Source organism: Arthrobacter sp. UYCu712 (assembly GCF_040547005.1).
GTDB lineage: Bacteria > Actinomycetota > Actinomycetes > Actinomycetales > Micrococcaceae > Arthrobacter.
In genome coordinates this window covers 1-56,574 of sequence record NZ_JBEPOZ010000021.1, presented here as the reverse complement: position 1 = coordinate 56,574, position 56,574 = coordinate 1, and the positions used below count along the sequence as shown (strand labels likewise).

The 56,574-nt window shown below is 67.2% G+C and carries 57 protein-coding genes (1 of these 57 only partly in view); 40 read left to right on the top strand and 17 right to left on the bottom strand.

The annotated features are described in order from the left end of the window. From ABIB51_RS17695 to ABIB51_RS17685, 3 genes are all read right to left on the bottom strand, one after another. A protein-coding gene (locus ABIB51_RS17695; RefSeq protein WP_354190352.1) for an S-(hydroxymethyl)mycothiol dehydrogenase crosses the window boundary here: on the bottom strand, window positions 1-931 show its 5' portion. Its footprint begins 155 nt before the window's first position; only the first 931 of its 1,086 coding nucleotides appear in the window; it begins with the start codon at window positions 929-931; its stop codon lies off the left edge, out of view. A gap of 123 nt (window positions 932-1,054) precedes the next feature. After that, on the bottom strand, window positions 1,055-1,312 hold the full coding sequence (locus ABIB51_RS17690) for a mycoredoxin (RefSeq protein ID WP_354190350.1): 258 nt from the start codon (window positions 1,310-1,312) through the stop codon (window positions 1,055-1,057). Between the two features lie 120 nt (window positions 1,313-1,432). Beyond that, entirely contained in the window at window positions 1,433-1,918 is a 486-nt protein-coding gene (locus ABIB51_RS17685) for a P-loop nucleotide/nucleoside kinase family protein (protein ID WP_354190348.1), read from the bottom strand. Between the two features lie 205 nt (window positions 1,919-2,123). Between ABIB51_RS17685 and ABIB51_RS17680 the strand changes: the two genes are divergently transcribed. Next, on the top strand, window positions 2,124-2,870 hold the full coding sequence (locus tag ABIB51_RS17680) for an SOS response-associated peptidase (protein WP_354190346.1): 747 nt from the start codon (window positions 2,124-2,126) through the stop codon (window positions 2,868-2,870). 104 nt (window positions 2,871-2,974) lie between these two features. Here the strand turns inward: ABIB51_RS17680 and ABIB51_RS17675 are convergent, their stop codons facing one another. Next, complete coding sequence (locus ABIB51_RS17675) at window positions 2,975-3,397, bottom strand: VOC family protein (RefSeq protein WP_354190344.1); 423 nt, start codon at window positions 3,395-3,397, stop codon at window positions 2,975-2,977. A 14-nt stretch (window positions 3,398-3,411) separates the two neighbouring features. On the opposite strand from ABIB51_RS17675, the gene ABIB51_RS17670 reads away from it, so the two are divergent. Next, on the top strand, window positions 3,412-3,738 hold the full coding sequence (locus ABIB51_RS17670; protein ID WP_354190342.1) for a chorismate mutase: 327 nt from the start codon (window positions 3,412-3,414) through the stop codon (window positions 3,736-3,738). A gap of 7 nt (window positions 3,739-3,745) precedes the next feature. Here the strand turns inward: ABIB51_RS17670 and ABIB51_RS17665 are convergent, their stop codons facing one another. After that, a complete protein-coding gene (locus tag ABIB51_RS17665) occupies window positions 3,746-4,132 on the bottom strand; it encodes a hypothetical protein (RefSeq protein ID WP_354190340.1) in 387 nt (128 codons plus the stop codon). Between the two features lie 120 nt (window positions 4,133-4,252). Here ABIB51_RS17665 and ABIB51_RS17660 point away from each other — a divergent pair, with 120 nt between their 5' ends. The 6 genes from ABIB51_RS17660 (at window position 4,253) to pdxS (ending at window position 12,612) form a co-directional block, all read left to right on the top strand. After that, complete coding sequence (locus ABIB51_RS17660; protein WP_354190338.1) at window positions 4,253-4,594, top strand: DUF6504 family protein; 342 nt, start codon at window positions 4,253-4,255, stop codon at window positions 4,592-4,594. Beyond that, the gene (locus ABIB51_RS17655) at window positions 4,591-8,091 is read left to right on the top strand and encodes a DNA polymerase III subunit alpha (protein WP_354190336.1); all 3,501 of its coding nucleotides are present in this window, start codon (window positions 4,591-4,593) and stop codon (window positions 8,089-8,091) included. Before ABIB51_RS17660 ends, ABIB51_RS17655 begins: the two co-directional genes overlap by 4 nt. Before the next feature lie 149 nt (window positions 8,092-8,240). Beyond that, a complete protein-coding gene (thrS, locus tag ABIB51_RS17650) occupies window positions 8,241-10,250 on the top strand; it encodes a threonine--tRNA ligase (protein WP_354190334.1) in 2,010 nt (669 codons plus the stop codon). A 9-nt stretch (window positions 10,251-10,259) separates the two neighbouring features. Beyond that, window positions 10,260-10,886 (top strand): HIT family protein, encoded by a 627-nt coding sequence (locus ABIB51_RS17645; protein ID WP_354190332.1) that lies wholly within the window; start codon window positions 10,260-10,262, stop codon window positions 10,884-10,886. After that, entirely contained in the window at window positions 10,876-11,514 is a 639-nt protein-coding gene (gene pgsA / locus ABIB51_RS17640) for a phosphatidylinositol phosphate synthase (protein WP_354190330.1), read from the top strand. The genes ABIB51_RS17645 and pgsA overlap by 11 nt, the downstream gene beginning before the upstream one ends. 171 nt (window positions 11,515-11,685) lie before the next feature. Next, window positions 11,686-12,612 (top strand): pyridoxal 5'-phosphate synthase lyase subunit PdxS, encoded by a 927-nt coding sequence (gene pdxS, locus ABIB51_RS17635; protein ID WP_354190328.1) that lies wholly within the window; start codon window positions 11,686-11,688, stop codon window positions 12,610-12,612. A gap of 206 nt (window positions 12,613-12,818) precedes the next feature. Here the strand turns inward: pdxS and ABIB51_RS17630 are convergent, their stop codons facing one another. Continuing rightward, window positions 12,819-14,831 carry a M3 family metallopeptidase gene (locus ABIB51_RS17630; RefSeq protein WP_354190326.1) on the bottom strand — a complete coding sequence of 671 codons (2,013 nt, stop codon included), beginning with the start codon at window positions 14,829-14,831 and terminating at the stop codon, window positions 12,819-12,821. A gap of 82 nt (window positions 14,832-14,913) precedes the next feature. Here ABIB51_RS17630 and ABIB51_RS17625 point away from each other — a divergent pair, with 82 nt between their 5' ends. Genes ABIB51_RS17625 through ABIB51_RS17615 form a run of 3 tightly spaced genes read left to right on the top strand, consistent with a single transcriptional unit; the run spans window position 14,914 to window position 17,905 of the window. Then, a complete protein-coding gene (locus ABIB51_RS17625) occupies window positions 14,914-16,209 on the top strand; it encodes a CapA family protein (protein WP_354190324.1) in 1,296 nt (431 codons plus the stop codon). Window positions 16,210-16,220: 11 nt separating this feature from the next. Beyond that, a complete protein-coding gene (locus ABIB51_RS17620) occupies window positions 16,221-17,072 on the top strand; it encodes an alpha/beta fold hydrolase (RefSeq protein WP_354190322.1) in 852 nt (283 codons plus the stop codon). After that, entirely contained in the window at window positions 17,069-17,905 is an 837-nt protein-coding gene (locus tag ABIB51_RS17615; protein ID WP_354190320.1) for an alpha/beta fold hydrolase, read from the top strand. The genes ABIB51_RS17620 and ABIB51_RS17615 overlap by 4 nt, the downstream gene beginning before the upstream one ends. On the opposite strand, the gene ABIB51_RS17610 is transcribed toward ABIB51_RS17615, so the two are convergent. From ABIB51_RS17610 to ABIB51_RS17595, 4 genes are read right to left on the bottom strand one after another with little or no spacing between them, the layout of a single operon-like run. Continuing rightward, window positions 17,902-18,252 carry a GNAT family N-acetyltransferase gene (locus ABIB51_RS17610; protein ID WP_354190413.1) on the bottom strand — a complete coding sequence of 117 codons (351 nt, stop codon included), beginning with the start codon at window positions 18,250-18,252 and terminating at the stop codon, window positions 17,902-17,904. The two genes, ABIB51_RS17615 and ABIB51_RS17610, sit on opposite strands and share 4 nt — an antisense overlap. A 54-nt stretch (window positions 18,253-18,306) precedes the next feature. Then, window positions 18,307-18,711, bottom strand: a complete 405-nt coding sequence (locus ABIB51_RS17605) for a VOC family protein (protein ID WP_354190318.1) — start codon at window positions 18,709-18,711, stop codon at window positions 18,307-18,309. Between the two features lie 15 nt (window positions 18,712-18,726). Then, window positions 18,727-19,524 carry a type 1 glutamine amidotransferase gene (locus ABIB51_RS17600; RefSeq protein ID WP_354190316.1) on the bottom strand — a complete coding sequence of 266 codons (798 nt, stop codon included), beginning with the start codon at window positions 19,522-19,524 and terminating at the stop codon, window positions 18,727-18,729. Continuing rightward, entirely contained in the window at window positions 19,521-20,837 is a 1,317-nt protein-coding gene (locus tag ABIB51_RS17595; protein ID WP_354190314.1) for a Mur ligase family protein, read from the bottom strand. Before ABIB51_RS17595 ends, ABIB51_RS17600 begins: the two co-directional genes overlap by 4 nt. A 92-nt stretch (window positions 20,838-20,929) precedes the next feature. Here ABIB51_RS17595 and pdxT point away from each other — a divergent pair, with 92 nt between their 5' ends. From pdxT to ABIB51_RS17550, 9 genes are all read left to right on the top strand, one after another. Next, on the top strand, window positions 20,930-21,631 hold the full coding sequence (gene pdxT / locus ABIB51_RS17590) for a pyridoxal 5'-phosphate synthase glutaminase subunit PdxT (RefSeq protein ID WP_354190312.1): 702 nt from the start codon (window positions 20,930-20,932) through the stop codon (window positions 21,629-21,631). A 3-nt stretch (window positions 21,632-21,634) separates the two neighbouring features. Next, a complete protein-coding gene (locus ABIB51_RS17585) occupies window positions 21,635-22,390 on the top strand; it encodes a YebC/PmpR family DNA-binding transcriptional regulator (RefSeq protein WP_354190310.1) in 756 nt (251 codons plus the stop codon). Beyond that, entirely contained in the window at window positions 22,387-22,980 is a 594-nt protein-coding gene (gene ruvC, locus ABIB51_RS17580; protein WP_354190309.1) for a crossover junction endodeoxyribonuclease RuvC, read from the top strand. Before ABIB51_RS17585 ends, ruvC begins: the two co-directional genes overlap by 4 nt. Window positions 22,981-23,096: 116 nt before the next feature. Continuing rightward, the gene (gene ruvA / locus ABIB51_RS17575) at window positions 23,097-23,747 is read left to right on the top strand and encodes a Holliday junction branch migration protein RuvA (protein ID WP_354190307.1); all 651 of its coding nucleotides are present in this window, start codon (window positions 23,097-23,099) and stop codon (window positions 23,745-23,747) included. Next, on the top strand, window positions 23,740-24,852 hold the full coding sequence (ruvB, locus tag ABIB51_RS17570; protein ID WP_354190305.1) for a Holliday junction branch migration DNA helicase RuvB: 1,113 nt from the start codon (window positions 23,740-23,742) through the stop codon (window positions 24,850-24,852). Before ruvA ends, ruvB begins: the two co-directional genes overlap by 8 nt. Before the next feature lie 260 nt (window positions 24,853-25,112). After that, window positions 25,113-25,520, top strand: a complete 408-nt coding sequence (gene yajC, locus ABIB51_RS17565) for a preprotein translocase subunit YajC (protein ID WP_354190411.1) — start codon at window positions 25,113-25,115, stop codon at window positions 25,518-25,520. Window positions 25,521-25,626: 106 nt separating this feature from the next. Beyond that, a complete protein-coding gene (gene secD, locus ABIB51_RS17560) occupies window positions 25,627-27,402 on the top strand; it encodes a protein translocase subunit SecD (RefSeq protein ID WP_354190303.1) in 1,776 nt (591 codons plus the stop codon). Then, complete coding sequence (gene secF, locus ABIB51_RS17555; protein WP_354190301.1) at window positions 27,403-28,413, top strand: protein translocase subunit SecF; 1,011 nt, start codon at window positions 27,403-27,405, stop codon at window positions 28,411-28,413. A gap of 149 nt (window positions 28,414-28,562) precedes the next feature. Continuing rightward, window positions 28,563-30,956, top strand: coding sequence for a RelA/SpoT family protein (locus ABIB51_RS17550; RefSeq protein ID WP_502916166.1), 2,394 nt, complete (start codon window positions 28,563-28,565; stop codon window positions 30,954-30,956). Here ABIB51_RS17550 and ABIB51_RS17545 read toward each other — a convergent pair. The 3 genes from ABIB51_RS17545 to ABIB51_RS17535 all read right to left on the bottom strand — a co-directional run bounded on the left by ABIB51_RS17545 (window position 30,953) and on the right by ABIB51_RS17535 (window position 34,202). Further along, a complete protein-coding gene (locus tag ABIB51_RS17545; RefSeq protein WP_354190297.1) occupies window positions 30,953-31,567 on the bottom strand; it encodes a type IV toxin-antitoxin system AbiEi family antitoxin in 615 nt (204 codons plus the stop codon). The genes ABIB51_RS17550 and ABIB51_RS17545 overlap by 4 nt on opposite strands. A 96-nt stretch (window positions 31,568-31,663) precedes the next feature. Continuing rightward, on the bottom strand, window positions 31,664-33,340 hold the full coding sequence (locus ABIB51_RS17540; RefSeq protein ID WP_354190295.1) for a DUF349 domain-containing protein: 1,677 nt from the start codon (window positions 33,338-33,340) through the stop codon (window positions 31,664-31,666). Between the two features lie 61 nt (window positions 33,341-33,401). Next, entirely contained in the window at window positions 33,402-34,202 is an 801-nt protein-coding gene (locus ABIB51_RS17535) for a peptidylprolyl isomerase (RefSeq protein ID WP_354190293.1), read from the bottom strand. Between the two features lie 257 nt (window positions 34,203-34,459). On the opposite strand from ABIB51_RS17535, the gene hisS reads away from it, so the two are divergent. The 3 genes from hisS (at window position 34,460) to ABIB51_RS17520 (ending at window position 38,700) form a co-directional block, all read left to right on the top strand. Further along, the gene (gene hisS, locus ABIB51_RS17530; protein ID WP_354190291.1) at window positions 34,460-35,806 is read left to right on the top strand and encodes a histidine--tRNA ligase; all 1,347 of its coding nucleotides are present in this window, start codon (window positions 34,460-34,462) and stop codon (window positions 35,804-35,806) included. Window positions 35,807-35,971: 165 nt separating this feature from the next. Further along, on the top strand, window positions 35,972-37,789 hold the full coding sequence (gene aspS / locus ABIB51_RS17525) for an aspartate--tRNA ligase (RefSeq protein ID WP_354190289.1): 1,818 nt from the start codon (window positions 35,972-35,974) through the stop codon (window positions 37,787-37,789). Between the two features lie 122 nt (window positions 37,790-37,911). Beyond that, complete coding sequence (locus ABIB51_RS17520) at window positions 37,912-38,700, top strand: GNAT family N-acetyltransferase (protein WP_354190287.1); 789 nt, start codon at window positions 37,912-37,914, stop codon at window positions 38,698-38,700. Between the two features lie 460 nt (window positions 38,701-39,160). Here the strand turns inward: ABIB51_RS17520 and ABIB51_RS17515 are convergent, their stop codons facing one another. Then, window positions 39,161-39,337, bottom strand: coding sequence for a hypothetical protein (locus ABIB51_RS17515; RefSeq protein WP_354190285.1), 177 nt, complete (start codon window positions 39,335-39,337; stop codon window positions 39,161-39,163). Window positions 39,338-39,363: 26 nt separating this feature from the next. Here ABIB51_RS17515 and ABIB51_RS17510 point away from each other — a divergent pair, with 26 nt between their 5' ends. Continuing rightward, window positions 39,364-39,555, top strand: coding sequence for a hypothetical protein (locus ABIB51_RS17510; RefSeq protein WP_354190284.1), 192 nt, complete (start codon window positions 39,364-39,366; stop codon window positions 39,553-39,555). 143 nt (window positions 39,556-39,698) lie between these two features. Here ABIB51_RS17510 and ABIB51_RS17505 read toward each other — a convergent pair whose 3' ends face one another. Further along, window positions 39,699-40,346: an acVLRF1 family peptidyl-tRNA hydrolase gene (locus ABIB51_RS17505; RefSeq protein ID WP_354190282.1), complete on the bottom strand. Its 648-nt coding sequence runs from the start codon at window positions 40,344-40,346 to the stop codon at window positions 39,699-39,701. Window positions 40,347-40,418: 72 nt separating this feature from the next. Between ABIB51_RS17505 and ABIB51_RS17500 the strand changes: the two genes are divergently transcribed. The 16 genes from ABIB51_RS17500 to ABIB51_RS17425 all read left to right on the top strand — a co-directional run bounded on the left by ABIB51_RS17500 (window position 40,419) and on the right by ABIB51_RS17425 (window position 55,159). Further along, window positions 40,419-41,873 carry a replication-associated recombination protein A gene (locus ABIB51_RS17500; protein ID WP_354190280.1) on the top strand — a complete coding sequence of 485 codons (1,455 nt, stop codon included), beginning with the start codon at window positions 40,419-40,421 and terminating at the stop codon, window positions 41,871-41,873. Between the two features lie 130 nt (window positions 41,874-42,003). Next, a complete protein-coding gene (locus tag ABIB51_RS17495) occupies window positions 42,004-42,402 on the top strand; it encodes a cupin domain-containing protein (RefSeq protein ID WP_354190278.1) in 399 nt (132 codons plus the stop codon). A gap of 200 nt (window positions 42,403-42,602) precedes the next feature. Next, window positions 42,603-43,229, top strand: coding sequence for a 30S ribosomal protein S4 (gene rpsD, locus ABIB51_RS17490; RefSeq protein WP_224046625.1), 627 nt, complete (start codon window positions 42,603-42,605; stop codon window positions 43,227-43,229). Between the two features lie 145 nt (window positions 43,230-43,374). Further along, the gene (locus ABIB51_RS17485) at window positions 43,375-43,749 is read left to right on the top strand and encodes a DUF948 domain-containing protein (RefSeq protein ID WP_354190275.1); all 375 of its coding nucleotides are present in this window, start codon (window positions 43,375-43,377) and stop codon (window positions 43,747-43,749) included. A 20-nt stretch (window positions 43,750-43,769) separates the two neighbouring features. Continuing rightward, complete coding sequence (locus ABIB51_RS17480; protein ID WP_354190273.1) at window positions 43,770-44,024, top strand: DUF6167 family protein; 255 nt, start codon at window positions 43,770-43,772, stop codon at window positions 44,022-44,024. Between the two features lie 134 nt (window positions 44,025-44,158). Further along, window positions 44,159-46,837: an alanine--tRNA ligase gene (alaS, locus tag ABIB51_RS17475; protein WP_354190271.1), complete on the top strand. Its 2,679-nt coding sequence runs from the start codon at window positions 44,159-44,161 to the stop codon at window positions 46,835-46,837. A 14-nt stretch (window positions 46,838-46,851) separates the two neighbouring features. After that, on the top strand, window positions 46,852-47,436 hold the full coding sequence (gene ruvX / locus ABIB51_RS17470; RefSeq protein WP_354190269.1) for a Holliday junction resolvase RuvX: 585 nt from the start codon (window positions 46,852-46,854) through the stop codon (window positions 47,434-47,436). Continuing rightward, window positions 47,433-49,067: an endolytic transglycosylase MltG gene (mltG, locus tag ABIB51_RS17465; RefSeq protein ID WP_354190267.1), complete on the top strand. Its 1,635-nt coding sequence runs from the start codon at window positions 47,433-47,435 to the stop codon at window positions 49,065-49,067. The genes ruvX and mltG overlap by 4 nt, the downstream gene beginning before the upstream one ends. Next, window positions 49,064-49,969 (top strand): shikimate dehydrogenase, encoded by a 906-nt coding sequence (locus ABIB51_RS17460; protein ID WP_354190265.1) that lies wholly within the window; start codon window positions 49,064-49,066, stop codon window positions 49,967-49,969. The genes mltG and ABIB51_RS17460 overlap by 4 nt, the downstream gene beginning before the upstream one ends. 26 nt (window positions 49,970-49,995) lie before the next feature. Further along, entirely contained in the window at window positions 49,996-51,195 is a 1,200-nt protein-coding gene (gene aroC, locus ABIB51_RS17455; protein WP_354190263.1) for a chorismate synthase, read from the top strand. Further along, window positions 51,195-51,785, top strand: a complete 591-nt coding sequence (locus ABIB51_RS17450) for a shikimate kinase (protein ID WP_502916165.1) — start codon at window positions 51,195-51,197, stop codon at window positions 51,783-51,785. The genes aroC and ABIB51_RS17450 overlap by 1 nt, the downstream gene beginning before the upstream one ends. Beyond that, the gene (aroB, locus tag ABIB51_RS17445; protein WP_354190259.1) at window positions 51,782-52,873 is read left to right on the top strand and encodes a 3-dehydroquinate synthase; all 1,092 of its coding nucleotides are present in this window, start codon (window positions 51,782-51,784) and stop codon (window positions 52,871-52,873) included. The genes ABIB51_RS17450 and aroB overlap by 4 nt, the downstream gene beginning before the upstream one ends. Continuing rightward, window positions 52,873-53,391: a tetratricopeptide repeat protein gene (locus ABIB51_RS17440; protein ID WP_354190258.1), complete on the top strand. Its 519-nt coding sequence runs from the start codon at window positions 52,873-52,875 to the stop codon at window positions 53,389-53,391. The genes aroB and ABIB51_RS17440 overlap by 1 nt, the downstream gene beginning before the upstream one ends. A 167-nt stretch (window positions 53,392-53,558) precedes the next feature. Continuing rightward, entirely contained in the window at window positions 53,559-54,122 is a 564-nt protein-coding gene (efp, locus tag ABIB51_RS17435; RefSeq protein ID WP_354190256.1) for an elongation factor P, read from the top strand. Further along, entirely contained in the window at window positions 54,122-54,532 is a 411-nt protein-coding gene (gene nusB / locus ABIB51_RS17430; protein ID WP_354190254.1) for a transcription antitermination factor NusB, read from the top strand. Before efp ends, nusB begins: the two co-directional genes overlap by 1 nt. A gap of 105 nt (window positions 54,533-54,637) precedes the next feature. After that, window positions 54,638-55,159: a serine hydrolase domain-containing protein gene (locus ABIB51_RS17425; RefSeq protein ID WP_354190252.1), complete on the top strand. Its 522-nt coding sequence runs from the start codon at window positions 54,638-54,640 to the stop codon at window positions 55,157-55,159. On the opposite strand, the gene ABIB51_RS17420 is transcribed toward ABIB51_RS17425, so the two are convergent. Next, entirely contained in the window at window positions 55,068-56,309 is a 1,242-nt protein-coding gene (locus ABIB51_RS17420) for a PrsW family intramembrane metalloprotease (protein ID WP_354190250.1), read from the bottom strand. The genes ABIB51_RS17425 and ABIB51_RS17420 overlap by 92 nt on opposite strands. A gap of 22 nt (window positions 56,310-56,331) precedes the next feature. Continuing rightward, window positions 56,332-56,574, bottom strand: a 243-nt coding sequence (locus ABIB51_RS17415; RefSeq protein WP_354190248.1) for a hypothetical protein, incomplete at its 5' end; no start/stop codon positions are given.

Sequence of the window (56,574 nt, the reverse complement as noted above, 5' to 3'; positions counted from 1 at the left end):
GCAGGCAGTCGCCGTACCAGGAGGACTTCAGCGAGCCGCCCCGGCCGAAGACGTCCAGCAGCGGCAGCTCGAGGGTCATCTCCGGGCTGGGGACACCCACCAGCACCACGGTGCCGGCGAGGTCGCGGGCATAGAACGCCTGCTTGTAGGTCTCGGGGCGCCCGACGGCGTCAATCACGACGTCGGCGCCGAAACCGCCGGTGAGTTCGCGGATCGCCTCGACCGGATCGACGGCGGAGGAGTCCACGGTGTGCGTGGCGCCGAAGTCCGTGGCGCGCGCGAGCTTCTTGGCGTCAATGTCCACGGCGATGATGGTGGTGGCACCGGCGAGCGCGGCGCCGGCGACTGCAGACATGCCCACTCCGCCGCAGCCGATGACGGCCACGGAATCGCCGAGCTTGACGTTTCCGGTGTTGATGGCGGCGCCCAGGCCGGCCATGACGCCGCAGCCCAGCAGGCCGATGGCGGCCGGATCGGCCTCGGGATCAACCTTGGTGCACTGGCCGGCGGCCACGAGGGTCTTCTCGGCGAAGGCGCCGATGCCCAGCGCGGCGGTGAGCTCGGTGCCGTCCTCGAGGGTCATCTTCTGGGTGGCGTTGTGGGTGTTGAAGCAGTACTGCGGCTGGCTGCGGCGGCAGGCCCGGCATTCGCCGCACACGGCGCGCCAGTTCAGGACCACGCGGTCGCCGGGGGCAACGGAGGTGACGTCCGGTCCCACGGCGCTGACGACGCCGGTGGCCTCGTGGCCGAGCAGGAAGGGGAAGTCGTCGCTGATCGCCCCGAGCTTGTAGTGCAGATCGGTGTGGCAGACGCCGCTGGTGAGGATATCCACCAGAGCCTCGCCCGGTCCGGGATCGGGGACCAGGATGGTTTCCACCGTGACGGGTGTTCCCTTGGAGCGGGCTACAGCGCCTTTGACTTTGTGGACCATAAGAATCTCCCTTTTGCGCGTCGCAACACGCGGTAAGGCGCGGCCCCTAGGGGGCCGCGCCGTCGTGGTTGAAGTCGTGCGTGAACGTGGTGGGTCTAGGCGGGTGGGTCTAAACGGGTGGGTCTAGGCGGCGAGCCGGCTCTTGACCTGTGCCGCCGACGGGTTCGTGGCCGCGGTGCCGTCCGGGAACAGCACGGTGGGGACGGTGCGGTTGCCGCCGTTGAGCTTTTCTACCAGGTCTGCGGTGCCTTCGACTTCTTCGATGTTGATCTCGGTGTAACCGATGCCCTGAGCGTCCAGCTGCTTCTTCAGGCGGTTGCAGTAACCGCACCACGTGGTTGAAAACATGGTGATGGTGCCGGATTCGGGGGTGAAATCCACGAAGTTCTCCTCAAAGCTGGTTGGCGGTGCTGGTTGAGAGCGCCGGTGCCGACAAAAGTCGTACGTCACTCCCAATAACCGTAACCCGCAGCGTGCTATTCCCGCGGAGTGCGGCGCACGCTACGGGCGGATGACGGTCTCGCCCTCATCGGCAGGGGCCTCAAAGCCGGCGAGGAACTTGTCCAGGTAGGCCGGTCCGACCGGCGCCGAGTTCGGTCCCGGGTCCAGCCGGCGCAGTTCGAGACGCCGGAGCAGCTCGTCCCGGGGCACGTCAAGATACACAAGCTGCCAGGCGGCGCCGTGGGCGGTGATGAGCGCTTTGTACTCCTCGCGCCGCTGCCGGGACCAGAATGACAGATCCACGACGACGTCCCGGCCTTCACACATCAGCTCCACGAGCCAGGTCCGTAACTGCCTTTCCACCGCCACGGTGAAGTCGAAGTACTCCGGGCTACCAAAGCGTGCCGCGAGCTCCTGGTCCAGGCGCCACATTTCCTCGTCAACGGAGAGGCGGACGAACCCGTCGCGTTCGAGAATCTTCGCATAGCTGGTCTTGCCCGACCCCGGAACTCCACACATCAGGACCACGGTTGCTGTCTTTGCCATGCCCGGAGTCTAAGGGGATGCGGCCGGCCGGATGATGGCCCACGCCGGGCGGACTGACCGGCGGCGCACGCTACGCCGTCGGACGCGAATTCGCCGGAAAGCTGCGAGGTCGCCGGAAAATTCCGGCGACCTCGCACGTTTCCGGCGGGCTCGGCCCGGGGTCCCCGCGGATGACAGGGATTGGGTGCGGTGGCATGCTGGTGCCATGTGTGGACGCTACGTGATGGCCCGGGCCGTCGGAGACCTGCTGGCCGAGTTCGACGCCGGGCTGGAGGAGGAGGTCGCGATCCCGCCGTCGTGGAACGTCGCCCCGACGGCGGATGTGCCGATCCTGCTCGAACGCCTGGTGGACGGCGAACCGGTCCGCCAACTGCACGTTGCCCGCTGGGGCCTGGTGCCGTCCTGGGCCAAGGATCCGGGCATAGGGTCGAAGATGATCAATGCCCGCAGCGAGACGGTGCTGGAGAAGCCGGCCTTCCGGAAAGCCACCCGCTCCCGGCGCTGCGCTGTCCCGGCGGACGGCTACTACGAGTGGAAGGGCGAGGGCCGCAGCAAGCAGCCCTACTACGTGCATCCGAAGGACGGACGTCCCATTGTCTTCGCCGGACTCTACGAATGGTGGAAGGATCCGTCCAAGGCGGAGGGCGACCCGGAGCGCTGGATGCTCTCGACGTCGATCATGACCACCGACTCGCCGCCGGAGGGCTACGCCGGGGGAATGCTGGCTGAACTGACCGCGCTGCATGACAGGGTTCCGCTGCCGATGGACCGCGGGACCATGCAGACCTGGCTGGACCCGCAGGCCGATGACGCGGCCGGCCTCGTGGACCTGGTCCGGGCCGGGGCGCACGACGTCGCGGAGGGCTGGACGATCGACGCCGTCGGCACCGCCGTCGGGAACGTGAAGAACGATTCGCCGGAACTCATCCAGCCGGTGGGCAGCCTGTTCTAGCGGGCCGCCATATCGGCCGGACGATCCGGAGCCTGGATTGTCAGTCCCGGGTTCCCAGCTTTTCCGCCTCGTATGACCTCAGGCCGTGTTTCACGCCGAGGCGGTTACAGCGTCACTTTTCCGCCGCCGTCGACCGCCCAGCCGGGGTTGAAGGCGACCTCCCAGCGGTAGCCGTCGGGATCGGCGAAGTAGCCGGTGTAGCCGCCCCAGGGCTGGGTCTTCGGTGCCGCGACGATGCGCGCCCCGGCGGTCTCGGCTGCGGCCATCACCGAGTCGACTTCCGCGGCGCCGGCCAGATTGTGGCTCAGCGTGATGCACGGAATGCCGGCAGGGGCATCGGTGGCGGCTTCGGCCTGCATTTGGCCCGCGTCCCAGAGCGAGAGGATGAGGCCGTGGTTGGCCTGGATGAAGAGCACCTCGCCGGGGACTTCCCGGTGGACCGGCCATCCCAGGCCATCAACGTAGAAGCTGCGTGCGGCGTCGACACTGCGGACACCCAGCGAAATTAAGTCGACTCGTGGCTGCATCGTTCGATACTGTCATGGACATGTCCACAAATCACGCAGACGACAAGACCGCCCGGGCCGACCGGGAACAGCTCGCCGCCGTGCGGGTGGCTGTCGACGAAGTGGACGAGCAGATCGTGGCCTTGATCGGGCGCCGCGAACGTCTGATCCGGATCGCCGGGACGCTGAAGGCGGACAGTGCCGAGGTGCGTGCGCCCGGACGCGTGGAGCGGGTTATCGAACACGTCCGCGCCACCGCGGAGCAGAAGGACATAGACGTCGAACTCGTCGAGAAGACCTACCGGGCGATGATCGATGCGTTCATCACGCTCGAGCTGGAAGTCTACAAGTCCACCTCGTAGCAGCGGCTTAGAGGGACTCTTCGACAGGCACGTTGGCCTGGTAGTCCCGGCCGTCACAATCGCTGAACGCCGTCATGAGGTGGCCCTTGGGGAGGCCAAGCACGGTTGCGATCGGGAAGTTTCCGGTGATGGTGTTCCCGGAGTGTTCCACGCCTTTGAGATCGAAGTTCTCTTCCGTGCCGTCATGGTTGAAGTAGTAGAAGGAAACGGCCTCGCCGTTCATGAACTCAATGCCCAGTCTGCGCTGATGGGAATAATCCGGCCCTGCTGCCAGCAGACCCACCACGTAGGCGCCTTGCCCCGGGATATTTCCGTCTATATCGAAGGTCGCCACCAAGGTTGAATTCTTGGCGGCGATCTTTACTTGCCTCAGGAGTGCGATGTGGGAGCTCATGGCTCAATCCTGCTACCTGTGTCATCGTGCGTCCACCCCTGATCTAGGTTTTGTCCCGGGCCGGGCGTAGACTGGAATCATTCGAATATATATTCGAATGATTCTTTGCGGGGAGGCACTGTGGGCATGTTCAGCGAGTCAGTTGACGTCGTCTGCACACCCTCCGGTGTCCCCTTGACGCTTAACTGGGCCGGCCGGAACTTCACAGTCTGCGCCGACCCGGTCCGCTGGTATGAGCGGCGCCAATGGTGGGCGGAGGAGCAGCGCGCACCTCTGGGAAGCGGCCCCGGGCTGGTGGACCACGAGATCTGGCGGGTCCAGGTGCGCCCGGCCGGTTCACAGGCGGACAACCCCGGGGAGTCCCTCACCCTGGACCTGACCAGGCACGTCGGCAGCGGGCGCTGGCGGCTGCTGAAAATCCATGATGCCCTGCTTCCATTCCGGAAGCCCGAATCAGCATGAGCTTCACCCATCTCCACGTCTCCACCGCCTTCAGCGCCCACTACGGGGTCTCCTGGCCGGATGAGCTGGCCGCCGCGGCCGCGGCCGACGGTGCCACCGCGCTCGCCTGCACTGACCGCGACGGACTGTACGGGACGGTCAAGCACCTGAAGGCCTGCATGGCTGCCGGACTTGATCCCGTGGTCGGGGTTGACCTTGCGGTCTTTGACGACGACGGCGACCTCCGCACCCAGGTGGGCGGACGCGTGGTGGTCCTGGCCCACGGACACAACAACGGCGCCGGCTACCGGGCCCTGTGCCGGCTGATCTCCGACGCCCATGCCCGCACCACCGGCAAGGCCGGGGGAGCGGTGCCCGTGGCGGTGACCCGGGCGGAGCTTGCCTCCCGGACCCTGCATCCGGAGACCCTGCAACCCGTCCTCACCGTGCTGCTCGGACCGGACTCCGACGTCGGGCGCGCCATGGGCGGGCGGCGCTACCTGCGCCCCCGGACCATGTTCAAGCGCTGGCTGGAGGCCATGCCGCCGGGGACCCTGGCCGCGGAAGTGGTCACCCAGCTCAGCCCGCCCGGGGAGCCGCTCAGCACCGCCCACGCGGTACGTATGCTCAAGCTCGCCGCGGAACACGGCGTCCCGGCCGTGCTGAGCAACGCCGTCCGGTACGTCGCGGAGGACGGTGCGGCCACCGCCGATGTGCTGGACTCCGCACGGACGCTGAAATCTCTGCCGGAACTGTCCGCCGCCCCGCTGCTCCAGCCCAACGGGCAAGGGTGGCTCAAATCAGCCGGGCAGATGCTGCAGCTGGGCAAAGAGATCATGCACGCCGCCGGATACGGGACCGCCGACCTGAAACGGCTGATGGCCCAGACCGAGGCGCTCGCGGACCGTTGCCGGATGGACCCGGTCACGGACATGGGCTGGAAGCAGCCGGTGGTGCCGGAAGCCTCCGTGATCGGAATCGCCGGGGATCCCCTCGTCGAACTCAGCCAGCGTTGCGAGGCCGGCATCAGCCGCCGCTTCCCCGGAATCGGCGGCAAGCCCGCCGAGGAGCTGCGCGCCAGGCTGGGGCACGAACTGCGGATCATCGACACCCTGGGCTTCGCCGCCTACTTCCTGACCGTCGCCGAAGTCTCCCGGATGATCCTGGACATGGGCGTCCGTGCCGCCGCCCGCGGCTCGGGCGCGTCCAGCCTGGTCAATTACCTGATCGACGTCAGCCAGGTGAACCCCCTCGAGCACGACCTCATCTTCGAACGCTTCCTCTCCCGGGACCGTGCCACCTTGCCGGATATCGACATCGACGTCGAAAGCGCCGAACGGCACAACGTCTACCGGAAGATCTTCGAGCGTTTCGGCTCGGAACGGGTCACGCTCATGAGCATGCAGAACGGCTACCGCGCCCGCGGGGCCGTCCGGGACGCCGGCATGGCGCTGGGCATGGAGGAAGGCGAAATCGGGGACATCGCCAAGCAGCTTTGGCGCTTCTCCGCCCGGAACTTCCGCGAGGCCCTCCAGGAGAAGCCGGAGCTTAAGGAATTCGCAGGCCGGGTGGAAGAGCGGGACTTCACCGGAAACCAGCAGCTGGACCTCCTGGTGGACCTCACCGAGCGCCTGGACCGGCTCCCGCGCCACATCTCCATGCACCCGTGCGGGGTCATCCTGGGCGACGCCACCCTGCTGGACCGCACCCCGGTCCAGCCCAGCGGACTGGGCCTGCCGATGAGCCAGTTCGACAAGCACGACATGGACCCCATGGGCATGCTTAAACTCGATGTGCTCGGGGTCCGGATGCAGAGCGCCATGGCCTTCGCCGTCCGTGAGGTCATCCGGCTGCACCCCTCGAAAGCCGAGGTGGTGGCCGCGGGGGCGCACCCGGCCGGCCCGGACGGCGCGGGACCGGACTACATCTCCGCGGACGGACGCATCGACCTCAACGCCGTACCGCTCGACGACGAACCCACCTACGAACTGATCCGCAGTACCCACACCCTGGGCTGTTTCCAGATCGAATCCCCGGGCCAGCGCGAACTCATCGGCAAACTGGCGCCCCGGGAGTTCAACGACCTCATCATCGACATCTCCCTCTTCCGGCCGGGGCCGATGAAATCGGACATGGTGCGGCCCTTCCTGGAGCACCGACACGGCTTCGCGCCGGAGATCTATCCGCACCCGGACCTCAAACCGGTCCTCAAGGAGACGCACGGGGTCACGGTGTTCCATGAGCAGATCCTGAAAACCTTCGACGTCATGACTGCCTGCGGGCTGGCACGGGCCGATGAATTCCGCCGCGCCCTCGGCAACGAGGTGCTGGAAGGCAAAGTGGAGGAGTTCTTCCGGAAGGAGGCCCGGACCCGGGGGTACGGTCCCGAGGTGGTGGACAAGGTCTGGGGGACGCTGAAGGCCTTCGGCAGCTTCGGTTTCTGCAAAGCCCACGGTGCCGCCTTTGCCGTGCCCACCTACCAGTCGGCCTGGCTCAAGACCCACCATCCGGAGGCATTCCTGGCCGGGCTGTGGGAACATGATCCCGGCATGTACCCCAAGCGGCTCCTGGTGGCCGAGGCCCGGCGGCTGGGGATTCCGATCCTGCCCCTGGACATCAACCGCAGCCAGGCCGAGTACCGGGTTGAGCGGGTGGCTGCGGGGCCGGACCGCGGCAAGCTGGGCATCCGGCTGAGCCTGAACGGCATCTACGGACTCTCCGGAACCGAGCTGAAACGGATCGTGGCAGGACAGCCGTACGATTCGCTGGCGGACCTGCGCGCCCGGTCCCGGCTCAGCAAGCCGAGCATCCAGCGGCTTGCCCAGCTCGGTGCCTTCGATTCACTGCACAGGGCCTCGGGGAATGCGGCCAACCGGGCGGACCTGGTCCAGCACCTCCAAAGCCTGCAGGGCCGCCCGCACCGGAAAGGGGTGGAGGTGATCGACGGGCAGCTGTCCCTGCCGCTGGGCGACGTCGAGCTCAGCAACCTGAAGCCCCTCCTGCCCGCGCCGACCCTGGTGGATACGGTCCGGGCGGAACTGGACCTGATGGCGGTGGATGTCAGCGACCACCTGATGGCCAGCCACCGTCCGCTGCTGGACGGGCTGGGTGTCACCACCGCGGACAAGCTGCTGGGGCTGCGCAACGGCACCGAGGTTTTGGTGGCCGGCGTCCGGGTCGCCACCCAGACTCCGCCGATGCGCGGCGGCCGCCGGGTGGTGTTCATCAGCATCGACGACGGCACCGGCTGCGTGGATTCGGTGTTCTTCCATGAGGCCCAGGAACTGTCAGGACCGCTGCTGTTCGGCACCCGGCTGCTGCTGATCAGGGGCACCACCCGGCGGACCGGACCCCGGGGGATCAGCATCAGTGCCAGCATGGCGTGGGATCTCAGCCGCACCGGGACGCTGCCGTTCCCGGAACCGGCGCCTGGTGCCCCCGCCCACCTGGAACCGGAGCTGCCCGGCCCGCTGGACGGGATCACCCGGAACCTCGCCATCACCGGGCTGGGAGGCTGAACAGCCGGCCTGCGCCGGCCCCCGGGGACAGCCGCCGCGCCGTCACCGGCGTTGGTTGGCCCCCGCGTAAACCGATAGCATGGATGAGGCTGGCTGTGGTCCCCGTACGCCACAAGCTACGAAGCCTCAACTTTGAATAGGAGACACCCGTGTCAGATGCCCAGCAGATCACCCTTCTCGTCGATGGCGAAGAGACCAAGGTGGCTACCGGGACCACCGGCGCGGAACTCTTTTTTGAGCGCCGCGACGTCGTTGTAGCCCGTGTCAACGGCGCTCTGTTGGACCTGGATCAGCCGTTGCCCGAAGACGCCTCGGTCGAGGCCGTCACCATCGACTCCCCGGACGGCCTCAACGTCCTGCGCCACTCCACCGCCCACGTCATGGCCCAGGCCGTGCAGCAGTTGCGCCCCGACGCCAAGCTCGGCATCGGCCCGTACATCACCGACGGTTTCTACTTCGACTTCGACGTCGAGGAGCCGTTCACCCCGGAAGACCTGAAGACCCTGGAAAAGATGATGCTCAAGATCATCAACCAGAACCAGAAGTTCGTCCGCCGCGTGGTGTCCGAGGAGGACGCCCGCGAAGCCATGAAGAACGAGCCCTACAAGCTCGAACTGCTGGGCAGGAAGAACGACGCCGCCGACGCCGGAGAAGGCGTCAACGTCGAGGTCGGCGCCGGGGACATCACCATCTACGACAACGTGGACCGCAAGAGCGGGGACAGCATCTGGTGCGACCTGTGCCGCGGCCCCCACCTGCCCAACACCAAGCTCATCTCCAACGCCTTCGCCCTGACCAGGTCCTCGGCCGCCTACTGGCTGGGCAACCAGAACAACCAGCAGCTGCAGCGCATCTACGGCACCGCCTGGCCCACCAAGGACGCCCTCAAGGCCTACCAGGAGCGCATCGCCGAGGCCGAGCGCCGCGACCACCGCAAGCTCGGCGCCGAGCTGGACCTGTTCTCCTTCCCGGACGAGCTGGGTTCGGGCCTGCCGGTGTTCCACCCCAAGGGCGGCATCATCCGCAAGGCCATGGAGGACTACTCCCGCCAGCGCCACGTCGATGCCGGCTACGACTTCGTCTACACCCCGCACATCACCAAGGGACACCTTTACGAGGTCTCGGGCCACCTGGACTGGTACAAGGAGGGCATGTTCCCGGCGATGCACATCGACGCGGAACTGAACGAGGACGGCACCGTGCGCAAGCCCGGCCAGGACTACTACCTGAAGCCGATGAATTGCCCCATGCACAACCTGATCTTCCGGTCCCGCGGACGGTCCTACCGCGAACTGCCCCTGCGGCTGTTCGAATTCGGCTCCGTCTACCGCTACGAGAAGTCCGGCGTCGTGCACGGCCTCACCCGGGTGCGCGGCATGACCCAGGACGACGCCCACATCTACTGCACACGCGAGCAGATGAAGGACGAGCTCACCACCACGCTGAACTTCGTGCTGGGCCTGCTCAAGGACTACGGCCTCGACGACTTCTACCTGGAGCTCTCCACCAAGAACCCGGACAAGTTCGTCGGTGACGACGCCACCTGGGACGAAGCCACCCGTACCCTCGCCGAGGTGGCCGAAGCCTCCGGCCTGGAACTCATCCCGGATCCGGGCGGAGCCGCGTTCTACGGCCCCAAAATCTCCGTGCAGGCTAAGGACGCCCTCGGCCGCACCTGGCAGATGTCCACGATCCAGCTGGACTTCAACCTGCCCGAGCGCTTCGAACTGGAGTTCCAGGCCGCGGACGGCACCCGCCAGCGCCCGGTGATGATCCACCGCGCCCTGTTCGGTTCGGTCGAACGCTTCATGGGTGTGCTCACCGAGCACTACGCCGGCGCCTTCCCGGCCTGGCTGGCACCCGTGCAGGTAGTGGGCATCCCGGTGGCCGAAGCGTTCAACGACTACATGTTCGACGTCGTCGACCAGCTCAAGGCGGCCGGCATCCGCGCCGAGGTGGACATTTCCTCGGACCGCTTCCCCAAGAAGATCCGAACCGCCAGCAAGGATAAGATCCCGTTCGTGCTGATCGCCGGCGGAGACGACGCCGACGCCGGCGCCGTGTCCTTCCGCTTCCGCGACGGCAGCCAGGACAACGGCGTGCCGGTGGCCGAGGCTGTCCAGCGGATCGTCGACGCCGTCCGCAACCGGACCAGCTAGGGGGAGCGCATGCAGGAGACCACAGGGGCCGGTCCGGGCTATCCGGGCGACGACGCCGTAACAGACGACTTTGGCCTGGCCGGGGTTCCGGACGCCTTCCAGCGCCTGTGGACTCCGCACCGCATGGCGTACATCAAGGGCGGCCAGCACCAGTTCAAGGACAAGGACGACTGCCCGTTCTGCGTCGCCCCGGACCGTGAGGATGAGGAGTCGCTCATCGTGTACCGGGGACGGACCAGCTACGTGGTGCTGAACCTGTTCCCGTACAACCCGGGGCACCTGCTGGTCTGCCCGTACCGGCACATCCCTGACTACACGGACCTGACGGTGGAGGAAACGGCGGAGTTCGCCGAGCTGACCCAGACGGCCATGCGCGTGCTGCGCAAGGTGGCCAATCCCACCGGGTTCAACCTGGGCATGAACCAGGGAGTCACCGGCGGGGCCGGGATCGCCGGGCACCTGCACCAGCACGTGGTGCCGCGCTGGGGCGGGGACGGGAACTTCTTCCCGATCATTGCCCAGACCAAGGCCGTCACGCAGACCCTCGGCGAGGTCCGCCAGCAGGTCGCCGATGCCTGGCCGCAGCAGAGTGGCAGCGCCCAGGAGCCTTCCGCCGGGGAGCCAGATGCTGAATAGGCATGCGCGCGGATTTTTCACCGCGCTGTTTTCCCCGCTCGCCCGCTGGCTCCTGAAGATCGGGGTCTCCCCGGACGCCGTCACCATCGTGGGCACCCTCGGCGTCGTGGTCGGCGCCCTCGTGTTCTACCCGCTGGGACAACTCTGGTGGGGGACCCTGTTCATCACGGCGTTCATCTTCTCCGACGTCATTGACGGAATCATGGCCCGGATGCAGGAAAGCGGCGGGCGCTGGGGCAACTTCCTGGACTCCACCCTGGACCGCGTCGCCGACGGCGCGCTGTTCGCCGGCGTTGCCGTCTGGTTCTTCACCGGCGGCGCGGACACCCCGATCGCGATTGCCGCCGTCCTCTGCCTCGTGCTCGGGATGGTGGTCTCCTACGCCCGGGCCAAGGCCGAGGCCCTCGGCTTCCACGCCAACGTCGGCATCGCCGAGCGGGCCGAGCGGCTTGTCTCCGTGCTGGTGGTCACCGGGTTCACCGGGCTCGGGCTGCCCGCGGTGGTGCTCTTCGTGACGCTCTGCCTGCTGGCCCTGGCCAGCCTGGTGACGGTGGTGCAGCGGATCATTGCCGTGCACCGGCAGTCGCTGCAGGAGAACGAAGGCACCTCCAGCGAACAGGCCGCCTGACGCCCCCGCGCCCTTGCGCCGTCGCCTGTAACCGGAATTCAGCGGCGTCGTGGCGGGGGACTAGTATTAGCAATACCGGCCAATGGATCCGGTAATCCGGTGTGTGCGAGTACGTCGTCTCTGTGCCGTCCGCGCCCCGGCGAGGTCATCTATCTACCCATAGGGGTTTTTGTGTCTACACCTGATGTAAGCAGCGAAGCCGGCGCGTCCGCCCAGAACGTGACGGGCAGCAACCGCGTCAAGCGCGGCATGGCGGAGATGCTCAAGGGCGGCGTCATCATGGACGTCGTCAACGTCGAGCAGGCCCTCATCGCCGAAGACGCCGGTGCAGTGGCCGTGATGGCGCTGGAACGCGTTCCCGCCGATATCCGTGCCCAGGGCGGCGTGTCCCGCATGTCCGATCCGGACATGATCGACAAGATCATCGAAGCCGTCTCCGTGCCGGTTATGGCGAAGGCCCGGATCGGCCACTTCGTCGAAGCCCAGATCCTCCAGTCGCTCGGCGTGGACTACATTGACGAGTCCGAGGTCCTGACCCCGGCCGACTACACCAACCACATCAACAAGTGGAACTTCACGGTTCCCTTCGTCTGTGGTGCCACCAACCTCGGTGAGGCCCTGCGCCGCATCAACGAGGGCGCGGCGATGATCCGTTCCAAGGGTGAGGCCGGAACCGGCGACGTTTCCAACGCCACCACCCACATGCGCCAGATCCGCGCGGAGATCAAGAAGCTTGCCGGCATGGCCGAGGACGAGCTCTATGTTGCCGCCAAGGAACTGCAGGCCCCGTACGAACTGGTCAAGGAAGTTGCCGCCAGCGGCAAGCTCCCCGTCGTGCTGTTCACTGCCGGCGGCATCGCCACCCCGGCCGATGCAGCGATGATGATGCAGCTCGGCGCCGACGGTGTGTTCGTCGGCTCGGGCATCTTCAAGTCCGGCAACCCGGCCCAGCGCGCCGCCGCCGTCGTGAAGGCCACCACCTTCTTCGACGACCCGGACGTCATCGCCAAGGCCTCCCGCGGCCTGGGCGAAGCCATGGTCGGCATCAACGTCGACGAGATCCCGCAGCCGCACCGCCTCGCCGAGCGCGGCTGGTAACGTTCGCCTGCTTCTTCACAAACTCGGCGCCAAGGCGCCTCGTTTATGGAGCCTCTGCAGTCTCTCTTACCAAGCAGTCGAACGCGGCGGCCGGTCACCTTTTCAGGTGGCCGGCCGCCGTCGTTTCCCCGTCGATTCCCCATCGATTGCTCCCTAGGTGCCCTTATGAGGCTCCAAAAGGCCACCAACGGAGCAGACGATGAGGGTCAGTCCAGGCCGCGGCGCTTGAGCAGAGGCTCGAGTTCGGCGTCGCGGCCGCGGAAGGCGCGGAACGACTCCAGCGGGTCCCGGCTGTTGCCGCGGGAGAGCAGCTCTGCGCGGAAGAAGTCGCCGTTGGCCCGGTTGAGCCCGCCGTGTTCCTTGAACCACTCCACCGTCTCCGCGTCCAGGACTTCACTCCAGATGTAGGAGTAATATCCGGCGGCATACCAGCCGCCCGCGAAGATGTGCTGGAAGTAGCCGCTGCGGTAGCGCGGCGGAATCAGGCTGTGCGCCACTCCGGCTGCGGCCAGTTCCTTCGCCTCGAATTCGACGACGTCGTCCGGGATGTCGGAGCCGTCCAGCACGTGCCAGGCGAGGTCCAGCAGGGCCGCGCCAAGGTATTCGGTGGTGCCGAATCCCTCGCCCCAGAGCCGGGCGGCTTCGAGTTTGTCGGCGATCTCCTGCGGCAGGGCCTCTCCGGTGGCGTGATGCCGCGCGTAGTTGGCGAGGACTTCGGGCCACATGATCCACATTTCGTTGACCTGGGACGGGTATTCGACGAAGTCCCGCGGCACCGACGTGCCGGAGAACCGAGGATACGTCACGGCGGAAAACAGCCCGTGCAGGGCGTGGCCGAACTCGTGGAAGGTCGTGCGCAGCTCATCCAGGGTCAGGAGCGTGGGTTCCCCGGCCGGCGGCTTGGAGATGTTGAGGTTGTTGATCACCACGGGCCGGGTGTTCAGCAGCCCGGACTGCTCCACGAGGGAGTTCATCCACGCCCCGCCGCGCTTGGAGTCGCGGGTGTAGTAGTCGCCCAGGAACAGGCCCAGCCCGGTGCCGTCCGAGTTCTGGACCTCCCAGACGCGGACGTCCGGGTGGTAGCCCTTGAGGTCCGCGCGCTCATGGAACGTGATGCCGTACAGGGCGTTGGCGGCGAAGAACACCCCGTCGTTGAGGACCCGGTCCAGTTCGAAGTAGGGGCGCAGGGCCTGCTCGTCCACGGCGTAGCGTTCGCGCTTGACCTTGGCCGAGTAGAAGGCCCAGTCCCAGGCTTCGAGCGGATGCCCGGCCACCTCGGCCAGTGCCTCGGCCTCGGCGTCGGCGTTCCGGACCGCCGCCGGGGCCAGCCGGTTCATCATGGTCTGCACGGCCTCGAAATCCGGGGCGGTCTGGCGGTCCACCATGAGCTCGGCGAAGTTCGCGAAGCCCAGCAGCCCGGCCTTTTCGGCCCGCAGCCGGACCATGTCCTTGACCAGGTCCTGCACGTCGAGAGTGCCGCCGCCGCTGCCGCGCCCGATGGAGGCCTCGTAGAGCCGCCGGCGCACGTCCCGGTTTTCCAGGGCTGCCAGTGCAGGCTGGTTGCTGGGCTGGATGAGGGTGAGGAGGAACGTGCCCTCGTGTCCGGCTGTCCGGGCTGCCTCCGCGGCGCTGGCCACGTCATCGGCCGGCAGGCCGGCAAGCTCAGCGGCGTCACCCAGGAGCAGGGACGCGGACTTCATCCCTTCCTTAACGCGCTGGCCGAACTCCGTGCCCAGCCGGGCCAGTTCGGCGTTGATGGCCTTGAGCCGCTCCTGGCCGGCCGCCTCCAGCTGGATGCCGGACTGGCGGAACTCCTTGAGGTACTCCTGGACCAGCCGGGCAGATTCGTCGTCGAGCTGGTCCGTGGTGATGGCGGCGAAGCGGTCGAACAGTCCCCGGTTCAGGTAGACGGCATCCTGATGGGCCGAGAAGCTGGGGGACAGCCGCGTCTCAAGTTCGCGGATAGTGTCGGAGGCGTCGGCGGAGACGAGCGTGAAGAACGCCGCCGCCGCACGCTGCAGCAGTTGGCCGGAGCGCTCCATCGGCAGGGCGGTGTTTTCGATGGTCGCCGGTCCGGCCGTCTCCACGATCTCCTGAATCTCGGCCAGATGCTCCGCGAGGCCGGCCTCGACGGCTTCGGCGTAGTGCTCGTCTTGGATCTCCCCGAACGGCGGCAGGCCGAAGGGCAGGGTGCTGGGGCTCAGTAGGGGGTTAGTCATGAAATGACTCTTTCATGCAAGCGGCGCGTTTCCAACGGTGGAGCGAGGGTTTTGTGATGGCCGCCACCGTAGGATGACCGGCATGGGAATCACCACAGGAATGCCGCGAGGCCGGTTGCTGGCCGCTGCCACCGCCGTTTTTCTCGCGTCGTTGCTGGCATCCTGCGGACTCTTCGCCGGGCCGGGCGGCGCCCCGAGCCCCACCTCGGGAGCCCTTGGTGCCGGCGGACCGGGCGGCGTTGCGCAGCCGCCGCCGGGCACACCGACGCCGCCGCCGGGCACCCCGACGCTTAGACCGATCCCTACGCCGACGCCGACGCCGGGGAAGGGTCCCGCGTGCGCGGCGGTCCGGTGCGCCTCCGTCCTGGTCACCGGAGACATGCTGGTCCACCCCCAGCTTTGGCAGCAGGCCCGCGAGGACGCCAGAGCTGCCGGTGTGGCGGGGCTGGACTTCGGGCCGATACTGGAGAGCCAGCGGCGCTACATCGAGACGAGCGATGTGGCGATCTGCCATCTGGAGACCCCGGTCGCGGGCCCGGACGGACCTTTCTCCGGGTACCCGTCCTTCAACGTTCCGCCGCAGATCATTACCGCCGTCCGGGGCGTGGGGTACCAGGCCTGCACGACGGCCAGCAACCACACCGTTGACCGCGGCACTGCAGGACTCGTCCGCACGCTGGACGCACTCGACGCCGCCGGGCTCAGCCATACGGGCTCCTACCGGACCGAGGCGGAGTCGCAGGGAGTGCTGATCCTGCAGACCGCCGCGGCCAGGATCGCAGTCGTCGATGCCGCATACGGTCTCAACGGGCAGCGCGCCGAGCGGCCCTGGCAGGTGGACCTGCTCGATCCTGCCGCCATGACTTCCAAGGCGCGCAAGGCGCGGGCCTTGGGCGCGGACATCGTGCTGGGGGTCATGCACGCCGGCGAGGAGTACTCCAGTGAGCCGAACGCCGAGCAGCGCGACGTCGCCCATGCGCTCGTGGACAGCGGGCAGTTCAATATGATCTACGGCCACCACAGCCATTCGGTGCTGCCGATTGAGAAGTACAAGGGAACCTGGATTGTGTACGGGCTCGGCAACGGCATCACCGAACTATCACCGTCATTCGTGGTCAACAACGAGGGCCTGTTGGTCCGGGCGCAGTTCAGCCAGGACGCGGCCGGGGCATGGGCCGCGTCGGACCTGGCGTGGGCGCCGTCGGTGATGGTCCGGGACCCCTACCGTTGGTGTTCGGTGGCGGCCGACACCCCGCAGGGCCGCTGCGCCGGCTCGGCGGCGGACGCCGCCACGCGCCGACGCACCACAGCCGTGCTGGAGTCGATGGGCGCCGCGGCGGCGGGCGCCCACGAGCTGATTCTTTCCCGGGAGCCCTAAGCTTGGGCAGCATGGAGATGTTCACTGAACGACGCCGCACGGTCGCGTCGCATGGAGCCGAGCTGGCTGTGTTTGAGTACGGCCCGGAGCCCGGACCGGATGTGCCGACGCTGCTGCTGGTGCATGGCTATCCGGACGACCACCAGGTCTACCTGCCGGCCATCCGGGACCTGGCCCGGAGCCACCACGTGGTGGCCTACGACACCCGGAACGCCGGCGCGTCCGCCGTCGTCGCCCTTCCCGGGGACTTCACCCTGGCGACGCTTGTGGATGACATGTTCGCCGTGCTGGCGGCTGTCGGAGTCACGGACGTCCACCTCGTGGGCCACGATTGGGGATCGATCCAGGGTTGGGCTGCCGTCCAGGACCCCAGGGCACAGGCCCTGATCGGCCGGTACACGAGCATCTCGGGCCCGGACCTGCGGCACTTCGCCCGCTGGGTGCGGAGCCGGTATTCGCGTCCCCGCGCGTGGCCGCAGCTCGCCGGGCAACTGGCCCGCAGCTGGTACATCGCCGCGTTCCTCGTGCCGAAGGTGCCGGAGGCCGCCTGGCGCCTGTCCCTCACCAGACGCTATGAGCAGACGGCGAAGCGCGACGTCGGCGACGATCCCGTCCGCGGGCTGGCGCTCTACCGCGCCAATTTCTTCTCGGCCGCGGGCTGGCCGGCAGGCGGCCGCGTGACGATCCCCGTCCAGGTGGTGGTGCCGCTCAGGGATTCCTTCCTGTCGCCGGACCTCGTGGAGGGACTGGATTCGTGGGTGGATGACCTCACGGTGATCCGGGTGGACAGCGGCCACTGGTGGCCGGCGTCCCGCCCGGCGGAGTTCGCGGAGCTGCTGCGGGGAAGCCACGTCAGCCGATGACAGTGCGTCCGGCGGGGGAGCGCCCGGCCCGGACCGGGACGTTCCGGAACGGAATGGAGTACCTGTGCTGGGGCACCGGCCCGAAGACGCTCCTGTTCATCCAGGGCGGCCCCGGGAGCACGGTGCCGCAGGGGACGATGCGCCGGTTGTTCCGCCGGCAGTTCGAGCCGTATCTGAACGCGGGGTATTCCGTCTGGATTGTCACCCGCCGCAGGAACATGCCGCCCGGGCACACGATTACCGACATGGCCGACGACTACGCCCACGTCATCACGAAGGAATTCGGCGGACACGTCGACGTCGTGGTGGCCGAATCGTTCGGCGGAATGATCGCCCAGTACCTCGCGGCCCTGCACCCCGACGCTTTCGGCCGGATCGTCCTGGTCATCGCCGCGGCCGAGCTCAGCGACTGGGGCAAGGACGTCGACGCGCGGATGGCGGGGGCCATCGCCAGCGGCGACACCGGGAGGGCCGGGACAGTGTTCGCCGAGTACCTGTTTCCCGGGACGCGGCTGCGGTGGCTCCGCCGGCTCCTGGGACCCTTCATCGGTGGCCCCCTGCTCACCGGCTCCGACTACCCGCCGGAGGACGTCCAGACTGAAGTCCGGGCGGAGCTGAGATTCAATTCACGGGACGTCCTGCCGAGGATCCGGCCGCCGGTACTGCTCATCTGCGGGGACAGCGACAGGTTCTTCCCGAAGGACGTTGCCGCCGAGACCGCCGGGCTGATTCCGGACTGCACACTGGTTTGGTACGAAGGCCTCGGTCATCTCCGGGTGGCCGCCAGCAGCCGGGTGGCCCGCGACGTGTTGGCGTTCGTCAACGGCAACTAGCGCAGTTCACGGGTCATGAAGACACTGTGCGGATCGAGTACGTAGCCGGCGAACGGCGGGCAGTCGATGAAGCCGTGCCGGTGATACAGCCGACGGGCCGGGGCGAAGAACTCCTGGCTTCCGGTCTCCAGGAACAACTGGTCGAAGCCGCAGCGCCGGGCCTCCTCGAGGATGTGTTCGAGCAGAAGCGTGGCAACGCCCCGGCCGCGGGCGCGGGCCGCGGTCCGCATTGACTTGATCTCGCCCTCACAGGGTTGCAGCTCCTTGAGCGCGCCGCAGCCGAGGACGTCGGAGTCCTGCTGTGCGGTCCAGAATGTGATCCCCGGATCGAGGTCCAGCAGCTGCAGGAAAGCCCATTCTAGCGCCGCAGCAGAGGCCGCAGAAGGGGAGGCCGGGTCAGCTCAAGATGCGGCAACGAGTTCAATTTCGAAGCCGTCGGAATTCGCCAGATAGGCAGCATGATTTCCCAGGCCGCCGGCAAACGGGTATTTCTCCGGAAACAGCGGTATCCAGCCGTGCAGCGGGGCTGCACCCGCCAATTCGTCAACCTGCTCTGCGCTTCCGGCGTGGAAGGCCAGATGGTTCAGTCCCGGAGCGGTGCGGTGATGCTCGCGGCTGCTGAGATCAGGCGACTCCTCGACCACAATGTAGGTCCGGCCCAGGCGCCAGCTGGTTCCGTGGGACCAGCTCTGGTACGCCTCATATCCCAGGTTCTCCAGGATCCAGCCCCATTCCGCCGTGGCCCGCGCAAGGTCGGGCACCCACAGCTCCACATGGTGCAGGGCCCCTACGGAATCACTCTCCACGTCCCGGCTCCGCTGTCAGCGCGGCCGGCGGGCGGCGTGCTCGCGGGCAAGAACCGCGTACGAGTCGTCCGGCTGGCCGGGCGAGAAAGTGCCGTACTTGCGTTCGACGGCGGTCCGGATCAGGAAGTCGGACAGGTCCGGGTTCTTGGGCAGCAGCGAACCGTGCAGGTAGCTCGCCACGATGTTCCGGTAGCGGGCACCTTCCTGGCCGTCGCTGCTGTTATTGCCGGTGCCCTTGGCGGTGGTGCCCAGCGGTGCGATGCCGGGCCCCAGCGTCGTCTGGCCGCTGTGGTTCTCGTAGCCGAGGATGGTGCCGAACTCGGGGGAAGACACCGAGACGTTGCCGATCAGCCGCTCCTCAGTGCCGTGCGTCTCCACGTCCAGGATGCCGATACCCGGGATGACGGACCCGAGCCGGGTCTTGAAGAACTTCCCGAATAACTGGTAGAGCCCGCAGATCACCAGCATGGGTGTGCCGTCCTCGGCCAGCTCCGTCAAGGTGGACGCCCGGGACAGGAGATCGTCCTTGATGACGAGTTGTCCGCTGTCCTGCCCGCCGCCGCCGACGATCAGGTCCACGTCCGCGGGGAAAGCGTCGCCTACGTTGTATTCGAGCAGTTCCGGGGCGTAGCCGTGCCAGCGGAGCCGCTGGGCGAGGACCAGGGCGTTGCCCCAGTCGCCGTAGATGTTCATGTCCCGCGGGTACAGCTGCAGGATCCGGATGGATCCCTTGCTGGGCGCGGGGGATTCTTCCGGCGGCAGTTCGTGCCCGAAGGTGGGTTCGTGCGGGGTTCCGGGGGGCGGGGGGGTCATGAGACCACCTCTACTGTGGTGATTTTGGAAAGCTCGCGGCGGATGGCCAGCATGGCTGTGTAGGTGCAGAAGATCCGCTTCGGTTTGTCTTTGGCGCCGCGGATGAACGCAGCCAGGGCCGGCGCGATCTCCGTGTCGACGGCGCCGATCGCGACGTCGTCGTACTGCAGCCGGAGGGCCATGTCGTATGCGCGCGAGCCGCTGAGCTGGTCCACCCCGCCCCCGCGGAGGGTGTCGAATTCGACATCCCAGAGCCAGGACATGTCCCGGCCGTCCGCGTAGTTGTCGTTGATCGCAATCATGGTGGCGTAGCCCGCCGCGGGGAAGGACTTCAGCCCGAGCCGGAAGCCGCTGGGGTTCTTGACCAGGATCAGGTCGAGCGGCAGGCCGTCCACCACGAGGCTCTCGCCGCGGCCGAACGCCGGCGCCACCTTGGACAGTGCCTTCAGCAGCCCGGCGTTGTCCGCAACAGTTTTTCCCTGTGGGGCTTGTTCGGTTCCCGCGTCCCGCACCGCGATCGCCCGGGCCAGGGTCAGTGCGGCGGCCGCGTTGAAGATGTTGTAGACGCCGCGCAGTTTCATTCCGGTGGTGACGGTGGCGCCGTCGTACTCAAAGTCCGCATCGTCGGCACCGACACGGCGCAGCACGACGTCGGCGTGCGGCCTCGCGGAGGCCGGCGGCACCGGGCTGCCGGGGGCCGCCCGCATCTCGTCATCGTTGGGAAAGGTGCTCAACAGGGAGTCGTCCAGCCCGAAGTACAGGGCCTCCGGCCCGTTCAGCGTGCTGGCGATCCGGGCGACGCGCGGGTCTTCACGGTTCAGCACGACGGTGCCGGTGGTCTTGGAAGCAATGTGCTGCAGCAGCTCCGCGGTCTTGTCGATCTCCCCGAAGCGGTCCAGCTGGTCCCGCAGGACGTTGAGGAGGAGGCTGTAGCGCGGCGGCACCTGGTTGACGAAGTGCACGGCGTGGGCCTCGTCCAGCTCCAAAACCGCGACGTCGGCCGTTAGCCGGCCGCGCCAGTCCACCTCGCCGAGCAGCGCGGCGGCGACGCCCCGGGTGAAGTTGCTGCCCGTGCGGTTGGTGAAGACCGTCAGCCCCTGGCTTTCCAGCAGCTCCACGACCATCTTTGTGGTGGTCGTCTTGCCGTTGGTACCGCTGACGACGGCGACGCCGAGGGGCAGCGTGGACAGTGTCCTCCGCATGAAGCCGGGGTCGATTTTTTCGACCACCAGCCCGGGAAGGGCAGAGCCTCCGCCCCTGAGCCGGGAGACCCGGCGGACGAACTTGCCGAGCGGAACACTGAAGTAAAACATGCTCTGTAATATATCCCAGCGGCGGCATGGAAGCCTGCCGGGCGGCGTCACCTGGTGCAGTTCGGCAAGGCCCGCCCCACTATGCTGGTCGAATGACCAACCCCCCTTCTGCGCTTCCGTCCCGCGCGGGCGCAGGCCTTCGGATCGGCGTCCTGGCACTCCAAGGCGATTTCCGCGAACACCTGCGCGCGGTGGAGGATACCGGCGCCACCGGCATCGGAGTCCGCCGCCCGTCCGAGCTCGACGGCCTCGACGGCCTCATCATTCCGGGCGGCGAATCGACCACCATTGACAAGCTGTCGAGGATTTTCGAACTCCGGGACCCGCTGTGTGACCGGATCCGGGCCGGGCTGCCCGTCTACGGCTCCTGCGCCGGAATGATCCTGCTCGCGGACGAGATCGCCGATCCGGCCAGGGACCTCGTGGGAAACCCGCAGCAGACCTTCGGCGGACTGGATATCACTGTGCGCCGCAACGCCTTCGGGCGGCAGCGCGAGTCCTTCGAGACCGACCTCGATTTCAAGGGGCTGGAATTCAGCGCCACGGAACACGGCGTGGCCCCCGTGCATGCCGTCTTCATCCGCGGACCATGGGTTGAACGCGTCGGGGACGGTGTGGAGGTCCTCGCCAGGGTGGAACCGTCCAGGGCCGGCCACCCCGAGTCGTTGGACGGGACGGCTAGAATTGTTGCTGTGCGTTCCGGCCAGCTGCTGGCCACCTCCTTCCACCCGGAAGTGACAGGGGAGAAACGCGTGCACGAACTGTTTATTCGAATGATCAGAGGAGAAGCGTAAAGCATGTCAGGCCACTCCAAATGGGCGACGACCAAGCACAAGAAGGCCATCCTCGATAGCCGCCGCGCCAAGTCGTTCGCCAAGCTGATCAAGAACATCGAAGTCGCCGCGCGGATGGGCGGCCCTGACCTTGCCGGCAACCCTGGCCTGGAACTCGCCGTGACGAAGGCCAAGAAAACGTCGGTGCCCGCCGACAACATCGACCGCGCCATCAAGCGCGGCGCCGGGCTCACCGGCGAGGTCGTCGACTACACCGAGATCATGTACGAGTGCCGCGGCCCGCAGGGTTCGGCGCTGCTGATCGAGTGCCTCACGGACAACAAGAACCGCGCCGCCTCCGAGGTCCGGCTCGCCATCTCCCGCAACGGCGGAACGATCGCCGATCCCGGTTCGGTCAGCTACCTCTTCAGCCGCAAGGGCGTCGTCACTTTGCCGAAGAACGGTCTGGGCGAGGACGACGTCCTGATGGCCGTGCTCGACGCCGGAGCCGAGGAAGTCAAGGACAACGGCGACAACTTCGAGATCCACTCCGAGCCGACCGACCTCCAGGCCATCCGCGATGCCCTCAAGGAAGCCGGAATCGAGTACGAGACCGATGAGGCGGAGTTCGTGCCGTCCATGCAGGTGCCCCTGGACCTCGAAGCCGCCAAGAAGTTCATGAAGCTCGTGGACGCACTGGAAGAACTCGACGACGTCCAGAACGTCTACAGCAACGCCGACCTCAGCGACGAAGTTCAGGCCGCACTGGAAGCCGAGTGACCCTTCGCGTCCTCGGCGTCGATCCGGGTCTCACCCGCTGCGGGATCGGCGTCGTGGACGTCGAGAAGAACCGCCGCGCCACCATGGTGGCGTTCGGCGTCGTCGGCACCTCGCCCGAGGAGAGCCTGGACCAGCGGCTGCTGGTCATCGCCACCTCGATCGACGAGTGGCTGGACAAGTACGAACCCCACGTCCTCGCCGTCGAACGCGTCTTCTCCCAGCTCAACGTCAGCACCGTTATGGGCGTCGCCCAGGCGTCCGGCGTGGTGATTGCCGCCGCCGCCCGGCGCGGCATCCCGGTGGCACTGCACACCCCCTCCGAAGTCAAGGCCGCAGTCACGGGCAGCGGAACGTCCAACAAGGACGCCGTGACCAAACTGGTCACCAAGATCCTCCGCCTCGATGCCCCGCCGAGGCCGGCCGACGCCGCCGACGCCCTGGCGCTTGCCATCACCCACGCCTGGCGGGCCGGCAGCGGAACCGCCAACAGTCGCGCAGGCGCAGTCACGACGGGACCCGGCGGCCAGTCATTGACCCCCGCGCAGCGGGCCTGGGCCGACGCCGAGGCCAAAGCGCGCCGTTCGCGGTAAATGTCCGGCTTTGGCGCTGCAGAGCTTGGTAGGGTATTCGTAGATATGTTCGGATAGCCGGGTCTTCCCGGTTATATTGTCAGCTGTATTTTTCGCTGTAAACCAGGAGCCCGGCTTTGATCAGTTTTCTCCGCGGAACCGTAGCGCACGTCGGCCTGTCTTCGGCAGTGATCGACCTCAACGGTGCCGGCATGAGCGTGAACGCGACCCCGCAGACACTCAGCGGCCTCCGGGTGGGCGAGGAGGGCAAGCTTTTCACCTCCTTGATCGTCCGCGAGGACTCCCTCACCCTCTTCGGGTTCACCAGCGACGACGAACGCGAGGTTTTCGACATCCTGCTCAGCGTCAGCGGCGTCGGTCCCCGCCTGGCGCTGGCCGTCCTGGCCGTGCATGAACCCGAGGCCATCCGCGTCGCCGCCCACTCCGGCGACGGCAAATCCTTCACCAAGGTGCCCGGGATCGGACCCAAAGTCGCGGGACGGATCGTGCTCGAACTGGCCGGGAAACTCGTGCCGCACGGAACCGGCAGCACCGACGGCGCGGCCGTTGCCCTGTCCGCCGAAGCGGTCTGGAAGCCGCAGGTCATCGCGGCGATGACGAGCCTCGGCTGGTCCGAAAAGGACGCCACAGCCAGCATCGACAAGTCCCTGGCCGATTCCCCGGAACTGGCCGAGAAGGGCAACGTGGCCGAGATCCTGCGCGCCACGCTCCGCTGGCTGGGCCAGGACGGCGCCCGTGCCGGGAACCGGGTAGGCGCCCGTGGCTGAGCCGTCGCTTGTCGCCGGGGGAGAGGAGCCGGAGGAGCGCGTCATCGAGGCCGCGCTCCGGCCCAAGAACCTGCACGACTTCGTCGGCCAGCACCGGGTCCGGAAGCAGCTCTCCCTGGTCCTGGAGGCGTCCCGCATGCGGGGACGCAGCGCCGACCACGTGCTTCTCTCCGGGCCTCCCGGGCTGGGCAAGACCACGCTTTCCATGATCATCGCGGCCGAGATGAACGCCCCGCTGCGGATCAGCAGCGGCCCGGCCATCCAGCACGCCGGGGACCTGGCCGCGATCCTGTCCTCCCTCTCCGAAGGTGAGGTCCTCTTCCTCGACGAGATCCACCGGATGTCACGGCCCGCCGAGGAAATGCTCTACATGGCGATGGAAGATTTCCGCGTCGATATCATCGTCGGCAAGGGTGCCGGCGCCACCGCTATCCCGCTTGAGCTCCCGCCGTTCACCCTCGTCGGCGCCACCACCCGGGCCGGCCTCCTGCCCGGGCCGCTGCGGGACCGCTTCGGCTTCACCGGCCACCTCGAGTTCTACTCGGTGGAGGAACTCGAACTGGTGCTCCGGCGCTCCGCCGGGCTCCTTGACCTCAAGGTCAACTCCGCGGGATTCAGTGAAATTGCGGGGCGCTCCCGTGGCACACCCCGCATTGCCAACCGGCTCCTAAGGCGCGTGCGGGACTGGGCGCTGGTGCACGGCATCGAGCAGATCGACGCCCGGGCCGCGTCCGCCGCGCTGGACATGTACGAGGTGGACAAGCGCGGCCTGGACCGGCTGGACCGCGCCGTCCTCGAGGCGCTGATCACCAAGTTCGGCGGCGGGCCCGTAGGGTTGTCCACCCTCGCCATTGCCGTCGGCGAAGAGACCGAAACGGTGGAAACGGTCGCCGAGCCGTACCTCGTGCGTGAAGGCCTCCTGGGGCGGACACCGCGGGGCCGGATCGCCCTGGCCCCCGCCTGGACCCACCTCGGCTACGCCGTGCCGGCCGGAATCTTCGCGCAGGACCCGCTGGAGCTGTTCCAGGCCGCCGACCCCGATGAAGGACCTGGCGATGAACTGGGCGAGGAGGCGGATCCGGAATGGATCCGTAATAGTCAATAGCACCGCCCCGTTACCTTTTCCCTTTAGACTGGTATGACGCTCGGCACGTTCGGGTCTTTGTTTCTGTGGGCGGCACGCATCTGGCCGCTGCCGGCCGGGCATGGTTTCCTGGCAGGTCCACTGCCAGGCATTGTGCCAGGCGGCCCGGAGCAAAGCGGACGTTGCTGAAACCCAGCTACGCAGTACAGAACGGAATTATTCCTGTGTTCGGACTTATTTCTGCCCAGACCCAGCCGCAGGCCGGCGGCGGCATCGACATCATGACCATTCTTCTGTTCGTCATGCTCGGACTCTTCGTCTTCATGATGTTCCGCCGCAACAAGAAGACCCAGCAGCAGCAGGCCCAGCTCCAGTCCAAGTTCGAACCGGGCGTTGAGGTTATGACCAGCTTCGGCCTGTACGGTCGGATCGTCGAAATCGACGAGGAGGAGAACAAAGTGCTCCTCGAGCTCTCCCCGGGAAACACCGCCACCGTGCACCGCCAGGCCGTCACCAAGATTGTTGAGCCGGTTGTTGCCGCCGAGGAGCCGACCGTCGTTCCCGACGACGCCTCCTCGCTGACCTCCGAGAAGGCGGACAGCGTTGCACCGGTCGATGAAGCCCCGCGCACTGAAACCCCTGAAGAATCCTTGCGCCGCCTCAACGACGAAGGCAAAAAAGACAGCTAGTCTGCCTTTTTGAGCTATCCCGCGAAGTAACGGCTGCGGGCATCCGCCGGTGCAGGCCTCGTGGCCCGCACCGGCGGTTCCTCCGTAAACAATAGAAAGATCGACAATGGCACGAACTGGCCCCAAACACACAGCTGTCAGGACGCTGGTCTGGCTTGGCGTAATCCTCGCCGTCCTTACCGCTGTCCTGGCGGGCGGCAGCATTGCCGGCCAGGCGAGCTGGGCTCCAAAGCTCGCCCTGGACCTTGAAGGCGGCACCCAGATGATCCTGGCGCCCAAGGTCGAGGGCGGCTCGGGCATCAACGAAGAGCAGCTCAACCAGGCCGTGGCGATCATCCGCCAGCGCGTGGACGGCTCGGGCGTCGCGGAAGCTGAGATCAGCACGCAGTCCGGCCGCAACGTCGTCGTCAGCCTCCCTGGCACGCCTTCCAAGGAAACCCGCGCGCTGATCCAGGCGTCCGCCGACATGAACTTCCGGCCGGTCCTTCAGGCCGGCGCCGGCGCAGCGGTCCCCGCGGAGTCCCGGACCCCGGACGACCAGCTCCCCAAGCCCACGGCTGAGCCTGCCAACAGCAGCGACCAGAACTGGATCACCCCCGAGGTCTACAAGCAGTTCGAGGCGCTGGACTGCGACAACCCCTCGCAGGACAAGCAGGAACGCTCCGACCCGGCCAAGCCGCTGGTCACGTGCGAGCCTGCCTCCGCCAACTCACCGGCGATCAAGTACATCCTTGGCCCGGTTGAGGTGAAGGGCTCGAACATCAAGAGCTCGTCCTTCCAGCTGCAGCGCGGCGCCCAGGGCGCCGTGACCAACGAGTGGGCCGTCAACATCCAGTTCGACGACGCGGGCACCGCCAAGTTCAAGGAAGTCACCGAGCGCCTTTACCAGTTCTACGTTGCCGGCGGCGGCCAGACAGGCTCGGACCCGAAGGCCCAGTTCGCCATCGTCCTGGACAACCAGGTCATCTCGGCCCCCCGGTCCCTCGCTGTCATCACTGACGGCCGTCCGCAGATCACGGGCGGGTTCACCGAGGAGTCCGCGAAGGCCCTCTCCGACCAGCTGCGCTTCGGCGCCCTGCCGATCAGCTTCGAAATCCAGAGCGAACAGCAGATTTCGGCAACCCTCGGCGGCGAGCAGCTGCGCATGGGTATGCTTGCCGGCCTGATCGGCCTGCTGCTGGTGGTGGTCTACTCGCTGTTCCAGTACCGCGCACTGGGCTTTGTCACCGTCGCCTCCCTCGTGGTGGCCGGCGCGCTGACGTACCTTGCCATCGCGATCCTGGGCTGGACCGAAAACTACCGCCTGTCCCTTGCCGGCGTCGCGGGCCTCATCGTCGCTATCGGCCAGACGGCGGACTCGTTCATCGTCTACTTCGAACGCATCCGTGACGAGTTGCGTGAAGGCCGGGGCCTCGTCTCGGCGGTTGAGAACGGCTGGAAGCGTGCCAAGCGCACCGTCCTGGCGTCCAAGGCCGTGAACCTCCTCGCGGCCGGCGTGCTGTACTTCGTGGCAGTGGGCAACGTGCGCGGCTTCGCGTTCACCCTCGGCCTGACCGCGATCGCCGACCTCATCGTCGTCTTCATGTTCACCCACCCGACCCTGCAGTTGCTGGCCCGCACCAAGTTCTTCGGTGAAGGCCACCGGTTCTCGGGACTGGACCCGAAGCGCCTCGGCGCCGTTCCCCTGTACCGGGGAGCGGGCCGGATCCGCACTCCGGAGGACAAACCTTCAGTCACGGTTCGCGCCAAGAACACTGGTGCCGCGGCTGAGGCCGAGCGCCGGATGACCATTGCAGAGCGCCGCCTCGCGGAACGCCAGGAACAGGTAAAGCAGGAACAGCTCGCTGGATCCTCCAAGAGCGCTTCCAAGGAGGGCAAGTAAATGGCCAGTTTCGCCAATTTCGGTAACGAGCTTTACACGGGCAAGCGCTCGTACGACTTCGTCGGTTCCAAGAAAATCTGGTTCCTGATCGCGGCCGTAGCCGTCGCGCTGTCGATCCTGATCCCGGTCGCCAAGGGCGGCTTCAACCTCGGCATCGAGTTCCGCGGCGGGTCAGAATTCACGGTCTCCAATGTGAAGACGACAGACGCGAGCGTGGGCGAGAAGGCTGTCCAGGACGTTGTTCCCAGCAGCATCCCGCGGGTGGCGAACGTCGCCGGCAACACGATGCGCATCCAGACGGACAAGCTCACCGACGACGAGACGCTGCAGATCAAGGAAGGCCTCACCCAAGCCTTCGGTGTCACCGAGAACGAGGTGACATCCACGTTCATCGGCCCCACGTGGGGCGCCGACGTTACGAAGCAGGCCCTGCTGGGCCTGGTGATCTTCGTCGGCCTCGCAGCCGTGCTGATGGCGCTGTACTTCCGAACCTGGAAGATGTCGCTTTCCGCCATTGTCGGGATGCTCGTCACCATGTTCATCACCGCAGGGGTTTACGCCCTCAGTGATTTCGAAGTGACGCCGTCGGCCATCATCGGCTTCCTGACGGTGCTCAGCTACTCCCTCTACGACACCGTGGTGGTGTTCGACAAGATCCGGGAAAACACCACGGACCTGCAGGCTTCCACCCGCCGGACCTTCGGCGAGGAAGTCAACCTGGCCGTCAACCAGACCCTGGTGCGCTCCATCAACACGATGATGGTGGCCATCCTGCCGGTCGGCGCGATCCTCTTCATCGGCGCCGGACTGCTGGGCGCGGGAACGCTGCGGGACCTCTCGCTGGCGCTGTTCGTCGGCATCCTGATCGGCACGGCAGCGACGATCTTCATCGCCGCGCCGCTCTACGCCTGGCTCCGCCAGAACGAACCGGACCTGGTCAAGCAGGCCAAGCGCGTCGAACAGCGCCGGGCCGAAACTGCCGCCAAGACGGGCGCTCCGGCCCCGGCATAGCCTGACACGGATCCGCCTCGCGTGATCCGACGGGCCGGAAAACGTCATCCGTGACGTTCTCCGGCCCGTCGCCATATCCCCGCCGGTTATCGAAGTATCCTTCCGCGGGAATAGACTTGAATAATTAACGGGTTGTGAGAGGTGCTTCATTGGAAGAACGTTCGACGCCGGTGCCGGCAGCACCAGCGGATAAAGGTACCGGCCAGGGTTCACATACTGGTGTGGTGGCTCCCGTACGCGCCGATCCGCAGGTCCCGGTCGACAACCCGGGCGCCCGGGCCACCTTCCCCGGCCGCCGCGAACGCACCCGCTCCCGGCTCGCCCGGCTGACAGGCCGCGGCGCCCCAGCGTACTCGCCCATCCTGGAACCGCTGCTGCGCACCGTGCGCGCCAACAACCCCAAAGAGGACTTCGACCTCATCCAGCGCGCCTTCGTCGTGGCGGAGGGCTGCCACCGCGGGCAGAAGCGCAAGAGCGGCGATCCGTACATCACGCACCCCGTGGCCGTCGCCACGATCCTCGCCGAGCTGGGCCTCAGCGGCACAACACTGGCCGCGGCCCTCCTGCACGACACCGTCGAGGACACGTCCTACACCCTGGCGGACCTCAAGGCGGAGTTCGGGCCTGAAGTGGCGATGCTGGTGGACGGCGTCACGAAGCTGGACAAGGTCAGCTTCGGCGAGGCCGCGCAGTCGGAGACCGTGCGCAAGATGGTTGTGGCCATGGCCAAGGACATCCGCGTGCTGATGATCAAGCTAGCCGACCGGCTGCACAACGCCCGCACGTGGCGCTTCGTCTCTGCCGAGTCCTCGGCGCGGAAGGCCCGGGAAACCCTCGAGATCTTTGCGCCCCTTGCCCACCGGCTCGGCATGAACACGATCAAGTGGGAACTCGAGGACCTCTCCTTCGCGGCCCTCTACCCGAAGGTCTACGAGGAAATCGTGCGGATGGTGGGGGACCGGACCCCGGAGCGCGAAAAGAACCTCAGTGTCATCCGCAACCAGATCACCGATGACCTGCGCGCGGCGAAAATCAAGGCCACGATCACCGGGCGGCCGAAGCACTACTACTCGATCTACCAGAAGATGATCGTCCGCGACAAAGACTTCGACGACATCAACGACCTCATGGGCGTCCGGGTCCTCGTCGACTCCGTCCGGGACTGTTACGCGGCGCTCGGCGCCATGCATTCGCGCTGGAACCCGCTCCCGGGCCGGTTCAAGGACTACATCGCGATGCCCAAGTTCAACATGTACCAGTCACTGCACACCACGGTGATCGGCCCGGGCGGCAAACCGGTGGAAATCCAGATCCGCACCCACGAGATGCACCGCCGCGCCGAATACGGCGTCGCCGCGCACTGGAAGTACAAGGACCAGCCGAACCGCACCGCGGCCGGGCCGGGAAGCCCGCGCGACGGCGACATGGGCTGGCTGCGTTCCCTCGTCGACTGGCAGCAGGAGACCTCGGATCCGGGTGAATTCCTGGACTCGCTGCGGTTTGAAATCAACGCCCGCGAGGTCTTCGTCTTCACCCCCAAAGGCGAGGTCATGGCCCTGCCCGCCGGCTCCACGCCGGTGGACTTCGCCTACGCCGTGCACACCGAAGTGGGCCACCGGACCATCGGTGCGCGGGTCAACGGCAAGCTGGTGCCGCTCAACAGCGAACTGAACCACGGCGACTGGGTGGAAATTTTCACCTCCAAGGCCGAAGGAGCCGGTCCCAGCCAGGACTGGCAGCACTTCGTCAAGAGCGCCCGGGCACGCAACAAGATCCGGCAGTGGTTCAGCAAGGAGCGCCGCGAAGAAGCGATTGACCGCGGCAAGGAACTCCTGACCAAGGCCATGCGCAAGCAGAACCTTCCGCTGCAGCGGCTTATGACGCACGACGCCCTCGCGGCCATCGCCGAGGACTTCAAGTACACCGACATCTCCGGGCTCTATGCGGGAGTGGGCGACGGCCACACCTCCGCCCAGTCCGTCATGGAGCGCCTGGTCGAGAGCCTCGGCGGGAACGAAACGCCCGACGATGACCTCGCCGAAGTTTCCATCCCCACCCAGGTCAGCAAGGTCCGCTACTCCGATTCGGGCGTTGTGGTCCGCGGAGTGGGCGACGTCTGGGTAAAACTGGCCCGCTGCTGCACACCTGTGCCGCCTGACCCCATCCTGGGCTTCGTCACGCGCGGCTCTGGCGTGTCGGTGCACCGGACGGACTGCACCAACGTTTCTGGCCTGATGGACCAGCCGGACCGGATCGTCGAGGTCGACTGGGCCCCCACGCAGTCCAGCGTGTTCCTGGTGGAAATCCAGGTCGAGGCCCTGGACCGCAAGTCCCTGCTCTCGGACGTCACACGGATACTGTCTGAGAACCACGTCAATATCCTGGCTGCGAGCGTGCACACGTCCACGGACCGGGTGGCCATCTCCAGGTTTGCCTTCGAGATGGGTGATCCCAAGTACCTGAGCCACGTGCTCAGCGCTGTCCGCCGGATCGACGGTGTCTTTGACGTCTACCGCACCACCGGGAACCGGCGGCGCAGCTAAGGCGGCAGTCCGCCCGCCAGGGCGTCGAGTTTCTCCAGCGCCGCCTTCTTGTACGGCACCCGCGGTGTGGCGTCCACAGCGAGCCTGAGCAGGCGCAGCCGCACGCACAGCTCGGTCCGGTCCAGGAGGGCGCCCAGTGCGGGCAACGCCCGTTCCGCGTCCACATGCAGGGCGATGTCCACGGCAGTCCGCAGCGGGCTGGACACCATGAGCCCGCCGAGGCTCACGACGTCGAACGGGCCCAGACGGACCTCGTGAAAGGTGCAGCCGCGCGTGGACCGCAGGCTCGAAATTCGCCGGTTGGCGTCCACCAGCAGCGCCAGGCGGTCCGGCTCGGGCGCGCAGCCGTATATCCACGCCGCCGTCATCCTGCCGGCAACCACTCGCCTCCTGATCGGCGGCGGGACCATGACGGACAGCGCACGGGCACGGAGCTGCGGGGTGGAACGGGTGCCCGGCGGCAGGTAGCCGCGCTGGTACAGCTGCGTAAGCACGCCGTCGGACGCCATGGCCTGCAGCTCCGGCCATGAGAAGAGCGGGCCGGGGGAGTACAGCTCGGCCGGAAGGGCATCGGGGGCTACCGGATCAGGGGCGCCGGACGGGTGGACCATTCCGCAATCGTGCCGGTTACCCGGAAAAGGAAACAGGCCCCGTCCCGGTCATGTGGATAACCGGGACGGGGCCTGGGCTGGATTCCAGCCGGGGTGCTAGGAGAGCTCGCTCGCTGAGCGCTCGAGCTGTTCCAGCCACGCCTGGCGGGCTTCGAGAGCCTCCTGCGCGGACTTGATCTTGCGCTGGTCGCCTGCCTTCTCAGCCTTGGCGAGGTCGTCCTTGAGGCCGGCAATGGTGGACTCGAGCTGGCTCAGCGCGCTGTTGGTGCGGGCCTTCGTCTCCGGGTTGGAGCGCTTCCAGTTCTCGTCCTCGGCGTTTCGGACTGCGTCCTCCACCTTGCGGAGTCCGGCTTCGATGCGGCCCATATCGGCGCGCGGTACCTTGCCGGCTTCTTCCCAGCGGTCACGGATGGACTGTAGGGCCCTCTTGGCGGCGGCCAGGTCCTTGATGGGCAGCAGCTGGTTGGCTTCGACCAGCAGTTCTTCCTTCACCACGAGGTTCGCGCCGTATTCCTGGTCGATCTCGTCATTAGCTGCCTGGCGGTGCGTGAAGAAGACGTCCTGCGCCGCCCGAAAACGGGCCCAGAGGGCGTCGTCGTCCTTGCGGCTGGCGCGGGGCGAGGCCTTCCACTGGTCCATGAGGCGGCGGTATTCGCCCGCCGCGAAGCCCCAGTCGGTCGAGGAGGACAGCGCTTCCGCCTCGGCGATCAGCTTTTCCTTGGCGGCTTTGGCCGCCGAGTTGTTGCTGTCCAGCTGGGAGAAATAAGCGCGGCGGTGCCGGTCAAAGACCGTGCGGGCCGCGCGGAAACGCTTCCAGAGCGCGTCCTCGTTGCTCCGGCCGAGCCGGACGCCGCTCTTCTGGGCCGTCTTCCAGCTTTCGAAGAGATCATTCATCCGGGCGCTGGAGGTCTTCCACTGGATCTGCGCCGGGTCGTGGCCGGCGATCTCCTCGGCTTCGGCAACGATTGCTTCGCGGGCAGCCAGTTCGGCGGCACGGACGGCGTCGTGTTCGGCCTTCTCGACCTTCTCGAGCTCGGTGATCTGCGTGGACAGGGCGTCCAGGCGGTCCTCGGCGGCGCGGAGATCGCCCACCATGTTCCGCTCGGCAAGCTGTTCGCGCAGGTGGGTGACCGTCTTCTGCATGTCCGTCGTGGGGGCTTTGGAGCTCACGCGCTGTTCCAGCAGGACAATCTGGGCCACGATGTCGTCGTACTTGCGGGCGAAGTAGCCGAGGGCCTCGTCATTGCTGACGCCGGGGTACTGGCCCACGGGGTGTTCCTCGTCGCCGATGGTCAGGAAGACGTGGCCGTCGCCTTCGACGCGGCCCCAGCGGGCGGCCTCGGCCAGCGAGGCGGCCGAAGAGACCACCGCCGGTGCGGCGGCAGGAGCAGCCGGGGAGGGCTTGGCCTTGGGCCGGGCGGCGAAGGCAGCCGGGGACGGTGCGGGACGCGCTGCAGCGGGCGCTGCTTCGGGGGCGGCCTCCACGGCGGGAGCTTCGGCAGTGGCCTCAGGGGCGGCTTCCGGCTCGGAAGCTTCCGGGGTGGCCTCGCCGTGCGGCTCGGTTGCCGCCTCGGTTGCCTGCGGCTCGCTTGCCGGCTCGGTTCCCGCCTCGGCGGCCTGGCCGGTGTGAGTGTCTGTCGACTGTGCTGACGCCTGTTCTGTTGCCTGTTCCGTGGCGTGTCCTGTCACATGTTCTGTGGACACTGCCTCGGCTTCGGTTTCGTTGGCAGCTGCTGCTGACACTGTTTCGTCGGATTTCTGACTGTCTGTCACCGCTAGAAGTCTTTCGCTTGGAGGGAAATACCGGCACCGTGGCCGCAAGGGCCCCGGCTGGCTACTTCAGTGAGAACGAGTCTATCGTGACTGGTTCCGCAGGTGCGCCGTCGGTGGCGTTGTCACCCGGTTTGAGACCGGCGGCCGCGATGCCGGCGACCACGTCCAGGCCGGACGTCACCTTGCCCACGACCGTGTAGCCGCCGGCCGCGTCGGCCGGAATGACGGTGTCCTTGTAGACAATGAAGAACTGGGTGCCGTTGCCGTTGGCGTTACCACCCGTTCTGGCCACGGCAATGGTGCCCGCTGGGTACGTGTTGTCCGCCGGGGTGTTTTCCAGCGGGCCCCACGTGTAGGCGGGATCGGCGCTGCCGTCGCCGGACTTGGAACCACACTGGAGCACGCCGAAGGTCTCGCCCGTGGTGAGCCGGTGGCAGCTGAGGCCTGCGTAGAAGTTTTGGTCGGCCAGGGACTTGAATACGGCGGCCGCTTGCGGTGCCTTGGTGCCGTCGAGTTCGACGCCAAGCGTGCCGGAATTGAGCTTGAGCTCTCCTGTGAAGGTTATGCCCGCCGCGGTCTCCGGCTTCGGGATGTTCTCGGCATTGGCCGCCGGGGCGGAGGCAGAAGCCGACGGTGTGGTCAGCCCGGCCTCGGCGGCCTTGAACTCGTCCTCCGTGGGGTTGGAGGAAAAAACCGTCAGCTGGAGGACCAAGGCGACGACGACGGCGGCCGTGCCGGCGCTGATGGCCAGGACGTTGTCGCGTTTTCTGCGCTTGTCCTGTTCCTTGCGCAGCCCGCGCTTCGCTTCCATCTGCTGGACGCGCCGCTTTGCCTCGCGGGCGCTCCGTGAACTGGCCGCCAAAGTTCCTCCTGGTTGTAGGGCTGAAACCGCACGGCCGTTGGCGCCGTCGCTGGCTCAGCTGTCAAGCTGCCTGCAGCCCGGTGGCGGCAGGCCGCATTAGAGATGCCGCCGCCAAACGCATAAACTGACTGCCGCACACAGTTTATGCACGACCGGCCGGTCTGCCGCCTATCTGTTCCCCGTTTCGGACACCATGTTTCGGGGCGCGGATGGCGCCAGCAACCCCGTCCGGTGTTACCCGAGGAGAGAATTCCACCATGGCACGCACCGCCTCCCTGTCCGGATTCCCCGAGTGGCTTCCCGAGGAGCGGCTGGTGGAACTGCATGTCCTGGACACCCTCCGCCGGACGTTCGAACTGCACGGATTCTCCTCGATCGAGACCCGGGCCGTGGAAACCGTAGGCCAGCTGTTGCGCAAGGGTGAGATCGACAAAGAGGTCTACGGCCTCAGCCGGCTCCAGGACGAGGAAAGCGATGAGGCCAAGTCCCACAAGGGGGACCCGCACGCCCTGGCCCTGCACTTCGACCTGACTGTGCCGTTCGCCCGCTACGTCGTGGAGAACGCCGGCTACCTGTCGTTCCCCTTCCGCCGGTACCAGATCCAGAAGGTCTGGCGCGGCGAACGTCCACAGGAGGGCCGCGCCCGCGAGTTCACCCAGGCGGACATCGACATCGTCGGCGACGGCGAACTCCCGTTCCGCTACGACGTCGAGATTGCCCTCGTGATCGCCGAAGCCCTCGGCGCCCTGCCGATCCCGGATTTCCTGCTCCGGATCAACAACCGGAAGCTGGCCGAGGGCTTCTACAACGGCATCGGCCTGACGGACACCGCCGGGGTGCTGCGCAGCATTGACAAGCTCGAGAAGATCGGGGCCGCCAAGGTGGCCGGGCTCCTGCAGACCGAACTGGGCGCCAGTGCGGAACAAGCAGAAGCGGCGCTCAAGCTCGCCTCAATCCGCACCGAGGACACGTCCTTCGTGGCGCAGGTCCGCGCCTTGGGCGTGAGCAACGACCTGCTGGAAGAAGGCCTCAACGAGCTGGAGCAGGTCATTGCGGCCGCCGTGCAGCACGCCCCCGGACGGGTCGTCGCGGACCTCAGCATCGCCCGCGGCCTGGACTACTACACCGGGACAGTGGTGGAAACCGTGCTGGTGGGCCACGAACAGCTCGGCTCGATCTGCTCCGGTGGCCGCTACGACGCCCTGGCCAGCAAGGGCAACCGCAAGTTCCCCGGCGTCGGGCTCTCCATCGGCGTGACCCGGCTCGTCTCGCGCATCCTCAGCCAGGACCTCGCCAAGGCGACACGTTCCGTGCCGACCGCCGTGCTCGTGACGCTGAACAACGACGACAGCTGGGGAGCGGCACAGGACGTCGCCGCGCAGCTCCGCGGCCGGGGCATTGCCACCGAAGTCGCCGCGAAGGCGGAGAAGTTCGGCAAGCAGATCAAGTTCGCCGACCGCCGCGGCATCCCGTACGTCTGGTTCACCGACGACGAGGGCAAGCACCAGGTCAAGGACATCCGCTCCGGCGACCAGGCCGACGCCGATCCCGCCAGCTGGACCCCGGCCGATGAGGATTTGCACGTCCGGGTCACCAGAGCCTAGGTCGCCCCGCCCGCAGTCCGGGCTTGGCCCGGAATGACAGCCGCCATGGCACCTCTCATTCCGGGACTGTCCCGGCCAGCGGGTAAACTCGGACGGGACCGTTCCAGTAGCGGTCCTCTCCAACTTAATTCTGTCTTCCCTCTGTCTTCTTCAGAAAGGCGTGCTGTGCTGCGCACACATGACCTCGGATCCCTTCGCTCCGAGCACATTGGACAAACCGTAACCCTGGCCGGCTGGGTCGGCCGGCGTCGTGATCACGGTGGTGTTGCGTTCGTTGACCTGCGCGACGCTTCCGGCGTCGCCCAGGTGGTGGTCCGTGAGGAAGAAGTGTTCCACGGCCTGCGCAACGAGTACGTGCTGCAGGTGACCGGCACCGTTTCCCGGCGCCCCGAGGGCAACGAGAACCCCGCGCTCGGCACCGGCGAGATCGAGGTCATGGCCGAGAAGGTCACCATCCTCAACACCTCGGACCCGCTGCCGTTCCAGATCGATGAGCACGTCGAAGTGGGCGAGGAAGCACGCCTCAAGCACCGCTACCTGGACCTGCGCCGCCCCGGCCCCGCGCGTAACCTGCGCCTGCGCTCGGAGGCCAACCGCGTGGCCCGCGAACTGCTCCACGAGGATGGCTTCGTCGAAATCGAAACCCCCACGCTGACGCGGTCGACCCCGGAAGGCGCCCGCGACTTCGTGGTCCCCGCCCGCCTCGCGCCCGGTTCCTGGTACGCACTGCCGCAGTCCCCGCAGCTGTTCAAGCAGCTCCTGCAGGTGGGCGGCTTCGAAAAGTACTACCAGATCGCCCGCTGCTACCGCGATGAGGACTTCCGCGCGGACCGCCAGCCGGAATTCACCCAGCTCGACATCGAAGCCAGCTTCGTGGAGCAGGACGACATCATCCGCCTCGGCGAAGCGATCGTGAAGGCGCTCTGGAAGCTGATCGACGTCGAGATCCCGACGCCGATCCAGCGCATCACCTACCACGATGCCATGGCCCGCTACGGCTCGGACAAGCCTGACCTGCGCTTCGGCGTGGAGCTCACCGAACTGACCGGGTTCTTCAAGGACACCGACTTCGGCGTCTTCAAGGCCCCCTACGTCGGCGCCGTCGTGATGCCCGGCGGTGCCTCCCAGCCGCGCCGCACCCTGGACGGCTGGCAGGAGTTCGCCAAGCAGCGCGGACACAAGGGACTGGCCTACGTCCTCTTCAAGGAAGACGGCGAACTGGCTGGCCCCGTGGCCAAGAACCTGACCGACACCGAGCGCGCCGGCCTGGCCGACGCAGTCGGTGCCAAGCCCGGCGACTGCATCTTCTTCGCCGCGGGGGAGAAGTCCGCGGCCCGCGCCCTGCTGGGTGCCGCCCGCGTCGAGATCGGCCACCGCACCGGCCTGATCAACCCGGCCGACTGGGCGTTCGTGTGGGTTGTCGACGCCCCGATGTTCGAACCGGCCGCAGCCGCTGTTGCCTCCGGTGACGTCGCAGTCGGTTCCGGAAAGTGGACTGCCGTGCACCACGCGTTCACCTCGCCCAAGCCGGAGTTCATGGACAGCTTCGACAAGGATCCCGAAGCGGCACTGTCCTACGCCTACGACATCGTCTGCAACGGCAACGAAATCGGTGGCGGCTCCATCCGTATCCACGAGCGCGAAATCCAGGAACGGGTCTTCGAACTCATGGGCCTGGACAAGGCAGATGCGCAGACCAAGTTTGGGTTCCTCCTCGAGGGCTTCAAGTTCGGCGCGCCGCCCCACGGCGGCATCGCCTTCGGCTGGGACCGCGTTGTGGCGCTGCTCGCCGGTGTAGAGTCGATCCGCGACGTCATCGCCTTCCCGAAGTCCGGCGGCGGCTTCGACCCGTTGACTCAGGCGCCCGCGCCGATCACTGCGCAGCAGCGCAAGGAAGCCGGCGTGGACTTCAAGCCGGAGGCCAAGAAGGCCGCAGCGCCGCCGGCAGAAGACGGCAAAAAGACCGAGGACGGCACCAATTAGCCTGAATTGATCGATCAGTGGAGGCTCTCCGGGAAACCGGGGGGCCTTTGCTGTCGCATGCGTCTGCTGTCTCGGAAGTACTGGCAGACGTACTGGAAGATGAGTTGGACGGAGGGGGCCGGATGGAACCGGAAGCGATGCCCGGGTTTGAGGCTCTGATGGATGCCGCGTGGCCTGCCGCCGAGCGGGAGGAGTCCGGCGGCTGGGTGCTCCGCGCGGCCTCTGGCGTGACCCAGCGGGCCAACTCCGTGTGGCCCCGCGAACCCGGCGGCGATGCCCTTGGCCGGCTCGCCGCGCTCCGGGAGGCACGCCTGTGGTACCGGAACCGCCGGCTGCCGCTGATCTTCCAGGTCTTCGATGACCCTCGCTACGCGCCGCTCAACGCCGTGCTGGACGAGGAAGGGTTTACCCGGCAGTCCGAAACGCTGGTGCTGGTCCGGGACGGCGGTACGGATTCCCCGGGGACTGACCTCGGCGTCGAGATTTCAACTGAGCCCTCCACGGAGTGGCTGCGGCTGTGGTGGAGCGTCGACGGTCGCGGCGACGAAACTGCCCTCGCCGTCGCCCGCGGGATCCTCGAACGCTGCCCCTCGCTGTACGCCCTCGCACGGGACGAGCACGGCCACCCCGCCGCCGTCGGGCGCCTCGCTGTTCCTTCCGGCGGGGCAGGCGGTCCGGGCGGGCTGTACTGTCTGGCCACGCGCCCGGAGGTCCGGCGGCGCGGCCATGCCGCCCGGATCCTGCAAGCCCTGCTGCGTGAGGGCGGTGTCCGGGGCCTCGGCAGGTACTGGGTGCTCGTGATGGCCTCGAATGCCGGCGCCCGGGAACTCTACTCGCGAGCCGGTTTCCAGGAATCGGGCCAATACCTCTACCGGCAGGAACGGCCGAAGCGGCACTTGACGGGCTGCTGACGCGGGCCCTGCAGCTCGCGCCCGGCGGCTGGCTCAACCTTAGGACCGCATACTCCGCTTATCCATTTGGTAGATAAATAGAAGAGTTGATGGTGCACAAGATGAAAGCAGTGCTGGTGGCCGGCGTCATAGCCCCCGCGGATCCATGTGAGGCGGGTCGCTGCAGCGAAGTGGCCTGCGGCCCCCGGGGTAACCAGTCGGCGGAAGCCTGCGCGGCGCGGTCGGCGTCGTAATCCAAACGCGGGGGAAAGAAATGCAGAATAAGAATTCAGCGACGCGGCCGACGTCGCGGGCGCCGACGCGACAGGCGGCACGCGCGCAGGCCCATCTCCCCACCGGAACGTACCGGTTCAGCGACCGCTTCATCAAGACGACCACCCCCGTCCTCATCACTGTAATGCTGGTGTCGATTGCCGCCGGGTTCATTATCGGACCGCTCAGCGACAATGTCGCCGGGGAATCAGGAGATGTTCTCGGCCTTGTGGCCGCAGCGCTCATCATCGGCGGACTCGCGCTCCCCCTCCTGCTGGCTGCCGTCCTCGGTGGCGAGGCGATCCGGGCCGGTGCCGGCATCATCGGCTTCTTCCCCATCGTGGGCATGTTTGCCGCGGCCGCCGGAAACTCTGAGCTGGGCCAAGAGATGCTCGGGCCCGTCTGGACTCCGTGGGCGTTTTGGGCGGCATCGCGCTTATGGTCCTCGCCGGCGGGAGCTTCTGGATCGTTGGCTGGATCGCGAGGGTGCCGATGCGGGTACAGGCTCCGTTCTTCGGCTCGCCGCGCGTGGTCGTGCGCGGATCGAGCGAAAACCCCGTCGACATGGTGCTTCCAAACGAGCTGGACGAACAGCGCCGGTAAGGCGCGGGCGGCAACCCCGTCGGGGACCCAGCGATCGCCGAGGTGCTGAAGCCGCAAGGCCAGGTAGCGGGCCAGTTTGGGAAGAACCATGTTGCAACCCGGACCGTCTCTGCAGATATTGGGGGATGAACCGGCGGCCGTTCCTATGCCGGCGGATCCGTCACCAGGATCCGGACCGCGCACAGGTCCGCGGCGGCCTTCTTCAGCACCGATGCGCGCGGGTCCGGGACGTCCAGGAACGGCAGTCTGGCCAGCGGGGCGTATTGCTTCAGGACGGGCTCGGCGAGCACCAGGTCAGCCAGGGTCCGGTCCCCGCCCGGCGCCAGATACTCGATCCTGTGCTCCGCGAAGATCCGCGCCGCATGCTCCGCCACGGCCTCCACCAGGGCGTCGGCCTGGTTTGCCCGCCGCCGGGCAAAGCGTTGCTGGGACCAGCCGCCCGCCGCCGTCCGGGACTGCACGTGGCGCGTGCCGGTCTTTGACGCGAGCACAGCGCCGGCACTGACCACGGCCACCGAGTACCCGCCCCGGCGGACCAGCACAGCCCCGATGTTGCGCGGCTGCCCGGCGAGGGACGCCAGCCGGGACACGGCGTCGCCGCCACGCCCGGGGCGCCCGTCCGGCGGCCACGGGGCCTGGAGCAGGGCCACGGCCCCGTCCTCGGCACGCAACTTCAGACCGTCATCGAGCTCTTCCTCAGCGACCTGGCCGTGGCTCGCGGCGAAGCGCTCCACCCAGCCCGTCAGCCGCGCACCGGACACAAACGCCTGGCGGGTATCGGTGGTGGCCATTGCTTGGTTCTCCGTTGCGTGGGTGGTGGCACCGTTGTCAGTGCGGGCAGGAACTAGAAGTAGCCTATCTATGTGGATGATCTCTTTGGCGCAGGGCAGGACAACGCCGCCGGCGGAAGCAACGACGACGACGCCGAGGACTCCCGAGAAGGCCGGCCCGCGGCAGGGCCCGCCTCGCCGCGCAGCCCGCTGGCGGTCCGGATGCGGCCAAGGACCCTGGACGATGTGGTGGGCCAGCAGCACCTCCTGGGCCAGGGTTCGCCGCTGCGGCAGCTTGCCGCCGGGACGGACGCCACCGGACCCGCCGGCCCCAGCTCGCTGATCCTCTGGGGACCTCCCGGCACGGGCAAAACGACCCTCGCGCACGTCATCGCCAAAGGCCCGGGCCGGAAGTTCGTCGAACTCTCAGCCATCACCGCCGGCGTCAAGGACGTCCGCCGCGTCATGGACGAAGCCCTCACCGCCCGCGACCTCTTCAAGACCACCACCGTGCTCTTCCTCGACGAAATCCACCGATTCAACAAGGCGCAGCAGGACGCGCTGCTGCCCGGCGTCGAAAACCGCTGGGTGGTGCTGGTGGCCGCGACCACCGAGAACCCGTCCTTCTCGGTCGTCTCACCGCTGCTTTCCCGGTCGCTGCTGCTGACACTCAAGCCGCTCACCGACGCCGACGTCGAGGGCCTGCTCCTGCGGGCCGCGGCGGATGCCCGCGGGCTCAACGGCAAGGTCGGGCTCAGCGCCGATGCCCTGGCGCATCTTGTCCGGCTTTCCGGCGGGGACGCCCGCCGCGCGCTGACCGCCCTGGAGGCGGCCGCCGGGGTTGCGTTCGGCGACGCGGACGACGCCGACGGGGTCGCCGGCGCAGTCGCCGGTGCGGCCGTGGACGTTCCGGTGAACATCGAGCTCAAGCACACGGAACGCGCGCTTGACGTCGCCTCCGTGCGCTACGACCGGGCCGGCGACCAGCACTACGATGTCGCCAGTGCCTTCATCAAGTCCATCCGGGGCTCCGATGTCGACGCCGCCCTGCACTACCTCGCCCGGATGCTTGAGGCGGGGGAGGACCCGAAGTTCGTGGCCCGGCGCATTGTCATCTCCGCGGCCGAGGACGTCGGCATGGCCGATCCCACGGCGCTGCAGACCGCCGTCGCCGCGGCCCAGGCCGTGCAGCTGATCGGCATGCCCGAAGGCCGCATCATTCTGGCCGAGGCGGTGGTGCACCTGGCCACGGCGCCCAAGTCCAACGCCGCGTATATGGGCATCAACCAGGCGATCGCCGACGTCCGGGCCGGGCTGGGCAACGGCATCCCCGCGCACCTGCGCGACGCCCACTACCCGGGATCCAAGCAGCTCGGCCATGGCAAGGGCTACATCTACGCCCACGACGCGCCCCACGCGGTGGCCACCCAGCAGTACCCGCCGGACGACCTCGTGGGGCGAAACTACTACGTCCCGACGGCCAACGGAGCCGAACGGGACATCTCCACCCGGCTGGAACGGCTCCGGAGGATCATCCGCGGCAAGTGACCGGCGGGGCCCGGAAACTGCCCGTTGACTTCCGGTCCGGGAGGTCTAACGTGGAATTACGTGTAGCAAGGATCTGCTGCCGTGCCCGCGCTCATCCATCCCCAATCCCCAACCCCCAGGTAGTGTCCCCATGTCCGTAAATTTCGTCACAGCCATGGCAGTTAAATCCTTTGACTTACCGGATAAGAAGCGGTGCCCGGACAACGCCGAATTCGATCTCGTCACCGTGAATGACTACTCGGTGGCCCGGCTGATTCTCGGCCCCGGCTGGCGGTGGTCCGAGTGCATCCGGCCGCTCGAACAGACCGAGTTGTGCCAGCACCACCACCTCGGGTTCTGCATCTCCGGGACCATGGAAGTGGCGTCTTCGGAAGGGTTGCGCTCCATGATCCACGCGAACGATACGTACACGATTCCGCCCGGCCACGACGAGTGGGTGGTGGGGTCCGCACCCTTCGTGGCCGTGGAGTTCCTGGGCGCAGCCTCGTTCGGTCGGCGCGGCAGCCGCGGCATGCACGCCAGGTTCTGACGGAGGGCCCGACGGCCCCAACATGGTAGGATTGTTCGTTGTCTGGCAAGGCGCGGACGCACAATCCCACTGAATTCAGTATCTGATGCTGATTTGATGGGATTTGCCCTGTGCCCAGTAGCAAAAGGCAGCGGTTGGCCGATGCTCTCCATTATGGAGGCCAGTAACACTGACACACCGCAGATATTGGAAGGACACAAGTGGCTAACAACACTCGTGCTCGCCGTACCGCACGCCTCTCGCGTGCACTCGGCATCGCTCTGACCCCCAAGGCCGCCAAGTACATGGAGCGCCGCCCGTACGGCCCCGGTGAGCATGGCCGTGCCCGCAAGAAGCAGGACTCCGACTACGCCGTACGCCTGCGCGAAAAGCAGCGTCTGCGCGCCCAGTACGGCATCCGCGAAGCCCAGATGACCCGTGCCTTCGAAGAAGCACGCCGCACCAAGGGCCTGACCGGTGAAAACCTGATCGAACTGCTCGAAATGCGTCTCGACGCCCTCGTGCTGCGTGCAGGCTTCGCCCGCACCATCGCCCAGGCCCGCCAGCTGGTTGTCCACCGCCACATCCTGGTTGACGGCATCCGCGTTGACCGCCCGTCTTTCCGCGTCTCCGAGGGCCAGCTGGTCCACGTTCACAGCCGCAGCGAGACCATGCCTCCGTTCCAGGTTGCAGCAGCCGGCGCTCACCGCGACGTCCTGCCGATGGTTCCGGCATACCTGGACGTCAAGCTTGACGCCCTGCAGGCACGCCTCGTGCGTCGCCCCAAGCGCTCCGAGGTCCCCGTGACCTGCGAAGAGCAGCTCGTCGTGGAATTCTACGCGCGCTAGATATAACGCAACACCTTACAAAGAAGCCCGTGGCAAGCGCCGCGGGCTTCTTTGTATGTAAGGTACTTGGGGGACTTCTGCGGTTGCCGGCTGAGCCAGCCGGAGCACGCTGCAGGAATACGACGCAACAAGGAGATGAACGACTATGTCTGGTGGCGATATTGCCGGCCTGATCGCGGCCGGAGTGTTTGCACTCCTGGTCCTGCTGCTCGCCGTGCCGATTCTGAAGCTCGGGGGAGTGTTTGACGAAGTCCGGACGGCCATACGTTCCATCAGCGACGGCGCCACCCCCCTCATAGACGGAGTCACCGCCACCGTCTCCACCACGAATGAGCAGCTGAAAAAGGTCGACGGGATATCCTCCAACGTCTCGGACGCCTCAGCCAACATCTCGGCGCTGTCCTCCCTCGTCGCCGCCACCGTAGGCTCGCCGCTGATCAAGGTTGCCGCGTTCAGCTACGGCGTCCGCTCCGCCTTCACCGCCCGCAAAAAGCCCGCCACCGGCCGCCGCAGCCGCTAAGCCCTCCTGGAGCACGTGACATGAACAGAATCATCTGGATGGGAATCGGCGTCGCAATCGGCGTCATCGCGTTCCGCAAGATCACTGAGGCCCAGTCCAACCTGGGTCCCGACGGCCTGAACCGGGCCGTGGGCCGTCTCGCCGATGGCCTGCTCGACTTCGCCGACGCCGTCCGGGAAGGCATGCAGGAGCGGGAATCCGAGCTCCGCAGCGCCCTGGGAATTGAGGCAGACGCCAGTATGGCCGTCGCCGGCCGGGATGCAGTCCGGCGCTAGCCGGGCGAGAATTAGTAAAGGGCCGTACCCGCTCGGGGCGGCCAGGCCGGTCCGCAGACCGGAAACACATCGTTGCGCGAAGTACACGCGTGGACCACGAACGCAGTGCAAATTGAAGGGTAAGTAATCAGCTCATGAAGTCGCAGGAGATCACCAAGCGCTGGATCGACTTTTTTGTCAGCAAAGGCCACACGGCGGTTCCCTCCGCCTCCCTGGTCTCCAGCGACCCCTCCCTGCTGTTCACGGTGGCCGGCATGGTTCCGTTCATCCCGTACCTGACGGCGCGGGAAGAAGCCCCCTACAAGCGGGCCACCAGCGTCCAGAAGTGCATCCGGACCGGCGACATCGAAGAAGTCGGCCGGACAGCCCGCCATGGCACCTTCTTCCAGATGTGCGGCAACTTCTCCTTCGGCGACTACTTCAAGGAAGACGCCATCAAGTTCGCGTGGGAGCTGCTCACCACAAGCGTTGACGACGGCGGCTACGGACTCCCGCCGGAGCGCCTCTGGGCCACTGTCTACGAAGAGGACGACGAGGCCGAGCAGCTCTGGCTGAAGAACACGGGCATGCCGGCCGAACGGATCCAGCGGATGGGCAAAGCGGACAACTACTGGTCCACCGGCCAGCCCGGGCCGGCCGGCCCCTGCTCGGAGATCTACTACGACCGCGGCCCGTCCTACGGGGTCGAGGGCGGCCCCATCGCCGACGAAAACCGGTACGTCGAAATCTGGAACCTCGTGTTCATGCAGTACCAGATCGACAATGTCCGCTCCAAGGTGGACTTCGACATAGTGGGCGAACTGCCCAAGAAGAACATCGACACGGGCCTCGGCATGGAGCGCCTCGCGATGATCCTGCAGGACGTCGAAAACATGTATGAGACGGACCAGGTCCGCCCGGTGATCGACCGGGCCGCGGCACTCTCCGGCCGGGAGTACACCTCCGCGGAGTCCGCCGAGGACCCGCACCACACCGACGACGTCCGGATGCGTGTGGTTGCCGACCACATCCGGTCCTCGCTCATGCTGATCGCAGACGGCGTGAGCCCCTCCAACGAAGGCCGCGGCTACGTGCTGCGCCGCCTCATCCGCCGCGCCGTCCGCTCCATGCGCCTGCTCGGCGTCGAAAGGGCCTGCCTGCCCGAGCTGCTGCCGGCCTCGCGGGACGCCATGAAGGGCGTCTACCCGATCGTCGCAACCGACTTCGAGCGCATCAGCCGGATCGCCTACGCCGAAGAGAAAGCGTTCCTGCGCACCATCGCCTCCGGCACGGCCCGCCTCGAGGATGCCGTCAAGGAGTCCAAAGCCGCCAACCAGCCGCTCTCGGGCGCCGATGCCTTTGCCCTGCACGACACCTACGGCTTCCCGATCGACCTCACCCTGGAAATGGCCGAGGAAGCCGGGCTGAAAGTCGACGAGCCCGAGTTCCGCAAGCTCATGCTCGAACAGCGCCAGCGGGCCCAGGCCGATGCCAAGGGCAAGAAGGGTTCGCACGCCGATCTCAGCGCCTTCCAGGAACTGCTGTCCGCCGGCGAAACCGTCTTCACGGGGTACACCGAGCTCCAGGGCGAATCCAAGGTCCGCGGCATACTGTCCGCCGGCCGGAAGGTCTCCCAGGCCTCCACGGGCGACGAGATCGAACTAGTCCTCGCCGAGACCCCGTTCTACGCCGAGGCCGGCGGACAGGCGGCCGACACGGGCCTGATCACCGGTGACGGCTTCGTCGTCGAGGTCCTGGACGTCCAGCGCCCGATCAAGGGCCTCAGCGTGCACAAGGCAATCGTCCGCGAAGGCGAAATCGGGGCCGACTCCCTCGTCCAGGCCGCCGTGGACCGGGAACGCCGCCACGCCGCGGAGCAGGCCCACACCGGCACGCACATCGTGCACGCGGCCCTGCACCAGATCCTCGGCCCGGAGGCGCTGCAGCGCGGCTCGTTCAACAAGGCCGGCTACCTGCGCTTCGACTTCGCCTGGGGTGAAGGTCTCAGCGCCGCCACCCGCTCCGAGATCGAGGAAGTTTCCAACATCGCCATCCGCAACAATTACCGGGTGGAAACCAAGGTCATGGGCCTCGCCGAAGCCAAGGCCCTCGGCGCGATGGCGCTGTTCGGTGAGAACTACGGCAACGAGGTCCGCGTCGTGGAGATCGACGGCGCCTGGTCCCGGGAGCTCTGCGGCGGCACCCACGTCGAGAACACCTCGCTGATCGGCAGCCTGTCCCTGCTCGGCGAACAGTCCGTCGGATCGGGAAACCGCCGCGTCGAGGCCTTCGTCGGCATGGACGCCTTCCGGCACCTCGCCGCCGAACGCGCCCTCGTCACCGAACTCACCGAAATGCTCAAGGTTCCGTCCGGGCTGCTTTCGGACCGGATCGCCGCCACGCTGGCCAAGCTCAAGACGGCCGAGAAGGAACTTGAGCGGCTGCGCAAGGAGCAGCTCACGGCGGCCGCCGCACAGCTGGTCGGCACGGCCAAGGATGCCGCCGGCGTCAAGGTCATTGCCCACGACGCCGGCCAGGTCAGCGGCGCGGACGACCTCCGCGGCCTGGCCCTGGACCTGCGGACGCGCCTCGGCTCCGAGCCCGCCGCCGTCGCGGTGGCCGGTGTCAGTAACGACCGTCCCGTCATCCTGGTCGCCACCAACGAAGCAGCGCGGGCAGCCGGAGTTAAGGCCGGTGCCCTGGTACGCCTCGCCGCCGGCATCCTCGGCGGCGGCGGTGGCGGCAAGGACGACGTCGCCCAGGGCGGTGGCACGGACGCCGCGCAGGTCGGCGCGGCCCTCGCCGCCGTCGTGGACTCCATCACGCGGCGCTAGCAGCGGAACTCCACGTGAACGAAGCTGCTGGGCCCGGCGTCTACCCCCGGGGCGTAAAGCTCGGGGTGGACGTCGGCACTGTCCGGGTTGGCGTGGCGGTCTGCGACCGCGACGGCATCCTTGCGACGCCGTTGCGCACCCTGGAACGGAAGGCGAAGAAGAACACCGACGTGCGGATCCTCGCGGCACTGGCCGACGAGCTCAATGCCGTCGAGATCTTCGTGGGACTTCCGCGGACGATGAAAGGCGAAGAGCACGCCTCGGCGCGGATGGCCACGGACTACGCACAGCTGCTCGCGGGTGCCCTCCGGGACCGCGGTTCCGAGGTTCCGGTCCGGCTTGTCGACGAGCGGTTGAGCACTGTCACCGCGCACCGCAACCTGCACGAGGCTGGCATGAGCAGCAGGAATCACCGTAAAGTAGTTGATCAGGTTGCGGCCGCAGGTATCCTGCAACATGCGATCGATATGCAAAAGGCCAGGGGAACGGAGATCGGAAGCCGCGTTTACGCGGAAGCCGCTCCGGGGCCGACCCGGGATAGCGCTTCTGCCGTCCCGGAGGTAAACACGCACTCTGCAGAACATGGAAGGCTACAGTGAGCCCGGTCAACAGTGACGACTCCCCAGGGGATGCCTTCGGCGCCTCCGGCCGACCGCTGACGCGCAAGGAAATCAGGGCACGGGAAAAGTCCCACGTGACCCAGGGGCATGAGGCCATCCCGCCGCAGGCCTACGAGACCGGGCAGGACCACCCAGCTCCAGCCCCGGCGGCTCCCTCGGTGCGACTCGCTGCTGCCGACACGCCCGAACTGCCTGCCGCTGAGCCCACGGTGCACGAAGACGCTGAGCCGGAAGCCGCGCACCAAGTAGTAGCTCCGGAGCACCCCGCACACGAAGAAGTAGCCCCGGAAGCCGCGTACGCCGCCCCGGAAGACACGGCGCACGAGTACGCCGGCGGTCCCGCCGCTGAAGCGGGCGCCCACCCTGAAACCGGATTCCAGCGCGGCTACGAAGCCCACCCCGCTGCTGAACACCACGGCTATGAGGCCCATCCTGACGACGAGGCCCACGATCCCTATGGCGATGAAGCTCTCCGCCACCCCGATTATCACCACGACGACGACGGACAGGGCGTGATGCCCGGCGCCATCCGGACCGCCACGGGCCCGTCCAAGAAGGTCCGCCGGCGGCGCCGGTTCCTGGCCCTCGTGCTGACCCTGACCGTGTTCGTGGTGGCCATCGTGGTGGGGGCACAATTCCTCAAACCGCTCCTGGGCGGCGACGCCGTGGCGGACTACCCGGGACCGGGAACCGGTGAGGTGTCCATCACGGTGCCGCCGGGTGCCGGCCCCAAGTCCGTGGCCACGGAACTCCAGAACAAGAAGGTCGTCGCCAACGCAGATTCCTTCCTGAAGGAGTTCGCGGCCTCGGGCGGAGCCTTGAGCCCGGGTGACTTCAGCATGCGCACCGAAATGAAGAACTCAGATGCCGTGGCCCTGCTGCTCAACAAGGACAAGGGCAAGGTCATGTATGTCGCCCTCAGCGCGGGCCTCAGGATCGGTGAATCCCTGCAGGCGATTTCGGAGGGCACCGGGGTGCCTGTTGGCGATCTGAAGAGCCTCAGCGATTCACCGGAACAGTTCGGCGTTCCGGCCAAGTCCAAGAACTTGGAGGGCTTCCTCGCCCCGGGCGAATACCGGTTCCCGCTCGGCACCCCGGCGAAGGACATCCTCAAGAAGCTCGTGAGCACCACCCTGGACGAGCTCAAGTCCCAGGGCGTCACCGACCAGGCCAAGCAATACGACGTCGTCACCGTCGCCAGCATCGTCCAGGCCGAGGGCGGCCAGGCGGAATACGGGGATGTGGCCGGGGCCATCTACAACCGGCTCAAGCCGACCAACACCGAAACCAACGGGCTGATCCAGTCCGATGCGACAGTCACGTATGGGCTGGGAATCCGCAGCTTCCACATCGACGAGGAGCAGAAGGCGGACGCGTCCAACCCGTACAACACCTACGCCAATGTCGGGCTCCCGGCCGGTCCCATCGGTTCGCCGGGGAAGACGGCCATTGACGCCGCCGCGAAGCCCAAGTCCAACGACTACCTCTACTGGGTGACCATCAACCTGGACACCAAGGAGACGAAGTTCTCGAAGACCCTCGCGGAGCACGGCGGCTACGTGGAAAAGTACAACGCCTGGTGCGAGGCCAACCCCGGACGCTGCGTATGACGCTGCGGGCCGCCGTCCTCGGGCATCCCATCAGCCATTCGAAGTCACCAGCACTGCACCGGGCAGCCTATGACCACATGGGCGTCCGGATCGACTATTCGGCGATCGACGTGACCGAGGCGGAACTGCCTGCCTTCATGGCCCGGGTGCGGCAGGACGTCCGGCACGGCGAAGGCTGGCGGGGACTGTCCGTCACCATGCCCCTGAAGACGGCAATGGTCGCCGAAGTGGACGAGGTCCGCGGCGTGGCCCGTGCCCTCGGCGTCATCAACACCGTCGCCTTCGACCACGAACCGTCCGGAGGCGCGACCCGCCTCATCGGCTACAACACCGACGTCGCCGGGATCGTCAACGCCCTGCGCCATGCGGGGGCGGACGCAGCCCCCGCAGCCGCCATCCTCGGCGGCGGCGGAACCGCGGCAGCCTCCATTGCCGCGCTGAAGGAACTCGGCGCCCCCGCCGTGGATGTCTACGTCCGGGATGTCAGCCGCGCCGCCGAAGCGCGCGCCGCCTCCGCCGCCGTCGGACTCCCCATCCGGGTGCTCCCGATCGGAGGTGCGGCAGCAGCCGTCGCCGCGGCCGACGTCGTGATCTCCACCCTGCCGCCCCGCGCCGCGGATACCCTGGCCGCGGAGCTGGTACCGGCCTTCGGGGGGGAGCGCACGCCGGAAACCGCCCGCAACCGCCCGGGTGTGCTCCTGGACGTGGCCTACGATCCATGGCCCAGCCGGATCGCGGCGGCCTGGCAGAACGCAGGCGGCACCGTGGTCCCCGGTCTCGAGATGCTGATCTACCAGGCGGTCGAACAGATACGGCACTTCACCGGGCTTGGCGACGCCGTTTCCGCGGAGGTCATAGATGTGATGTGTGACGCAGTGGGGGCGCCCCGACGGGTGTTCTGAGCGCCTTACATGGCAGGATGGATTGTATGTTGCGTTGGTTGACTGCCGGAGAATCCCATGGTCCGGCCCTGGTCGGAATTATCGAAGGCGTGCCCGCCGGTGTTGAACTCACCAGTGCGCAGATCGCCGAAGCGCTGGCCCGCCGCCGGCTTGGCTACGGCCGCGGCGCCCGGATGAAGTTTGAGCAGGACGCGGTCGCCATCCTCGGCGGCGTCCGGCACGGCTTGACCCAGGGCGGTCCCGTCGCGATCCAGATCGGCAACACCGAGTGGCCCAAATGGGAGCAGATCATGTCTGCCGATCCCGTGGACCCCGAAATCCTCGCCGACCAGGCCCGCAACGCCCCGCTGACCCGGCCCCGGCCCGGCCACGCCGACTTCACCGGCATGCAGAAGTACGGCTTCGACGAGGCCCGCCCGGTCCTGGAGCGCGCCAGCGCCCGCGAAACCGCCACCCGGGTGGCCCTCGGCACCGTGGCATCGGCCTACCTCAAGCAGCTCGGCATCGAGCTGGTCTCGCACACCGTCTCAATCGCCAGCGTGGCCGTTCCCGAAGGCCGTCCGCTGCCGGTTCCCGGCAACGTCCTGGCCCTCGACGCCGACCCCCTGCGCTGCTTCGACCGTGAAACCTCCGACGCCATGGTGGCCGAGGTCGACATCGCGCACAAGGAAGGCGAAACCCTCGGCGGCGTCGTTGAAGTGCTCGCCTACGGACTGCCCCCGGGGCTCGGCAGCTACGTCCACTGGGACCGCCGCCTCGATTCGCGGCTCGCCGCCGCCCTGATGGGCATCCAGGCGATCAAGGGCGTCGAAGTCGGCGACGGCTTCCGGACCGCCGCGCGCCGCGGCTCGGCCGCCCACGACGAAATCGTCAAGGACGCCGACGGGAAGATCATCCGCACGTCCAACCGCGCCGGTGGCATCGAGGGCGGCATGAGCATCGGCGACGTGCTGCGCGTCCGCGCCGCCATGAAGCCGATTGCCACCGTGCCGCGTGCCCTCAAGACCGTCGACGTGAGCACGGGGGAGGCCGCCAAGGCCCACCACCAGCGCTCCGACGTCTGTGCGGTCCCGGCCGCCGGGGTGGTGGCAGAGGCCATGGTGGCCCTCGTCCTAGCCGAAGCAATCGCGGAAAAGTTCGGCGGCGACTCAGTGCAGGAGACCGCCCGCAACCTCAAGGGTTACCTGGACAACATTCCGGCGTCCCTGGACTCGATCGGCCAGTAGTGCCGGCAGGAACCAACGCAGTCCCCCGACCCATCGCGCTGATCGGGCCGATGGCAGTGGGCAAATCGGCCATCGGGCAGCAGCTCGCCCAGCAGCTGGGGGCAGCCTTCGTGGACACCGACGCCGTGGTGGTCGCGAACCATGGAACCATTGCCGAGATCTTTGCGTGCCGGGGCGAACACGCCTTTCGGGAACTCGAAGCCCGCGCCGTCGCGCAGGCTATTGAGAAGGCGCAGGGCGCCGCCACCGTCATTTCCCTTGGCGGCGGCGCCGTGCTGGACTCCGGAACGCAGCAGCTGTTGAAGCAGTGCACCGTGGTGTACCTCGAATGCGATGCGGACACGGTCGCGGAGCGCATTGCCAGGAATTCCGGACGGCCGCTGCTGGCCGGCGACGCGATGCAGCGCTGGAAGGCGCTGTTCGCAACCCGCCGGCCGGTCTACGAGCGGCTGGCCGATGTAGTAATCGACGTCCGGAGCGGATCCATCGCGGATCTCGCAGGCCGGCTGGAAGATGCGCTGGGTGGTTCTGCCGCCGCGAAAACCGCGGCAGGGGCCACCCCGGCGGCGACAAAGGAAGTTGAAAAGTGATCACCGAATCAACCGTCATCAAAGTCACCGGCAACACGCCCGGCGAGAATTACGACGTCGTTGTGGGCCGCGGCCTGCTCGCGGGCGTTCCGGCCCTGCTGGGGGAACGCGTCAAACGGGTCCTTGTCATCCATCCCCGCGCCCTGCGGCTCACCGGCGACACCGTCCGGGAGGAGCTGGGCGCGGCCGGCTTCACCGCGCTGACCGCTGAGATCCCGGACGCCGAAGAGGGCAAGCACATCGAAGTGGCGTCCTTCTGCTGGCAGGTGCTGGGACAGAACGACTTCACCCGCTCGGATGCCATCATCGCCGTCGGCGGCGGTGCGGTCACCGACCTCGCCGGCTTCGTCGCAGCCACGTGGCTCCGCGGCATCAAGGTCATCCACATGCCCACGAGCCTGCTTGGCATGGTGGACGCCTCCGTCGGCGGGAAGACCGGCATCAACACCGCCGAGGGCAAGAACCTCGTCGGGGCCTTCCACCCGCCCGCCGGAGTCCTCGCCGACCTCGACACCCTGGACACCCTGCCGAAGAACGAGATGATCTCCGGCATGGCCGAGGTCATCAAGTGCGGCTTCATCGCCGACCCGGCCATCCTCGAGCTGATCGAACAGGATCCCTCCGCCGTCTCCAACCCCCGCTCCGAGACCGTGCGTGAACTGATCGAACGCGCCATCACCGTCAAGGCCAAGGTTGTTTCGGCGGACCTGAAGGAAACCGGGCAGCGCGAGATCCTCAACTACGGCCACACCCTGGGCCACGCGATCGAACTCGTCGAGCGCTATTCCTGGCGGCACGGGGCGGCCGTCTCCGTCGGCATGATGTTCGCCGCGGAGCTGGCCCGGAGCGTCGGCCGGCTCAGCGACGCCGACGCTGACCGCCACCGCACCATCCTGGAGAGCCTCGGGCTGCCCATCAGCTACCGCCGGGACCGCTGGCAGGCCCTGCTGGACGGCATGCGCCGGGACAAGAAGTCACGCGGCGATTTGCTGCGTTTCGTGGTGCTCGACGGCGTCGCCCGCCCCGGCATCCTCGACGTCCCGGACACCTCGCTGCTGTTCGCCGCCTACCAGGAGATCGCCTCCTGATGGACGGGACAAGGGGCGGCACCAGCGAATGGCCTGACGGCGGGTTCCCCGGGATCAGGATCAATCCGGTCACCCTGCTGCCGGAGATCGTCAACGAGGACGCCTGCGCCGCGGCGCTGTCCGGCTCCAGCGATCCGGCGGACCTGATCTTCGTACGCCTGGTCGAGGGCCATGCCGGCGAAGCCGCCGAGCTCCTCGCCGAGGCCCGGTACAAGGATCCCGATTCACTCCGGCTGCGCATCTTTGAGGCAGATGTGCTGCGGGTGACCAACCGGTTCGACCGCGCCGTGGAGCTGTTCCGCGCGCTCCTGGCTGAAACCCGGGGCACCCCGAACGAGGCCGTGATCCGCCAGCAGCTCGGCCGCTCCTACTTTGCCGGGGGCAATACCGCCGCCGCGGTGGAGTCCTTCGCCACGGCGCTTGATCTCCGGGTGGCCGGCGCCGCCGACGCGTCCCTGATCTACGCCTCCACGGTGGCCCTGCAACGGGCCCGGGACGTGCTGGAACTGGCCTCCTGAGGCTCCGCGCCACGTGCTTCCCGGCACCCCGTCCGGCAGCCGGCCGCCGGACCCGGTAGAATGGTTCTTGGATTTTTGATAAATACGCGCTGGCGGGCCGCATGGCATGCCTGCCTGGCATAAGCGGCTGGAAGCTAGACCAGTCACAAAAGAAACCAGAGGATACAGTGGCAACCACTAACGACATCAAGAACGGAACCGTCCTTAAGCTTGAGGGCCAGCTCTGGAACATCATTGAGTTCCAGCACGTCAAGCCCGGCAAGGGTGGCGCGTTCGTCCGTACCAAGATGCGCAACGTGATGTCCGGCAAGGTGGTCGACAAGACCTTCAACGCCGGGCTCAAGATCGAGACCGCCACGGTTGACCGCCGCGATTACCAGTACCTGTACCAGGACGGCCCGGACTTCGTGTTCATGGACACGAGCGACTTCGACCAGCTCACCGTCCCCGGCGCCACCGTGGGAGACGCCACCAACTTCATGCTCGAGAACCAGATGGTCAACATCGCCATCCACGAGGGCAACCCGCTCTACATCGAGCTTCCCCCGAGCGTCGTGCTCGAGATCACCTACACGGAGCCGGGCCTGCAGGGCGACCGCTCCTCGGCCGGCACGAAGCCCGCCACCCTCGAAACCGGCTACGAGATCCAGGTGCCGCTTTTCGTCGAGAACAACACCCGGGTCAAGGTCGACACCCGCGATGGCAGCTACCTCGGGCGGGTTAACGACTAGTGAGTGCACGCGGTAAGGCCCGTAACCGGGCCCTGGATGTTCTGTTCGAGGCCGAGCAGCGTTCCGCCTCGGCCTTTGATGTGCTGAAGGCCCGTCGCGAACAGACGGACCAGATCATCAATCCCTATACCCTCGAAATCGTCGAGGGCGTCGTCTCCCACCAGGTGGCGATCGACGAATTCCTGGAAACCTATTCGCAGGGCTGGACCCTCGAGCGTATGCCCTCGGTGGACCGCATCATCCTGCGGATCGGCACCTGGGAGCTGCTCTACAACGATGACGTTCCCGACGGAGTCGCCGTGAGCGAGGCCGTGGCCCTGGCCAAGACCCTCTCCACCGACGAGTCGCCGTCGTTCATCAACGGCCTGCTGGGCCGCCTGCAGCAGCTGAAGCCTTCGCTGCTCGCGTAGCCCCGCCCGGTTCAGAAAGGCCCCGTTCAGCGCATGCTGGCGGGGCCTTTCCGTTGCCCGGAGTGCTCCGTTGTCCGCAGCTGCCGGCGGCGATACTGTGGGCGCGTGACCACCGACCCCGCCCCGGCAGCGGTGCTGCTCAGCCGCCTGTCTTCCCGCCACCCGCGCGTTGCCGTCGCCACTGTTTCTGGTGGGGAAATGGAACTGGACACCTTCGGCGTTTCCGCCGACGCCGACTTCGAAATCGGTGACATGGCCAGGCTCGGCCAGGCACTCCTGGACGGCGCGGCCCCGGGCACTGCCGCCCGTGACCCGGTGGCCGCCTTCGCCGGCCCGGCGGCCCGCATCGGTGCCGCATGGATCACCCTGGAGGTAAATGGCCGTCATGTCACGTGGCACAACGGCGCGACGGGTGGATTCCGCAGCTGGATGGGCCTGGACCGGGCGGCCGGCACCGGCGTCGTTGTGCTGTCGGCATCCTCCGGCCCGGTGGACCGCCACGGGTTCGCGCTGCTGCAGGGACTCACAGCCTGGGCTAACGGCGCAGGACAGCCTCCCGCAACGCCGCGACCTCGGCCAGCCGGTGCTGCTCCTCAAGCTGGTGGGCGGGGACGTCCCGGCCGCTGAGGATCCGTTGCCGGGTGAAGGCAAGCTGCGTGGCGGCGTGCAGGAAGGCCGTCATCTGCGGACCCCGCCCGATGGACGTCGCCCAGCGCAGCGCCCCGCGCCGGCCGGCCCCCGTGGACAGCATCTCCACCTCCGGGCCCGTGAACCAGCCGGCCGACGCGTACTCCCTCAGCCGCTGGCGGGTGAGCCTGCGCTCCGCCACGCGCAGCAGCACAATGACAAGGACCGCGAGCAGGAAGATCGGCACCTGGACCAGGATGTACTGGGCCAGGAAGTCCTGGCCCATGCTGTTCCAGCCGCTGTGCAGCAGTATCGCGGGGACCAGCCCGACGGCGAACGCGGCCACGGACAGCCCGGTGTGCCAGCGGCGTGCGGCGAAGCCCATGATGAGGCCGGTGGTGCCGGTGAAGATGGCGTGGGCGAAGGGCGACATGACCCCGCGCAGGAAGAAGACCACCACGAGATCCGTGCCCGGGTCGCTGGACTCGGCGATCGCCCGGCCGAAGTACAGGATGTTCTCGGTGAAGGCGAAGCCGCCGGCAATCGTGAAGGCGAACACGACGCCGTCGACCGGGCCGTCGAAATGCCTGCGGGCGAAGAGCAGCAGCAATAGCAGGCCGAGCGACTTGGCGAACTCCTCGACCACCGGCGCCTGCACGGTGACGGCGAACGTCCGGTAGTCCAAGCCCGACGCCGGTCCGGCGGCGAGCGAGAAGTACGGCTGGATCAGCAGGGTCACCGCAACGGAAACGACCGCCCCCCACATAAAAGCGAAGAGCAGCAGCCCCTTGGGCTCGGGCTCCCAGCGGTCGATGACGCGCACGGCGAGCAGCACCGCCCCGAGCGGCAGCAACGACGCCACGAAGCCGATGGCAAACCCGGCCAGCCCGGTGTTCACCAGGACAAAGGGCAGGACCGTGAACAGGCCGATGAAGCCGAGCGCCCCGCCGGCGGCCATGAGCCCCATCACGCCGGCGGAGCCTCTGCCGGCCCGGGCCGGCGGAAGAGCGGCGGTCAGGGCGGCCCGGGGCTGTTCCCGGTAGTTGGCCGGCGCCGGCCGGTAATGCTGCTCCGGGACTTGTCCCATCCAGCTGGGGTTGGCCTGCTGCGGCAGCGGCGCCGGCGCGGAACGGGGATCATGGCTGGTCATGGACAAGAGCCTATGGGATTCCCTAGGAATCGGGGGTGGGACTTCCCAGGACTTCCAAACGTTCCCTGGCCGGGGTGTCCCAGGCCTTGTTCCGAGCCGTTCCGACCAGGAGCCCTTCCGGGATGGGGTCGTTGAGGAGAGCTGGCCAGAACTTATCGTCAGTGTCCAATGCGGTATCCATTGCGGGCAATGCGTGCCCGGCCACGAAGGAGTGCCACTCCGGGAAGGGGTCCGGAGGCTGTTTCGATTCGGGGTCCTGGTACGG

What these genes read in the sequence shown, in the direction of transcription:
- ABIB51_RS17675 (WP_354190344.1), bottom strand. Translation starts at nt 3,397, where the DNA reads ATGCAGCCACGAGTCGACTTAATTTCGCTGGGTGTCCGCAGTGTCGAC.
- ABIB51_RS17625 (WP_354190324.1), top strand. Translation starts at nt 14,914, where the DNA reads ATGGGAATCACCACAGGAATGCCGCGAGGCCGGTTGCTGGCCGCTGCC.
- ABIB51_RS17585 (WP_354190310.1), top strand. Translation starts at nt 21,635, where the DNA reads ATGTCAGGCCACTCCAAATGGGCGACGACCAAGCACAAGAAGGCCATC.
- alaS (WP_354190271.1), top strand. Translation starts at nt 44,159, where the DNA reads ATGAAGTCGCAGGAGATCACCAAGCGCTGGATCGACTTTTTTGTCAGC.
- hisS (WP_354190291.1), top strand. Translation starts at nt 34,460, where the DNA reads ATGGCACGCACCGCCTCCCTGTCCGGATTCCCCGAGTGGCTTCCCGAG.
- ABIB51_RS17485 (WP_354190275.1), top strand. Translation starts at nt 43,375, where the DNA reads ATGTCTGGTGGCGATATTGCCGGCCTGATCGCGGCCGGAGTGTTTGCA.
- ABIB51_RS17655 (WP_354190336.1), top strand. Translation starts at nt 4,591, where the DNA reads ATGAGCTTCACCCATCTCCACGTCTCCACCGCCTTCAGCGCCCACTAC.
- secF (WP_354190301.1), top strand. Translation starts at nt 27,403, where the DNA reads ATGGCCAGTTTCGCCAATTTCGGTAACGAGCTTTACACGGGCAAGCGC.
- ABIB51_RS17440 (WP_354190258.1), top strand. Translation starts at nt 52,873, where the DNA reads ATGGACGGGACAAGGGGCGGCACCAGCGAATGGCCTGACGGCGGGTTC.
- ABIB51_RS17545 (WP_354190297.1), bottom strand. Translation starts at nt 31,567, where the DNA reads ATGGTCCACCCGTCCGGCGCCCCTGATCCGGTAGCCCCCGATGCCCTT.
- ABIB51_RS17420 (WP_354190250.1), bottom strand. Translation starts at nt 56,309, where the DNA reads ATGACCAGCCATGATCCCCGTTCCGCGCCGGCGCCGCTGCCGCAGCAG.
- pdxT (WP_354190312.1), top strand. Translation starts at nt 20,930, where the DNA reads ATGACCAACCCCCCTTCTGCGCTTCCGTCCCGCGCGGGCGCAGGCCTT.
- ABIB51_RS17595 (WP_354190314.1), bottom strand. Translation starts at nt 20,837, where the DNA reads ATGTTTTACTTCAGTGTTCCGCTCGGCAAGTTCGTCCGCCGGGTCTCC.
- ABIB51_RS17505 (WP_354190282.1), bottom strand. Translation starts at nt 40,346, where the DNA reads ATGGCCACCACCGATACCCGCCAGGCGTTTGTGTCCGGTGCGCGGCTG.
- ABIB51_RS17630 (WP_354190326.1), bottom strand. Translation starts at nt 14,831, where the DNA reads ATGACTAACCCCCTACTGAGCCCCAGCACCCTGCCCTTCGGCCTGCCG.
- ABIB51_RS17645 (WP_354190332.1), top strand. Translation starts at nt 10,260, where the DNA reads ATGCAGGAGACCACAGGGGCCGGTCCGGGCTATCCGGGCGACGACGCC.
- ABIB51_RS17520 (WP_354190287.1), top strand. Translation starts at nt 37,912, where the DNA reads ATGGAACCGGAAGCGATGCCCGGGTTTGAGGCTCTGATGGATGCCGCG.
- ABIB51_RS17665 (WP_354190340.1), bottom strand. Translation starts at nt 4,132, where the DNA reads ATGAGCTCCCACATCGCACTCCTGAGGCAAGTAAAGATCGCCGCCAAG.
- ABIB51_RS17480 (WP_354190273.1), top strand. Translation starts at nt 43,770, where the DNA reads ATGAACAGAATCATCTGGATGGGAATCGGCGTCGCAATCGGCGTCATC.
- ABIB51_RS17680 (WP_354190346.1), top strand. Translation starts at nt 2,124, where the DNA reads ATGTGTGGACGCTACGTGATGGCCCGGGCCGTCGGAGACCTGCTGGCC.
- ABIB51_RS17620 (WP_354190322.1), top strand. Translation starts at nt 16,221, where the DNA reads ATGGAGATGTTCACTGAACGACGCCGCACGGTCGCGTCGCATGGAGCC.
- ABIB51_RS17615 (WP_354190320.1), top strand. Translation starts at nt 17,069, where the DNA reads ATGACAGTGCGTCCGGCGGGGGAGCGCCCGGCCCGGACCGGGACGTTC.
- ABIB51_RS17600 (WP_354190316.1), bottom strand. Translation starts at nt 19,524, where the DNA reads ATGACCCCCCCGCCCCCCGGAACCCCGCACGAACCCACCTTCGGGCAC.
- pgsA (WP_354190330.1), top strand. Translation starts at nt 10,876, where the DNA reads ATGCTGAATAGGCATGCGCGCGGATTTTTCACCGCGCTGTTTTCCCCG.
- yajC (WP_354190411.1), top strand. Translation starts at nt 25,113, where the DNA reads ATGACCATTCTTCTGTTCGTCATGCTCGGACTCTTCGTCTTCATGATG.
- ABIB51_RS17685 (WP_354190348.1), bottom strand. Translation starts at nt 1,918, where the DNA reads ATGGCAAAGACAGCAACCGTGGTCCTGATGTGTGGAGTTCCGGGGTCG.
- ABIB51_RS17460 (WP_354190265.1), top strand. Translation starts at nt 49,064, where the DNA reads ATGACGCTGCGGGCCGCCGTCCTCGGGCATCCCATCAGCCATTCGAAG.
- ABIB51_RS17495 (WP_354190278.1), top strand. Translation starts at nt 42,004, where the DNA reads ATGTCCGTAAATTTCGTCACAGCCATGGCAGTTAAATCCTTTGACTTA.
- aroC (WP_354190263.1), top strand. Translation starts at nt 49,996, where the DNA reads ATGTTGCGTTGGTTGACTGCCGGAGAATCCCATGGTCCGGCCCTGGTC.
- ABIB51_RS17670 (WP_354190342.1), top strand. Translation starts at nt 3,412, where the DNA reads ATGGACATGTCCACAAATCACGCAGACGACAAGACCGCCCGGGCCGAC.
- secD (WP_354190303.1), top strand. Translation starts at nt 25,627, where the DNA reads ATGGCACGAACTGGCCCCAAACACACAGCTGTCAGGACGCTGGTCTGG.